The sequence below is a fragment of the Bacillus sp. FSL M7-1020 genome, assembly GCF_038050415.1.
GTDB lineage: Bacteria > Bacillota > Bacilli > Bacillales > Bacillaceae_G > Bacillus_A > Bacillus_A toyonensis.
This window is the reverse complement of sequence record NZ_JBBOTW010000003.1, coordinates 173,015-230,685: the sequence shown is the minus strand read 5'-3', so window position 1 is coordinate 230,685 and position 57,671 is coordinate 173,015. Positions and strand designations below refer to the sequence as shown.

The 57,671-nt window shown below is 32.2% G+C and carries 45 protein-coding genes and 1 pseudogene (2 of these 46 running past the window's edge); 33 read left to right on the top strand and 13 right to left on the bottom strand.

Going from position 1 to position 57,671, the window contains the following annotated elements; translation table 11 throughout:
• On the bottom strand, positions 1–1,439 hold the 5' portion of the coding sequence (locus MHB70_RS29740) for an anaerobic ribonucleoside triphosphate reductase (protein WP_061529990.1). The gene continues 427 nt to the left of window position 1, outside the view; the window shows 1,439 of its 1,866 coding nt (coding positions 1–1,439); its start codon is at positions 1,437–1,439; its stop codon lies off the left edge, out of view.
• A gap of 550 nt (positions 1,440–1,989) precedes the next feature.
• Here MHB70_RS29740 and MHB70_RS29735 point away from each other — a divergent pair.
• From MHB70_RS29735 to MHB70_RS29700, 8 genes are all read left to right on the top strand, one after another.
• Complete coding sequence (locus tag MHB70_RS29735) at positions 1,990–2,715, top strand: YwiC-like family protein (RefSeq protein WP_061529989.1); 726 nt, start codon at positions 1,990–1,992, stop codon at positions 2,713–2,715.
• A gap of 101 nt (positions 2,716–2,816) precedes the next feature.
• A complete protein-coding gene (locus MHB70_RS29730) occupies positions 2,817–3,524 on the top strand; it encodes a class I SAM-dependent methyltransferase (protein ID WP_061529988.1) in 708 nt (235 codons plus the stop codon).
• 141 nt (positions 3,525–3,665) lie between these two features.
• Positions 3,666–4,901: an FprA family A-type flavoprotein gene (locus MHB70_RS29725; RefSeq protein WP_061529987.1), complete on the top strand. Its 1,236-nt coding sequence runs from the start codon at positions 3,666–3,668 to the stop codon at positions 4,899–4,901.
• A gap of 20 nt (positions 4,902–4,921) precedes the next feature.
• Complete coding sequence (locus MHB70_RS29720) at positions 4,922–6,136, top strand: NAD(P)/FAD-dependent oxidoreductase (RefSeq protein WP_061529986.1); 1,215 nt, start codon at positions 4,922–4,924, stop codon at positions 6,134–6,136.
• A gap of 25 nt (positions 6,137–6,161) precedes the next feature.
• Positions 6,162–6,326, top strand: coding sequence for a rubredoxin (gene rd / locus MHB70_RS29715; RefSeq protein ID WP_061529985.1), 165 nt, complete (start codon positions 6,162–6,164; stop codon positions 6,324–6,326).
• A gap of 349 nt (positions 6,327–6,675) precedes the next feature.
• On the top strand, positions 6,676–7,389 hold the full coding sequence (locus MHB70_RS29710; protein WP_061529984.1) for a Crp/Fnr family transcriptional regulator: 714 nt from the start codon (positions 6,676–6,678) through the stop codon (positions 7,387–7,389).
• A gap of 267 nt (positions 7,390–7,656) precedes the next feature.
• Entirely contained in the window at positions 7,657–8,421 is a 765-nt protein-coding gene (locus tag MHB70_RS29705; RefSeq protein WP_061529983.1) for a DeoR/GlpR family DNA-binding transcription regulator, read from the top strand.
• Between the two features lie 19 nt (positions 8,422–8,440).
• Positions 8,441–9,061 (top strand): HAD family hydrolase, encoded by a 621-nt coding sequence (locus MHB70_RS29700; RefSeq protein ID WP_061529982.1) that lies wholly within the window; start codon positions 8,441–8,443, stop codon positions 9,059–9,061.
• Positions 9,062–9,837: 776 nt separating this feature from the next.
• On the opposite strand, the gene MHB70_RS29695 is transcribed toward MHB70_RS29700, so the two are convergent.
• Both MHB70_RS29695 and MHB70_RS29690 read right to left on the bottom strand, forming a co-directional pair.
• The gene (locus MHB70_RS29695) at positions 9,838–10,584 is read right to left on the bottom strand and encodes a C39 family peptidase (RefSeq protein ID WP_061529981.1); all 747 of its coding nucleotides are present in this window, start codon (positions 10,582–10,584) and stop codon (positions 9,838–9,840) included.
• Between the two features lie 186 nt (positions 10,585–10,770).
• On the bottom strand, positions 10,771–11,703 hold the full coding sequence (locus MHB70_RS29690; protein ID WP_061529980.1) for an FAD-dependent oxidoreductase: 933 nt from the start codon (positions 11,701–11,703) through the stop codon (positions 10,771–10,773).
• Between the two features lie 637 nt (positions 11,704–12,340).
• Here MHB70_RS29690 and MHB70_RS29685 point away from each other — a divergent pair.
• The 3 genes from MHB70_RS29685 to MHB70_RS29675 all read left to right on the top strand — a co-directional run bounded on the left by MHB70_RS29685 (position 12,341) and on the right by MHB70_RS29675 (position 16,454).
• On the top strand, positions 12,341–13,189 hold the full coding sequence (locus MHB70_RS29685) for a formate/nitrite transporter family protein (RefSeq protein ID WP_061529979.1): 849 nt from the start codon (positions 12,341–12,343) through the stop codon (positions 13,187–13,189).
• A 783-nt stretch (positions 13,190–13,972) separates the two neighbouring features.
• Positions 13,973–14,917 carry an L-lactate dehydrogenase gene (locus tag MHB70_RS29680; protein ID WP_061529978.1) on the top strand — a complete coding sequence of 315 codons (945 nt, stop codon included), beginning with the start codon at positions 13,973–13,975 and terminating at the stop codon, positions 14,915–14,917.
• Between the two features lie 484 nt (positions 14,918–15,401).
• Positions 15,402–16,454 (top strand): Fic family protein, encoded by a 1,053-nt coding sequence (locus MHB70_RS29675; RefSeq protein WP_061529977.1) that lies wholly within the window; start codon positions 15,402–15,404, stop codon positions 16,452–16,454.
• A 173-nt stretch (positions 16,455–16,627) separates the two neighbouring features.
• On the opposite strand, the gene MHB70_RS29670 is transcribed toward MHB70_RS29675, so the two are convergent.
• Entirely contained in the window at positions 16,628–17,983 is a 1,356-nt protein-coding gene (locus MHB70_RS29670) for an APC family permease (protein WP_061529976.1), read from the bottom strand.
• 661 nt (positions 17,984–18,644) lie between these two features.
• On the opposite strand from MHB70_RS29670, the gene ald reads away from it, so the two are divergent.
• From ald to scfB, 8 genes are all read left to right on the top strand, one after another.
• Positions 18,645–19,757, top strand: coding sequence for an alanine dehydrogenase (gene ald, locus MHB70_RS29665; protein ID WP_061529975.1), 1,113 nt, complete (start codon positions 18,645–18,647; stop codon positions 19,755–19,757).
• A complete protein-coding gene (gene tdcB, locus MHB70_RS29660; protein ID WP_000628982.1) occupies positions 19,754–20,755 on the top strand; it encodes a bifunctional threonine ammonia-lyase/L-serine ammonia-lyase TdcB in 1,002 nt (333 codons plus the stop codon). The genes ald and tdcB overlap by 4 nt, the downstream gene beginning before the upstream one ends.
• 94 nt (positions 20,756–20,849) lie before the next feature.
• Positions 20,850–22,232: an amino acid permease gene (locus MHB70_RS29655; protein ID WP_061529974.1), complete on the top strand. Its 1,383-nt coding sequence runs from the start codon at positions 20,850–20,852 to the stop codon at positions 22,230–22,232.
• 1,140 nt (positions 22,233–23,372) lie between these two features.
• Positions 23,373–25,613, top strand: a complete 2,241-nt coding sequence (locus tag MHB70_RS29650; protein ID WP_341343712.1) for a M60 family metallopeptidase — start codon at positions 23,373–23,375, stop codon at positions 25,611–25,613.
• Positions 25,614–25,751: 138 nt separating this feature from the next.
• Positions 25,752–28,118, top strand: coding sequence for a putative mucin/carbohydrate-binding domain-containing protein (locus MHB70_RS29645; RefSeq protein WP_061530088.1), 2,367 nt, complete (start codon positions 25,752–25,754; stop codon positions 28,116–28,118).
• A gap of 104 nt (positions 28,119–28,222) precedes the next feature.
• Complete coding sequence (locus tag MHB70_RS29640; protein WP_341343711.1) at positions 28,223–30,961, top strand: putative mucin/carbohydrate-binding domain-containing protein; 2,739 nt, start codon at positions 28,223–28,225, stop codon at positions 30,959–30,961.
• 585 nt (positions 30,962–31,546) lie between these two features.
• Positions 31,547–31,696 (top strand): six-cysteine ranthipeptide SCIFF, encoded by a 150-nt coding sequence (gene scfA / locus MHB70_RS29635; RefSeq protein WP_000821352.1) that lies wholly within the window; start codon positions 31,547–31,549, stop codon positions 31,694–31,696.
• A gap of 76 nt (positions 31,697–31,772) precedes the next feature.
• Positions 31,773–33,179 carry a thioether cross-link-forming SCIFF peptide maturase gene (gene scfB, locus MHB70_RS29630; protein ID WP_061530679.1) on the top strand — a complete coding sequence of 469 codons (1,407 nt, stop codon included), beginning with the start codon at positions 31,773–31,775 and terminating at the stop codon, positions 33,177–33,179.
• 859 nt (positions 33,180–34,038) lie between these two features.
• On the opposite strand, the gene MHB70_RS29625 is transcribed toward scfB, so the two are convergent.
• On the bottom strand, positions 34,039–34,434 hold the full coding sequence (locus MHB70_RS29625; protein ID WP_061530230.1) for a DUF3221 domain-containing protein: 396 nt from the start codon (positions 34,432–34,434) through the stop codon (positions 34,039–34,041).
• Positions 34,435–34,749: 315 nt separating this feature from the next.
• Between MHB70_RS29625 and MHB70_RS29620 the strand changes: the two genes are divergently transcribed.
• The gene (locus MHB70_RS29620) at positions 34,750–35,643 is read left to right on the top strand and encodes an Rpn family recombination-promoting nuclease/putative transposase (RefSeq protein ID WP_061530229.1); all 894 of its coding nucleotides are present in this window, start codon (positions 34,750–34,752) and stop codon (positions 35,641–35,643) included.
• A gap of 146 nt (positions 35,644–35,789) precedes the next feature.
• Here MHB70_RS29620 and MHB70_RS29615 read toward each other — a convergent pair whose 3' ends face one another.
• Positions 35,790–36,761, bottom strand: a complete 972-nt coding sequence (locus tag MHB70_RS29615) for an NAD(P)H-dependent flavin oxidoreductase (protein WP_080451880.1) — start codon at positions 36,759–36,761, stop codon at positions 35,790–35,792.
• 443 nt (positions 36,762–37,204) lie between these two features.
• Positions 37,205–37,435, bottom strand: a complete 231-nt coding sequence (locus tag MHB70_RS29610) for a helix-turn-helix domain-containing protein (protein ID WP_000467333.1) — start codon at positions 37,433–37,435, stop codon at positions 37,205–37,207.
• A 1,099-nt stretch (positions 37,436–38,534) separates the two neighbouring features.
• On the opposite strand from MHB70_RS29610, the gene MHB70_RS29605 reads away from it, so the two are divergent.
• The 5 genes from MHB70_RS29605 to MHB70_RS29585 all read left to right on the top strand — a co-directional run bounded on the left by MHB70_RS29605 (position 38,535) and on the right by MHB70_RS29585 (position 41,722).
• Positions 38,535–39,014, top strand: a complete 480-nt coding sequence (locus MHB70_RS29605; RefSeq protein WP_061530227.1) for a DUF2691 family protein — start codon at positions 38,535–38,537, stop codon at positions 39,012–39,014.
• A 565-nt stretch (positions 39,015–39,579) separates the two neighbouring features.
• Positions 39,580–39,777 (top strand): hypothetical protein, encoded by a 198-nt coding sequence (locus MHB70_RS29600; protein WP_080451879.1) that lies wholly within the window; start codon positions 39,580–39,582, stop codon positions 39,775–39,777.
• 155 nt (positions 39,778–39,932) lie between these two features.
• On the top strand, positions 39,933–40,235 hold the full coding sequence (locus tag MHB70_RS29595) for a hypothetical protein (protein ID WP_061530226.1): 303 nt from the start codon (positions 39,933–39,935) through the stop codon (positions 40,233–40,235).
• Positions 40,236–40,848: 613 nt separating this feature from the next.
• Positions 40,849–41,166, top strand: coding sequence for a PadR family transcriptional regulator (locus MHB70_RS29590; protein WP_000681019.1), 318 nt, complete (start codon positions 40,849–40,851; stop codon positions 41,164–41,166).
• Entirely contained in the window at positions 41,153–41,722 is a 570-nt protein-coding gene (locus MHB70_RS29585; RefSeq protein WP_061530225.1) for a DUF2812 domain-containing protein, read from the top strand. The genes MHB70_RS29590 and MHB70_RS29585 overlap by 14 nt, the downstream gene beginning before the upstream one ends.
• Before the next feature lie 605 nt (positions 41,723–42,327).
• Here MHB70_RS29585 and MHB70_RS29580 read toward each other — a convergent pair.
• Positions 42,328–42,510 (bottom strand): Imm44 family immunity protein, encoded by a 183-nt coding sequence (locus tag MHB70_RS29580; RefSeq protein ID WP_257130747.1) that lies wholly within the window; start codon positions 42,508–42,510, stop codon positions 42,328–42,330.
• 245 nt (positions 42,511–42,755) lie between these two features.
• Here MHB70_RS29580 and hemA point away from each other — a divergent pair, with 245 nt between their 5' ends.
• The 4 genes from hemA to MHB70_RS29560 all read left to right on the top strand — a co-directional run bounded on the left by hemA (position 42,756) and on the right by MHB70_RS29560 (position 46,732).
• Complete coding sequence (gene hemA, locus MHB70_RS29575; protein WP_061530224.1) at positions 42,756–43,988, top strand: 5-aminolevulinate synthase; 1,233 nt, start codon at positions 42,756–42,758, stop codon at positions 43,986–43,988.
• Positions 43,985–44,899, top strand: a complete 915-nt coding sequence (locus MHB70_RS29570) for a DMT family transporter (RefSeq protein WP_061530223.1) — start codon at positions 43,985–43,987, stop codon at positions 44,897–44,899. The genes hemA and MHB70_RS29570 overlap by 4 nt, the downstream gene beginning before the upstream one ends.
• A 273-nt stretch (positions 44,900–45,172) precedes the next feature.
• The gene (gene sdaAB, locus MHB70_RS29565; RefSeq protein WP_061530222.1) at positions 45,173–45,832 is read left to right on the top strand and encodes an L-serine ammonia-lyase, iron-sulfur-dependent subunit beta; all 660 of its coding nucleotides are present in this window, start codon (positions 45,173–45,175) and stop codon (positions 45,830–45,832) included.
• A gap of 585 nt (positions 45,833–46,417) precedes the next feature.
• Positions 46,418–46,732: a hypothetical protein gene (locus tag MHB70_RS29560; RefSeq protein ID WP_061530221.1), complete on the top strand. Its 315-nt coding sequence runs from the start codon at positions 46,418–46,420 to the stop codon at positions 46,730–46,732.
• A 658-nt stretch (positions 46,733–47,390) separates the two neighbouring features.
• Here the strand turns inward: MHB70_RS29560 and MHB70_RS29555 are convergent.
• Together MHB70_RS29555 and MHB70_RS29550 are read right to left on the bottom strand one after the other, a co-directional pair.
• A pseudogene (locus tag MHB70_RS29555) lies at positions 47,391–50,435 on the bottom strand (Tn3 family transposase).
• Positions 50,436–50,520: 85 nt separating this feature from the next.
• A complete protein-coding gene (locus tag MHB70_RS29550) occupies positions 50,521–51,057 on the bottom strand; it encodes a tyrosine-type recombinase/integrase (RefSeq protein WP_230306525.1) in 537 nt (178 codons plus the stop codon).
• Positions 51,058–51,417: 360 nt separating this feature from the next.
• Here MHB70_RS29550 and MHB70_RS29545 point away from each other — a divergent pair, with 360 nt between their 5' ends.
• The 3 genes from MHB70_RS29545 to MHB70_RS29535 all read left to right on the top strand — a co-directional run bounded on the left by MHB70_RS29545 (position 51,418) and on the right by MHB70_RS29535 (position 53,550).
• Positions 51,418–51,747 (top strand): PadR family transcriptional regulator, encoded by a 330-nt coding sequence (locus tag MHB70_RS29545; protein WP_061530220.1) that lies wholly within the window; start codon positions 51,418–51,420, stop codon positions 51,745–51,747.
• 1 nt (position 51,748) lies between these two features.
• Positions 51,749–52,507 (top strand): hypothetical protein, encoded by a 759-nt coding sequence (locus tag MHB70_RS29540; protein WP_061530219.1) that lies wholly within the window; start codon positions 51,749–51,751, stop codon positions 52,505–52,507.
• A gap of 230 nt (positions 52,508–52,737) precedes the next feature.
• Positions 52,738–53,550: a hypothetical protein gene (locus MHB70_RS29535; RefSeq protein ID WP_230306524.1), complete on the top strand. Its 813-nt coding sequence runs from the start codon at positions 52,738–52,740 to the stop codon at positions 53,548–53,550.
• A gap of 478 nt (positions 53,551–54,028) precedes the next feature.
• On the opposite strand, the gene MHB70_RS29530 is transcribed toward MHB70_RS29535, so the two are convergent.
• From MHB70_RS29530 to MHB70_RS29520, 3 genes are all read right to left on the bottom strand, one after another.
• The gene (locus MHB70_RS29530) at positions 54,029–54,670 is read right to left on the bottom strand and encodes a hypothetical protein (RefSeq protein WP_061530217.1); all 642 of its coding nucleotides are present in this window, start codon (positions 54,668–54,670) and stop codon (positions 54,029–54,031) included.
• Between the two features lie 630 nt (positions 54,671–55,300).
• The gene (locus MHB70_RS29525; protein ID WP_061530216.1) at positions 55,301–56,749 is read right to left on the bottom strand and encodes a serine hydrolase domain-containing protein; all 1,449 of its coding nucleotides are present in this window, start codon (positions 56,747–56,749) and stop codon (positions 55,301–55,303) included.
• Between the two features lie 293 nt (positions 56,750–57,042).
• A complete protein-coding gene (locus tag MHB70_RS29520) occupies positions 57,043–57,300 on the bottom strand; it encodes a SunI/YnzG family protein (RefSeq protein ID WP_327963785.1) in 258 nt (85 codons plus the stop codon).
• 264 nt (positions 57,301–57,564) lie between these two features.
• Between MHB70_RS29520 and MHB70_RS29515 the strand changes: the two genes are divergently transcribed.
• Positions 57,565–57,671 carry the 5' end (the start) of a tyrosine-type recombinase/integrase gene (locus MHB70_RS29515; RefSeq protein WP_061530488.1) on the top strand. 466 nt of this gene lie beyond the right edge of the window, so only the first 107 of its 573 coding nucleotides appear in the window; the start codon lies at positions 57,565–57,567; the stop codon falls past the right edge of the window.

The window sequence follows — 57,671 nt, the reverse complement described above, 5'->3', positions numbered from 1 at the left end:
AACTCAGCACGATCCTTTTTGATAAATTTCCCTGATAGTCCCTCGGCAGGAGTTGCAATTAAAGTGAAATTCAAGTGATGTTCTTCTGTTGCTTGGTCCATCTTCTTTCTCATAAAGGTAACAATTTCTTTTCCAAGTCGCCATGAATCTTTATCTTCCCCATGGTGTTTTCCTGTTAAGGCAACCAAGCATTCCGCAAGTCCAATAAAACCAAGGCTCAATGTTCCTTGCTTTAAAATCTCAGTAACTGAATCTTCTGGTTGTAGTTTTTCACCATTGCGCCAAATCCCTTGTGAATATAGGAATTGAAAATCTCTTGCTTTTTTTGTACATTGATATGAATATCTTTCTAGCAATTGACGAATGCCAAGGTTGATATAATGGTTTAATGAATTAAAAAATTTCTCTTTTGAATCATTAATTAAAGCTAATTTTACTAAATTAATAGATGTAAACGATAAATTCCCTCTTCCAATTGCTGTTTCATCGCCATGAATATTAGACATCACACGGGTACGACAGCCCATATAACATACTTCACTTTCAGGGTTCCCATTATAATACGCTGCATTAAATGGCGCATCTAAAAATGAAAAGTTAGGAAACAATCGTTTCGCGGTTGTTTCTAACGCAAGTTCAAATAAATCATAATTCGGATCCTTTTCTTCAAAATTTACGCCTTTTTTTAACTTAAAGATTTGAATGGGGAAAATAGGCGTTTCGCTCTTTCCTAATCCCGCTTGTGTCGCACGTAGTAATTGCTTAATTAATAGCCTTCCTTCTTTTGATGTATCTGTACCGTAGTTAATTGAAATAAACGGAACTTGCCCACCACCACGGCTATGCATGCTATTGGAATTATGAATAAATGCTTCACATGCTTGATATGTATCGTTTTCTGTTTCTTTCCATGCAAACTCCTCAATTTGTTCCTTTGTTAATGGGTAGTCACTTAGCTTTTTCTTATTCTTTTCAAATGTTTTACTCACATAGGGGGCTAAATCTATATCAAACATGGCAAGAGATTGCCCTCCATGCTGCATATTTTGATTGGCTTGAAGAATAATAGACGAGAGTGCTAATGCACTTTTGATATCTTGTGGTTGTCTCATATGACCATGTCCAGTGTGGAACCCATTTTTTAGCAATTGTGCTAAAGGGATTTGTGAACAAGTGGTCGTTCCCGTTGCATAAAAATCTAAATCATGTGGATATAAAATGTTTTGATTAATCGCTTCTTTTACTTGTTTAGAAAGCAAATGTTCCCTTACATAATGTTTTGCACTTTCTGATGCAAAGTTTCCCATCATTCCCATTGGGGATCGACCATCGACATTTGCGTTTTCTTGCATTAAATCTTGATCATTACTCTGTACAATTCTATGAAAAGTTGTCCATAATGTATTTTTTTGTTTTTTTCCTTTGTTTGAGGGGTTCATTTAGCTCACTCCAATTACATATATAGTGTTAACCATTGATAGATGATACTATATATAGTTAAAATGTGCAATGCTACTCATATAAGATGTATATAATTCTTTCTTTTTAAAAGAGATTGAATCTATACATTTTTCGTATTAGCGTGTCTATAAAAAGTGTATAGAGATTGATTGAATTAACTATGTGTAGATATAGGAAATAGATTTCCTTATTTTAGGATAGAGATAGTAGGGGTACTAATAGATATAAAAAAACGAACTGAAGAAAGTTTCACTTTATAAAATAAAAGGTATAAAAATAGAATGCAGTGATTTCACTCACAGTAATTTTTTTAAACATAGTTTATCTTATAAGTGAAGAGTGAGTATGAAAAATTCATTTTATTTTACTATTCGGGATGGGTATTCCCTGAATTGGTGGAGTATGATTACCAGTGGGGGATTCTCTCACTGGTAATGGTATTTATCTAGAAATGTAATGTTATATATGCTACTGATTATAATTCTTAAGTAAAATTTTGAAAAAAAGTTAAATATGAGGTGTGGAAGAATGAAGTTAATTATTCCAAAGCAGCATGGAGCCTGGGGTATGCTGCTTATTCCATTTGTTTTAGGCATTTTAACTGGTAAATGGACTTGGTATCATATACCTCTTTTTTTAGCGTGGTTTTTTGTGTATTTAGCTACGTACCCCTTATTAATGTATGTAAAACAGCCGCGAAAGAAATATTATTTATATTATTTTCTTCTTTATTTTGGTGAGGCTTGTATATGTACGGCTATTGCTCTTAGTTATGAATGGCGTATAGTGTACTTTTCTATTATTATGCTCCCGTTTTTTTGTATAAACATTTATTTTTCTAGTAAAAAAAATGAACGAGCTTTATTAAATGATGTATGTGCAATTATTTTGTTTTGTATAGGGGGAATTATTAGTTATTACTTCACAATGAAAACAGTAGATAAAAACATATTGATAATAGCGACTATAACATTTTTATATTTTATAGGGAGTACGTTTTATGTAAAAACAATGATTCGTGAAAAAAAGAATCCAACGTATCGTATTGTGTCATGGTGGTACCATTTATTACTTGTGATTGTTACGTTTATTTTATCACCATCAATTACCATTATTTTTATCCCGAGTTTGATACGGTCTATAGTACTTTATGGAAGAAATATTTCAATTTTAAAAGTGGGAATTTTAGAGAGTATAAATGCTATTTACGTTTTTATTACAACAATAATAGTATTTAAATATTTTATCTCGTAAAGGCTAATATTGTATTATATTGTTTTATTCAGATTTAATTTGAATTAATTATTACATTAATATCTGCTCTAATACTGAATGTAGAAAGGATTGTATAAATAATGACTTTTTACGAAAAATTAATGCCGTATTATGATGAAATTTTTCCGGCAAATGAAAAACAATTGAATTTTATTGCTTCTTATTTACAAGAGGGAGACTCCGTAATTGATGTAGGTGCGGCAACAGGGAACGTGGCTAATGCATTAGTTGAAAAAGGAATGATTGTCACTGCGATGGAGCCAGAGAAGAAAATGGCTGATAAAATTTCTGAGAAAGCAATACCCCATAAAGGGAAACTTTATGTAAATACACTTAGAATGCAGCAAATAGACGAGGTACCTGGAATATTTGATGGTATTTATTGTATTGGAAATACGTTGGTTCATTTAGACAATGTACAGGAAATTACTGATTTTATTCAAAGTGCTTTTAAAAAACTTAAGAAAAACGGAAAGTTAATAATTCAAATTGTAAACTATGAAAAAGTATTAAATCAAAAACAGTTCATATTTCCAGTAATTAAGAAAGAACACTTCTCATTCAAACGAGATTATGCAATAGAGAGAAAAAAAGTGCGATTTACTGTAACATTAAATACAAGTGGTGAAGAATTCTCAAATAGTATAGAGTTATATCCAATTACAAAAAAACAATTACTTCTGATATTAATAGATTGTGGTTTCGAGTCAGTAGAAACTTACGCTAATTTTGATAAAAAAACATATTCACTTGATGGTCCGGCTCTAGTAATTGTAGCAACAAAATAAATAAAAAAACACCTGAGTAGAGAGTTGTTACTCAGGTGTTTATTTATTTTTTTAAAATGTGATTCTAGTCCTCTTTTAATTATAAAAAGGTTTATATAATTCAGTTGTAAATCAAATCTGATTGAGGAGGAATTGAGTTATATGAGCAAAGAAATTAAGTTAACTAAAGATATATATTGGGTAGGGAAAGTTGATAATAGAGAAGTTCCGTTTCATCGTTTGATCTTAGCAAAAGGAACAACTTATAACGCGTATTTGCTAAAAACGGAAAAGCCAACAGTGATTGATACAGTTGATATAGAGTTTGGAAGAGAGTTTGTAGAATCTTTAAGTAAATTAATTGATCCACAAGAAATTCAATATATCGTAGTGAATCATACAGAACCCGACCATTCAGGGGGATTAGCAGCATTAGCATCAAGAGCTACTAATGCAACAATTGTATGTACAGAAATTGCAGTACCAGAAATACAAGAGATGTATAAGCTGCATAATCGAAAGTTTTTAATAGTAAAAGACGGTGATACATTGGATATTGGCGGAAAAACATTGAAATTTAAAGAAACGCCATATCTTCATACTGAAGAAACGATGATTACCTATTGTGTAGAGGACAAAATTTTATTTCCATGTGATATTTTTAGTACTCATATAGCAAATGATGAGATTTTCAGTGATAAAGCGAATGTAGATATTACAGAAGACTTTATTGGCTATTATAATGCCATTATCCATCCACATAGAAGATATGTAAGAACATTAATAGAAGCTCTAAAAGATTTGGATGTACAAATGATCGCACCATCTCATGGCTACATTTTACGTCAAGATATACAGAAGTATATTAATTTATATGCAAATATGAGTAGAGATACGAATCAAGATAAAAAAGTAACAATTGTGTATACAACAATTAAAAATAATACAAAAAAAGTAGCGAATATTATTAAAGAAACTCTAGAAGCAGATAATATTCATGTAACAGTATTTAACGCTGATAAAGCAAAAAAATTAGAAGTTTTAAAGAGTATTCAAGAAGCTGATGCAGTCTTCATAGGATCTTCAACTAGATATGCAGATATGATTGGTAATTTAGAAGAAATTTTAAAAGAAATGACAGAAAAGAATTTAGAAGGGAAAATTGCAGCTTCATTCGGTTCATATGGTTGGAGTGGAGAGGCAATTGAGGTGATACAAGATTACCTCAATGAAACAAATATGAATGTACAAAGTACATCAAAAGTTATCAAATCTACAGGTATGACTCATGTTGAATTTCCTATTCGGGTTAGATTCTCTCCAAAAGATGAGGGGAAAGTAAAGAAAATCCAACATGCAACAACATTTGTTACAGATTTATTATTGAGTTCTATTTAATAGAAAGTAGAGGTGAAAATATGAAAAAGAATTTTATTATTATTGGGAGTGGTGTAGCCGCTGTGAATGCTGCTAAAACCATCAGAGAGTATGATAAAGAATCAGATATATTCATTTTTGGTGAAGAGCCATCACTACCTTACAAAAGAATTAAATTATCAAAGGATCTGTATTCAGATTTACACAGTGAAAAAGTGTTAATTAAAAAGAAAAAGTGGTATCAAGATAATCATATATCAGTTTTAATAAATACAAAGGTGGTAAAAATTAATACAGATGAGCAATTTATTGTTACATCCAATGAAGCGGTATTTGCTTATCATAAACTATTAATTTGTACAGGAGCAAATAATAGAAGATTAGAGTTAAATGGAATTAACAAAAAAAATATTTTTACTATTAGGGACATGCAAGAAGCAGATGAGTTTAAAGGATATTTAGAAGGAAAAGAGAGTATTGTGACCATTGGTGGGGGTGTACAAGGGTTAGAAACAGCATGGTCTATTCTGAAAGCTGGTATAAAGGTATCCATTGTAGAAGTAGCCCCTTCGTTAATGAGAAGACAATTAGACACAAAATCTTCGCTTCTCTTAAAACGAAAAATTGAAAGTGAAGGAGTAAAGGTGTATTTAAATACTTCTATTGATTCTATTCTCGGGGAAGAATCCGTAACTGGTATAAAGGTGAACGAAAATTATCAAATCAATTGTGATAGTATTGTTTACTCAATTGGCGTTACCCCGAATACCACACTTGTACAGGATACTGCTATTAAATTAAATAGAGGTATTGTTGTGGATGAGAAGATGAGAACAAATATAGAATCCGTATATGCTGCGGGAGATGTTGCAGAAATAAATGATGAGATTGAAGGGTTATGGGCGACTGCAATGGAACAAGGAAGAGTAGCTGGTAGTAACATGGTATCGAAAACTGCTATTTACAAAAAAGAAATTCCAACTACTATTTTTAACGCATTCAATGTATCTTTATTTTCAATTGGATCAGTTAATGAAGAGCAATGTGATACAACAATTGTTGAAGAAGATGGTAAGGAGAAGTATACAAGGTTATTTATTAAGAATAATAAAATAGTGGGTGTGATTTCATTAGAAGGAATTGCTGCATCTATTCCTTACAAATCTGCGATTGAAAAGCAAGTATCATTAGAAGGAATAGATTTAATAAATACCAATATAAGTGAAATAATGAGCAAGTTAAAAGAGAAAATATAAAGCTGTATAGAAAGGAGAGGGAATTATGAAAAAATACATTTGTTTACCATGTGGATATATTTATAACCCGGAGGTAGGAGATCCAGATGAGGATATAGAACCAGGAACAAGTTTCGAGGATTTACCAGAGGACTGGGTTTGTCCTGTTTGCGGAGAAGATAAAAACCATTTTGCACCAATAAATGAATAATAAGAAAAAAACAATGAGAATACTGCATAGTATTCTCATTGTTTTTTCTTATTGAATGTGATTGCGGTCACAGAAATATTTTTTTAAAAAATCTATAATAATTGTGTAACATATATTTATACCGATTCAGCCATTCTCGGTACACTCCATAGGGCCCTGGCGCCACCCTTTCTCCTCAGGGCCCTATTTTCTATGACATATTTAAAATATGTTTATGTAGATATTGTATTACTATTTTTTAAAAAATATAATTGTGATTTGAATCACTGATATTTTTAATAAAAAAATCTACAATAACCTTACGTACCAGTGTATTTTTTATTCTATATTTAAAGTTAGGTGAGAAAATATGGCCAAGCATTATGATCATAAAAATTCAAGGGAACTTTGCCCAAGAAAAGTACTAATTTTTAAAACCCTTTCCGAAGAGGAAATTAGTAATATAGCTTTAATGACAAAACATAAAAAATTTAAGAAAGGCCAGCCATTAATTCTTGAGGGAGATAAATCAGATACATTATTTATTATTAATAGTGGACAAGTAAAGTTATCTACATTAACTCTTCAGGGGAAAGAGCAAATATTGCATATTTTAACAAGTGGTGAATCCTTTTGTGAATTAAATGTATTTAATTATGATGAAAAGAGTAATTTTAGTGCATATGCTATAGAAGATACTCATATCTGTATGCTAAAAAAAGAAAATATGGATTATATAATGGAACGAAATCCAAGTATTGTATTGAAGTTATTAAAAATTGTCACAAAGCGTCTAGCTAAGGTAGAGAATTTAGCGCAAAATTTAGCGACAAACAATCCAGAAGTTAGAATTGCTCATATACTATTGGAGTTTTGTGATAAATATGGTAGAAGTACTGAGGATGGAATACTTATCAATTTGCCATTGACACGAGAAGAATTGGCAAATTATGCAGGGTTAACAAGAGAGACTATTAGTCGTAAATTGAATAAATTTGAAAGTTTAGGACTTGTGGCTTCCGTCGGAAACAAGAAAATTATAATAAAAAATCAATTAGCTATTAGAAGACTTATCAGTCTCTGACAGAAATCACTTACCCAGTGTAAAAAGAAGCATAAGATGGCCGTTACGGCCATCTTATGCTTCTTTTAGTTTACGGCCAACTTATGATTCCAACGATAAACTGTAAATTACTCGTAAAATAGCTTGAAATTATAAAGGTATTAAAAATAAAGATATACTATTTTGGATTAAAATAACTTAATAAAAGAGGTATTTTTGTATTATATCACTTAATATCACTTGATAATTAACTTATTTTAACTTAAAATATCCTTATGGAGGTTACTTATGAATCAAGAAGAACGATTGATACGAGTCCTTAATTATTTAGAAACACATAAAACCATGAATATAAAACAAATGTGTGAAATGTTTCATATCTCACGAGATACTGCAAGAAGAGATATAGTGAAACTTTCCAACAATAAGGCAATAGTTAGAACTTATGGGGGAGTGGCTTTAGCAACTTTTCATAAGAAAATTGATACTTATCAAGAGCGGTCACAGACTGAATTAGAAACAAAAAAATTGATTGGAATGAAAGCTGCAAATTTGATAGCAAATAATGACATGATTTATTTAGACGTTTCAACAACAGTCAACTTTGTAGCACAACATTTGCAATCAAAGAACGTAACTATTGTGACGAATTCGATTGATACTACTTATATGTTAGCTCAATCTGAAGATACGACTATTCACCTTTTGGGAGGAACTTTAAATAAGATTTCTCGACATACTACGGGGACCTCTACCACTGAAAAACTCAAAGATTATCACTTTGACAAGGTGTTCATTGGAACCGCAGGTATTACAGAAGACGGGATATACTATGGTTTTGAAGAAGATATATATTTCAAGCGTGAATTAATAAAACATGCTGATCAAGTTATTTTAGTGGCAGATCACACTAAATGGAATCAGCGACGAAATTATAAGGGTTTAATGCTTGAATCTATAGACACATTCATTACAAATCAAGTTATGTCTAATGATTTATATAACATTTTGAAAGAGAACGGTGTTGAAGTAGTAATTGCAAGTGAAGATTAAAAAATAGGGAGGATTTATTTTGATTACATCTCTTGTTTTTGACGTAGACGGAACAATTTTAGACACAGAAAAAGCAATACTAAAATCCTTACAAAAAGTTTTAAAAGAAGAACTAAAGGAAGATTATGCGTTACAAGATTTAAGATTTGCATTAGGGATTCCTGGAAAAGAAACCTTAAAGAAATTAAAAGTACAAAATATAGACGTTGTTCATCCGAAATGGGCGAAAACTGTACTAGATTTTTCTCATGAAGTCTCCGTATTTGAAGAATTAGAAAACGTTATTAAAGAGTTATCCCTTAGTAAATTAAAGCTTGGTATTGTTACATCAAAAACTAAGCAAGAGTTAATAGATGAGTTCGAGCCATTTGGCTTAAGCGGTCATTTTGAACATACAATTTGTGCGTGTGATACAGATAAGCACAAACCACACCCTGAACCATTATTAGCTTGTTTAAAGAAATTAGATGTTCCTAATAATGAGGCGATATACATTGGAGATTCTATATACGATATGCAATGTGCAAAAAGTGCTGGTGTAAAATTCGCACTCGCTTTATGGGGTTCAAAGATAAAGGAAGGTTTTGAAAAAGCTGACTATGTATTAAATACCCCAAAAGATATTTTGGATTTAATTTAACCAGGCTCAATTCTAATAAAAAAATTATATTACTCATTAAAAAGCCATGCTTAACGTACAAAATTTTTGTCTTGTTGGTGCTATCTTTTAGGTAAAGTTTTTTTGATATTTTAGGCTTTTTAAAACATAAAAGCACCTTAACTCTTGGTAACTTTATGCTTCCAACTGTGGTCGGTTTAAAGCTAAAGTGACACTCAAAATATGAAGGTGGAATTATTATAATTAGTAAGTATTTTTATCATTTTAGCCAAGAAGACTCCTTCCTCAAGGAACGCGAAGTGAGTAAGTGGGAGATGAATAGGCTTCGGACAAGGGATGGCAGTAAGCCATCTTAATTGTTCGACATACATAAATTGTTACCAAAGCTTGAAGTGGGAGCTTCTTAGTTCCACGATGAAAGTAACCTTTCGTTTCCCTGAGTGTTACTTAGAGGTGTACCACCCTTAGATGCCAAACTGAAATTCATCTCCAACCTACCGCCGGGCTATCGTTCTTCACACGTTTGAGGAAGGAGAATGCTTTCAAAAAATTCGTTGGAATTGTTTTAGTTTATAAAATATAAAAATCGCTATATAATGATTTTGATTTGCATGAAGGACACACCTGTACCATTTCAGCGGTACAGGTGTGTCCTTTTTATAGTTAGTAAGGAAGAGAATTAATTATAAATATATGAGTTCCTATATTAATTATGTAATTATTATATAATAATTACATAATTAATATCCGGTAATTTTAAGTCTATCTCAACTACAAACTACAAATCAAGGTGTTTTTTAGGGAATGATGGTTAGGGCTTGTCTACCTAATTGAACCCATGCTTCCTCAAAATCTTTCTTATCAATTTTTTTATTTTTTTCCGTATCTAATGGGTCATTAATATATACATATTGTTCGGTGTGTCCAGTTAATAAAACACTATGTTGACGGTATGTAACCTGCCTCTCACCCGTATTTGTTTTCCAAGTACGAAACTCATAATCAGGTAGTTTGCGGAAGCTTGCGTTTGTTAAAATCCAAACAGGGTGTTCTTTGTCAATTGCTTTATATAAATTTTCGGGACTACTTCCAGTTAAATCTATAATACAATTCTCTGATATGTATAATTTAGCTAACTCTAAAATCGGCTTAATATGCACACCTAAACCAGGCATATCTATGTCATACATATTTTCGACAAATCCTTCGTCCATATTTCCCATTAATCCATTGTTTTGAAAAGGGACATATTTAATATTTTTAGCTAATTCTAATTTATCAACGGATAGACCATTAAAATTTAGAAGCATTGCTAAACTTGTAACTTCGCATCCACGTTCTAATTCTGGAGTTTGTAGAATTAAAGGGACTTCTAAAGGATTGTTCTTTTTAGAATATGAAGTTTTTTTATCGAGTTTAACAAGTTTGTCCATCCCATATATTGTATTTTTAGCGCTATTATTTTCACCTTTAAGCACTATAGTTAATATATATAATACGATGCAGAAAATAATTAAAATATATATTTTTTTGTGTCGTTGCATTTTAGTATGTCTCCTTATTCAAATTGACATTTTAATTTAGTACATAATAGGATTGTGAAATATTTCAATATTGAAGTAATCCCTTTAATACGTTTTCAAAGGATTAAAACTCTTCTTAAACAATTATTAAGAAGAGTTTTTTTATAGATAAAAGTTATAATGAACTAGTTTTAATTAACTAAAGAATTACGCAAAAAGAGTGCTTTTCTGTATATTTGTTATATGCTCGGCTAATACAGTGGCTTGTGTATGGAGGGGGGCTGGAAATCCCAATGTAATACCATTGTGTTCAGTGCATTCACCCACTGCATAAATTAATTTATCATTTGTTTGCATATACTTATTAACAACTATGCCACGGTTAACATGTAAACCAGCCTTTTCTGCTAAATGTGTATTAGGTCGCCTACCAATAGGTATTACAATTAAATCGTATTTAATAATAGTGCCATCTTCGAATTGAATCCCCTCTGCGTATTCTGTACCTAGGATTTTAACCGTGTTTTTTTCCATGAAAAATTGAATCCCTTTTGCTTTTAGCTTGTTACGTAGTAATGAACAATCCAGGATATCTTGATTTGCCATTAAGTGTGAAATGAAATGAACAACGTGGACGTCTATTCCTAAATCAAGTAATTTTTGTGCAATTTTTAGACCGAGCATGCCATTGCCAATAATAATAGCTTTTTTGGAATGCTTCTTAGTACTTAATAGAAATTGGATTTCTTCAGTTGTTTTAAGTTTATTTACTCCAAATAATTGCAGTCCTTTAACGGGAAAAATAAAAGCAGTAGAGCCTGTTGCAATGATGAGTTTATCGTAGAAAACAATACGTCGTTTATCTGTAACAATGACCTCGTCCTCACGATCAATTTCTATTACCTTTTCGCTTGTGAAAAGCTTAATATTATGTTGTTTGTACCAATTATATTTCTTCAGCATTCTATTTTTTATATTTAAGTTTAATGAAATAGTGTTTATCTGATTGTAGAGAGGATAGAGTTCATCACTGAAAATAGAAATGTTATACATATTAGGGTTGTGTATTAAAATTTGTTCAATACAGCGTAAACTAGATACACTATTACCGATTATGACTAAGCGTTTTCGTTTTTTCATATCAAATTCTCCTTTTGTATTGTGAAGTATTGAGCAAGAATTCCCGTTCATATTATAACAATTTTTAAAAAAGAGTGCTTGATATATAGTGTATTTTAAAATATGTCACAATTTATTTTGGAGCGGGTATTGAGAAACAAAGATGTTTCATTAAACTCATAGGTTAGAGACAAGATTTTTTATTTTACTAAGATATTTCGGATAAAAATGTTGAATATGGTAGTTGATAAAAGTTTTTCTTCAATTTTTAAAGAGTAACGTATACAAACACAGTGTAACCTATCATAGTAGGTCTTTCTATGTATATATGTAATTGACTTCTCAATGAATCATAATTACTTTGCAAGTCAGTAAAAGTTAGGGTGAAGTACTTTCCTAACCATAATAAATTAAGACTTGTTATACAGAATTTCTTATTCTTTAACTCTGCATTGAATATGTATTATTCGTGTAGTATGTCCCCTCTAGGCTTTAGCTTATATAGCAGATATCACTACATAATATTTGGATTATTTTGTAAAAATATTGTGTTTGTTTTGTGAACTGTTGAACAAATCCTTGAAAGTAAATATTGAAACAAGTAGTTTATTCTTAGGATAATTTAAAATAAGCAGGAACTAAAGGAGTGTATAATTTTATGTTAGAACAAGGAATAGCTGATGCTATAAAACTTGCACAAAAGAAGAAACAAATATTAGATATAGACCCAATACAATATTTTGTACGCGCGGTACTAGCCGGCATCTATATTGGATTTATTATAGTATTATGTTTTAAATTAGGAGATTTTTTTCATGTTGTAAATTCACCTGCAACATATCTAATTGCTTCTTTGTTTTTTGGAATTGCACTTATATTAATAATATATGGTGGGGCGGAATTATTTACTGGGAATACAATGTATTTTACAATCTCGACTTTACGAAAAAAAACAACAATCCTAGATACTTTTCGAAATTGGGGTGCCTGTTTTTTAGGTAATCTGATAGGTGCAATATTTTTTGCATTATTATTTTATGGTACTGGTATTTTTGATCAAATTGAATATGAACACTTGCTAAATAATGTTGTGGAAGTGAAAATGAATACTCCGACAATACAGTTATTTTTCAAAGCTATTTTATGTAATTGGCTCGTTTGTCTAGCATGCTTTCTTCCTTCTCAAGTAAAAGGGGATACATCAAAAATCATTGTTATGATGTTATTAGTTTTTACATTCTTTTTATCCGGATATGAACATAGCATTGCAAATTTATCGCTATTTGCAATTTCTCTAGTATCGCCACATCCCAATACAATTTCTTTAAGTGGAGCTATTTATAATTTGATTCCAGTTACAATTGGAAATATTATTGGTGGATCTGTATTCGTTGGTATGGTATATCATTATATAACAAAAAATGGCCCTATTCCTGAAGAGGTGGAAGATTTAGTGGAATCTCAATTTGAGGAAAATATTCCATTACAAACACAAATAAAACTTTAAGTTACTAATATAATCATTTCCGTATAAAAATAACACTATTATTTTTATATCAATTGAATCAATATGCGAGAAATACTGATATAATTCGTTTTTAATTGTATTTTTTCTCTTATAAAATATATTGTTTGTCTTTGTAAGACTTAAAAGGGACGGGAAATATACGAAAAACATTCACAATTTATGTGCTGTAAATTTGTTAATATAAAATGCAAGGTCACATGTTGAATATATTACAGCAACCTATAAAAATTTTATTAGGAGGTTTACTAGGAGATTAATTTTAAAAATTCATTCAGGAAAGAGAAGTGTTTTCGGAAAACTATTGGTAAAATGGATAGAAAAATCCTTTGTATAAAAACTTAAATTTGCAGTAATCAGATTTGGATGAAGATAAGGATGTCAATATGAGAAATGATGGTCAGTTAATGGATCCTCTAAATGTAAGCGTTAACAATATTATTTAACTAGATGTATTAACTGAATCTGTTTACAGAATTTTCTTTGATGAAAGTGTAATTAAAAATCTATCTTATTATTTTTTCTTTTATATTCACAGAATATCAGTGAAGCTATACATAATGTTTTTTTAGAGTTATATAAGAAAAAATTTGGAGCAATACTTGCTGGTGATACGTATATAGAGGAATATTAGTTTAACTATTTGGTATTGAACATAAATATATTTCGAGTTCATTATTTGTTTATTCAAAATCAATTAAATCTCTTTTTATTAGAATAACAACAATGCACAAAAACATAATATAAATAGTGAGGGATCTATAAATGAATAAAAATATTAATCGTGTAGTTTTAATTGGTACAGGGGCCGTAGGATGTAGTTATGCATATTGTATGATTAATCAAGGCCTGGCAGAAGAATTCGTTCTTGTGGATGTAAATGAAGCAAGAGCAGAAGGCGAGGCAATGGATTTAAGTCATGCAATTCCTTTTTCACCATCACCAACAAAAGTATGGAAGGGTAGCTGTGAGGACTGTAAAGATGCGCAAATTGTTGTAATAACAGCTGGATTGCCACAGAGACCAGGTGAAACACGTTTAGACTTAGTCGAAAAAAACACTAAGATTTTTAAAGAAATTATTCGAAATGTCATGTCAAGCGGATTCGATGGTATTTTCTTAATTGCAACAAATCCAGTGGACATTTTAACATATGTGACTTGGAAAGAGTCTGGTCTGCCGAAAGAGCGCGTAATTGGTTCAGGTACAACACTTGATTCTGCACGTTTCCGTTACATGTTAGGGGAATATTTTGAGATTGATCCTCATAATATTCATGCTTATATAATTGGTGAACATGGTGATACAGAGCTTCCGGTTTGGAGTCATGTTTCAGTTGGCGTTCAAAAGCTACAAACCATTTTAGAAAATAAAAGTCAGTATAATCAAAATGACTTAGACGAAATTTTTGTTCGTTCACGTGATGCTGCCTATCATATAATTGAACGTAAGGGAGCGACCTGTTATGGAATTGGAATGTCTTTATTACGTATAACAAAGGCGATTCTACATCATGAAAATAGTGTGTTAACAGTATCTGCATACCTTGAAAATGAATATGGTCATAATGACGTGTATATAGGAGTTCCTGCTGTTATAAATCGTCAAGGTATTCGAGAAATTATAGAAATTGAGTTAAATGAAGAAGAAAAGTTTAACTTTAATCATTCTGTGCATACATTAAAAGAAACCATGTCTCCAATACTATAAAGTGAATTTATCGTATAAAATTATGTCGAATATATAAATACTTAGCAACAGTTTAAATGTACATAATCTAACATACTCTGAAAGTAACTAAGATTATGTACGACATTAATTCATAACATATCAAGATTGAGCGTTTTTAGAATCGACGTAATTATTTATAGCTTAATATGTTATGATTTTCACAAAAGGTTGATACCTTTTGTGCATAGTTTCCTTTAAGTAACTAAATACAGACATATTTGATTAAATAAAAAGCACTTTTTTAATAATTTAAGGAAGTGCCTTTTTATTTATTAATTAACAATCCAATAAACTACATACATTAATAAGAAGAGAGCGATCCATGTTTGCATCTGGCTATCGTTTAATTACATCCTTAATGAACATTTATAAAACAATAAGTAAACAGTAGGGAATGTGAAAATTAGGGGGATAATGGAGCATACAAAGTTGGCAATAAACCTTAGGGAAAGGAGGGAACGAGATGAGAAATTTCTTTGAAGAAAAATATACAAATTTAGAATTTAAAAGGGAACTAATAAATATTATAAGTAAAATCAGTGAATATAAAGGAGCAATATCAGCATATCAAACTCAAAAACCAGAGATCTTTGATCTTTTGGAAAAGAGTATATCTCTACAATATATTAAAACTTTTCCTAATATATATGACAAGTTGACATTCTCAAATAAACAGTTGAAAAAATTTGTTTCTAATCGTGTTAGCCCTCAAACATTGGAAGAGGACGCTTTATTTTGTTATTACAAAACATTAGAACTTGTGCAAAAAGAAAATCACAAACTGCCTATTAAACCACAAACAATTCAAGAACTGCATTTCCAATTACTGAATTATTCAACGTCTGAAAGTGGTAATTGGAGAAAAAACGAACTTGTTTTATCATGTATTCCAATGTTAAATAATCAATCCAAACTACGTACAGTTGTTTTATATGATATGGTTCCGCAATATTTGTATCAGCTATGCGAACAATATAATACATTAAGGGCTAAAGGGAATTTTCATCCGCTCCTACTGATTCCTCAATTTATATTAAATTTCCTATGTATTTACCCATTTAATAAAGGGAATGGCAAGTTAGCAAAAATATTAATTCAATGGTTATTAATTGAAAGTGGATATACATTTGTAAAATATACATGTATAGAGAAATATTTTAAAAAATATGAATCAGATTATTATGATGCTCTGTATAAATCTGCAGCTAACTGGCATCAAGGAGATCATAATGTAGTTTTCTGGATGAAAATTTTTTTAGATATTGTTTTAGATGCATATGAAGAATTAAATAATTTAATAAACAATTGTATAAGCACTCATACTAAAAGAAAAAGAATTGAGAAATACATAGACAAACAAAATCATCCTTTTACTAAAGAAAATATTCGAAACATGCATCCAGACATAAGTGAAAGTACTATAAATAAAACACTACACGCTTTAAATTCACAGGGATATATTAAATTGGTTTCTAAAGGTAGGAATGCAGAATGGATAAAGAGTAAATTAACTTAAGGAAAAGAATTCTAGGACACTAACAAATAATAAACAAGGAGAACCCAAAAGGGGTTCTCCTTGTTTATTATTTGTTAGACGATTATATTTTTTAGAAGCGAAAATAAGTCAAATAGACTATTAATTGTAATATAATCATTAACTTCTGTATCATATCTTTAAGAAAGCCTTTTCTACTCAGTACGATTTTCTATATCAAATTGTTCCTTTTTACGTATAGTGTAATAAATAGGGAGGCCGAGTGCTGTTAGACCTATTCCACATAAAGCTAACAGAGGTTGAGTGAATAAGGTATTAATAACAATGAACAATCCACCAATAATAGCAACTAATGGTATAAAAGGATACAATGGAACTTTATAAGGTCGTACAAGATCAGGTTCTCTTTTTCGTAAGATAAATACAGCAAAGAATGTCATTGTGTAGAATATCCATATTACAAATACCAACATATCAGTAAGAGTATTGAATCCGCCGACAGCCATCATAATAATAGAAATAAATAGCATAAATAGACCAGAATTATAAGGGACACGACTATTTTTAGATAATGTAGCAAACCATTTACTAAATGGTAGTTTATTCTCAATAGCCATGGCATAAGGAATTCGCATTCCCGTCATAATATAACCATTAATCGTTCCAAACACGGAAATTAAAATGCCAATGGTAACTAGTTTTCCTCCCATAGCTCCAAAAAGAATTGTAGCTACTTGAGAAGCGGGTGTATCAGTACCCGCAAGCGATGTTGCAGACATGACCATTAGGAACGCGACATTAATTAATAAGTAAACAACCATTACTGTTGATAATCCTAATACGATTGCTTTAGGCAAGTCTTTTTTAGGGTTTTTCATTTCTCCAGCAATATTCCCTACATGAATCCATCCATCATAGGCGAACATTGTTGCGAGTAAACCAGATCCAAGGGCAGATATCATAGATTTGTTCGGCCCTGCCTCAATTGGGAAAAGCTGAAAAGTAACGTCGCTTTTGTGTAGTAATCCAAAAATAATAATTAATGCTAATGGAACCAATTTGCATATAGTCGAAGCCATTTGGATTCCACCAGCTGCTTTAGCTCCTAAAAAGTTCATAAGAGTTACAAATGTTGCGGTAATAATTGCAATTAAAATAATTAGCATTTTGTGTTCATTAACATTTAGGCCAAATAAACTAACCGTTTGTGTCCCGAAAATAATAGCGAGTGCTGCAATATTTGCAGGGAAGTATATAACAGTTTGTGCCCAGCCAAGCAAGAAAGCAGTTAAGTTCCCATAAGTCCTCTTTAGATATGCCATCATTCCCCCCGTTTCAGGAATAGCGGCAGATAGTTCAGCAGCAGTTAGTCCTGCGCAAACGGTTAAGATACCACCAATTACCCATGCAAGTAATCCTAGGCTCGCTGTTCCTGTTACTCCATATAATGCAGTGGGCTTGAAAAATACTCCGGCGCCGATAACGGTACCAATAACTGTGGTTAATGCTGCAAAGAAACCAATATCCTTTTTAAGTTGTTGTTGTGACAATATAATCACTCCCAATTAGAAAAATATATAAATTCTCTTATGAATTCTGTATCTAGTTTGTTAAATTATTTGATAGTATATCCTGTATTCATACAAATAGCCGCCCTCATCCTTACCACCTAGAAAATTTGAATAAATTTCAGATACAAAATAAAAAAGAAATCAAATGTATAGGTAAAGAAATTTTAATTTCACCTCAAATCATGTGAATGTATTCACATGATTTGAGGTGAGTAAAGTTCTATGAATTATCCATTAAAAGAAATTAATTAATTTAACCCGAAATATGGATTTAAAAAGAGATTTCGTTTTTATGAATAATAAAAATAGATGAGGGATTTTAATATTCTGATATAGAAAAATAATAAATTGAAATTCAAAAGAGAAGATATATTCTTGTGAAGAATATCACAAAGTATTGAGAGATTCAATCATATTTTCGATATAAAATATAGAAAATAAGCTAAATGAAACATTTTGTGAAATGTTTCACAAAATTATTGACCAGTTATTTTTACTAATGTTATCTTGTAGGTGCAATCCAATGTTATAAATTAAATTATATTGTAAAAATATTGTAAAGGTGAATATTATGAATTTTATATTTATCTGACAAAAATCAATTTAATTTATAACTCACTCTAATAAAGGATGTGTTGATATGAAAATTGGTGTAGTGAAAGAGATAAAAAAAGGGGAAGCTCGTGTAGGGATGACTCCAGAAAATATTCAAAAATTAGTTGCAGCTGGAAATGAATTATTGGTACAAAAAGATGCTGGATTAGGTTCAGGTTATACGAATGATGAATATATAAATGCTGGAGCAAGCATAGTTACTCAAGGCGAAGCATGGGATGTTGATATGGTAGTAAAGGTAAAAGAACCACTACCTGCGGAATACCATTACTTTAAAAAGGATCTAATTGTATGGGGATTTTTACATCTTGCCGCATCTAAAGAGTGTGTGGAAGCAATGAGAAGTGCTGGAACTACTGCGATTGCTGGTGAAACTATTAGTGAGGATGGAAATTTAGCATTATTAAAACCTATGAGTGCAATTGCTGGAAGACGAGCGGTATTTATGGGAGCTTATTATTTAGAAAAACAACATCAAGGGGAAGGGATTTTATTATCAGGTATTGAGGGAATCCCTGCCGGAAAAGTTGTAATCCTAGGTGGAGGGAATGCTGCAACTAATGCCTGTGATATGGCAATTGGGATTGGATGTAGTGTTACAATTCTAGAGGTTAATCAAGAAAGAATTGCATATTTAAGAAAGCAATACGCAACAGAAGAGGTAAATATAATTGAATCTAATACTAAAAATTTAGAGCGAACGATTAAAGAGGCAGACTTATTTATTTCAACAATCTTAATACCAGGATCTCGACCTCCTAAAATTGTTAAAGAGTATATGGTTCAATCTATGAAGCCAGGAAGTGTCATTGTAGATATCGCAATAGATCAAGGTGGTACAATAGAAACAATTGACCATTATACTACTCATGATAATCCTGTATTTATTAAACATGATGTAATCCATTATGCGGTACCAAATATGCCTGGTGCCACCCCACGTACTTCAACTATGGCGTTGGCAAATGGAAATATTGAGTATTTATTAGCAATTGCTAAAGACGGATTAGAAAATGCAATTCAACATAAATCATCATTAGCATCTGGTGTAAATATATATAAAGGTATTATTACCTACGAAAATTTAGGTATGACGCTAGATTTAGACTTTAGACAATTGAAAGAAGTGTTAGTATGATTACCAAAAATGTTTTGCTAGATATCACTGACATTAAAAAAGCGAAAGAAGTTCTTGACGTAAATGCTCGAAAAACACCTTTGGTTAAATCTTTCTATTTAACCAGTAAAACCGGTGGAGAAATTTATTTAAAGCTAGAAAACATGCAGTTAACAGGTTCATTCAAATTTCGTGGGGCATTTAATAAAATTTCCCAACTAACAAATGAAGAAAAAGAACGTGGTGTAATCGCTTGTTCAGCTGGAAATCATGCACAAGGTGTTGCATTATCGTCCCATTTACTTGGAATTAAAAGTAAAATTGTAATGCCAACCTCCGCACCGCAAGCTAAAGTGGATGCGACTAGAGGATATGGTTCTGAAGTTATTTTATACGGTGATACGTTTGATGATGCAAAAGCGAAATGTGAAGAGATTATAAAAGAAACAGGCGAAACATACCTACATCCATATGATGATGTAGAAGTAATGGCTGGCCAAGGGACAATTGGTTTAGATATTCTGGATGACATGTGGGATGTTGATACTGTTATTGTACCTATTGGTGGGGGAGGGATTATTTCAGGAATTGCTGTAGCGCTGAAATCATTTAATCCTTCCATTAATATTATTGGGGTTCAAGCAGATAATGTTCATGGAATGAAAGCTTCTTATGATGCTGGGAAAATTGTAGAACATTATGAGGAACCGACAATAGCGGATGGTTGCGCAGTAAAAATACCAGGAAATTTAACTTTTGAAATTGTAAAAGATCTAGTAGATGATATTGTAACTGTATCGGAAGAAGAATTAGAAGTAGCGATGAAAGACTTACTGCAACGCGGAAAAGCTGTCGTAGAAGGTGCGGGAGCGTTAGCCACAGCCGCTCTTCTTGCAGGAAAAGTGGATAAATATGTACAGGGTAAAAAAGTAGTAGCGGTTATTTCAGGCGGCAATGTAGATTTAAAACGTATTTCAAGTGTATGTGAGCATTTCTTTGTTGCCAACGAGGTAAAATAACGATTGAAGAATTTTTTATAATAGAATCATTTTACTAAAGGGGAGCTAGGAGTGGATATCTTAGCTCTCTTTTAAATAAATGGAGGCGTGTGTTATGGCCAACTTATTTAGGAAAAAATCAGTTAGGAAATTGTTAGAAGATAGTAAAAGTAAGACTTTGACAAAAACATTAGGCGCATTTGACCTTACCATGCTAGGGATTGGTGCGATAATTGGTACAGGAGTACTTGTATTAACTGGATTGGTAGCAGCAAGAGATGCGGGTCCAGCAGTTATTTTTTCATTTATGATTGCAGCAATTGTTTGCGGATTTGCTGCCCTATGTTATGCAGAAATCGCTTCTACTCTTCCAGTCTCGGGTAGTGTATATACCTATTCATATGCGACGATTGGTGAGTTTGTAGCCCATTTAATGGGATGGACCTTACTGTCAGTATATGTAGTTACAACTGCGGCGGTAGCAGGGGGGTGGACAGGCTATTTCCACAACTTAGTAAGTGGATTTGGGATTGAGATACCCAAATCACTGTTAACGATTCCAACGCAAGGTGGAATTGTTAACTTACCAGCAGTAATCATTACATTGATAATAACTTGGTTATTATCAAAAGGTACGAAAGAAAGTAAGCGAGTGAATAACGCAATGGTATTAATAAAAATTGGTATTGTTGTTTTATTCATTTCAGTTGGTGTTTTTTACGTGAAACCAGAAAACTGGATACCATTTGCACCGTATGGTATAAGCGGAGTCTTTTCCGGAGGAGCTGCAGTATTCTTTGCTTTTTTAGGATTTGATGCGTTAGCAACTTCTGCTGAAGAAGTAAAAAATCCACAACGTGATTTACCGATTGGTATTATTGCTTCTTTAGTTATTTGTACAATTATTTATGTTATAGTTTGTCTTGTTATGACAGGTATGGTTTCTTATAAGGAATTAGATGTACCAGAAGCAATGGCCTACGTATTAGAAGTTGTAGGACAAAATAAAGTGGCGGGTGTAATATCAGTTGGAGCTGTAATTGGTATTATGGCTGTAATTTTCGCTTACATTTATGCAACAACACGTGTATTCTTCGCGATGAGCCGTGACGGTTTATTACCAAAACCTTTTGCGAAAATTAATAAGAAGACAGAGGCGCCAGTATTCTCAACTTGGTTAACAGGGATTGGTAGTGCTTTAATTGCTGGATTTCTCGATTTAAAAGAATTGTCGAATATAGCGAATATTGGAGCATTATTAACATTCGCTATGGTTGGCGTAACTGTTATCATTCTTCGTAAAACACATCCGAATTTAAAACGTGGTTTTATGGTACCACTGGTACCAATCTTACCGATTATTTCAATAACATGTTGCTTATTCTTAATGGTAAATCTACCTTTAAAAACTTGGATTTATTTCGGTGCTTGGTTATTTATTGGAGTAATAGTATATTTTATATATTCTAAAAGACACAGCCAATTAAACAAACTATAAATGAGAAATATCAGAGACAAAGGTTATCACACCCTACATGTTTGAGCAAGTAGGATTCTTCTTTTTGGGATGTATCTTTTCTTTTTATTAAAAATTTGATCAAAAGAATTTGAAAATTTATGTTATACGTAAAAAAGAATCTATTTTCAAAATAGATTCTTTTTTTAGGAGCATTACATATTTAAAAGATGTTTGGTTAAGATCCGCTTATATTTTTCTTAAAGAAGATAAATTATCTTTAATTCAATTTTAAATAAAGTGGCTTTATTTAAAATTAGAAAAAATAACGTTTTTTTCTCCTAGTAATTTACAAACTTGAACTGAATTGAACTACTCACCACTTAACGTCCTAACGGGCTGTTTGAAGTGGGAGATTCCTGCGAACACCGATTATCCACCGGTTATCTTAGCAGGCTCTACCCGTAGTCCCTACGGTGAGAACATAAGTATCTTGTACGTTGACTCACCACACTCCCTACTTTAGCTTGGTTTTCGCAACTTCGGCAAGTGTGGGCGATAGAACGTTGAAGATTTTACGGTTGCAACGTTTTTCTGCAACCAACCTCATATCTTCAGTTTTCAAAGAGCAATCTGTACAAGTAAATGATAGCAAACATGTTGGCCTATGCCAACCGACATTCATCTCCCACCTACAATTGGTGTTTCACACCTTCACATTTTTGAGGAAAGAGTCTTCTGTCGGAAAACGATAAAAAAGGAATGAAGCAATCTGATGGTAGTAAACACCTTAGTGATTTCAATGTATGCATGACGAATCAGCTTATATGTATTTCCTTGATAGGATTTTACATAATATTAATTTTTTATGAATTATTAGTCTGAAATTAATTAGATTTAAAGTATTATTCACACGAAATGACTACCTTTGTGTGATTTATTTGATTTGTAAGACAGTTAGGAATACTAGATTAAAACATAAATACTCGTTTTTTGATAGATATTTTATAAAGTTGTATTTATATGTGTCATAAAATAACATCTAAATATAATTATAAATAAAATAAAGGGAGGACTATGTAAAAAGTAATAAATACAAGTTCATGAACAGTTTTTGTACGGAAGCACATGCTGAAGAAATGAAAACTTTTAAATTTATCAAGGAAATGAGAGGGAGATACTATGGGGAATAAATCAAAGCATAAAACCAAAAGAATACTTGTAGCTACTGCAACATTAACTATACTTGCTTCTGGAATGGCTTCTTCATCAGATGTCTTTGCAGAGGAAACGCAGCAGCAAAAAAAATTATCAACATCATTGCAAGAAGAAAAGTCAGTTAAATCAGAAAATAGAACATATACAGTCCCAGGAAAAGGGGATGTTGAAGTACTGAAACAACAGGAAAGAAAAAGTATGGCATTTAGTCCATATGAACCAACTGGTTTATATGCAAAGCCAAATGAACAAATAACAATTAATGTAGAAGGAAATCAAGATATTCAAGCATACATTGGAACGTATTCGTATGATGCTTCTTGGAGAGAAGATTCTAAAATAAAATCATTTACATTAAAACCGGGTATAAACACAATCCAATCTCCAAATGGGGGAATGATTTATTTTTATAATAAACAACAAGGTGGTACCATTCGAACAACAGTCACAACAGGTGGGACGACTACTCCTTTCTTTGAACTAGGAAAGCATACGAAACAAGATTTAATAAACATGCTGGACCAATATCCAAATGCACATGCAGTGGAGTTAAAGGGAGAACGTGTATTAATTACGGCTAGCCCTGCACGTGTTAAGAAATATTTGTTGGGTTCTAATACAGATCCTGTACAACTCTTAAAAAAGTTGGATGAAGCTACTCGAATTCAGGACAAAGTAGCTGGGTTATCCGAGGAACAAGCAGATAAACATTATATTCATTACGTAGAAGAAAATCATTCGCCCGATTATTATATGTATGCGTATCCTTATCGAACCGCTTATGTAGGAGATGCAATCCAATACGTGTTAGATATTAATAAATTTATAAAAGATGGCTGGGGTCCATGGCATGAGGCAGGGCATTTGAGACAACAATGGCCCTGGAATTTTTATAATATGACAGAAGTACAAAATAATATATACAGCCTTTCTGTAGAAAAAGCATTTAATCAACCATCCAATTTAGAGAAGAGTGGAATTTATCCAAAAGCGTTTCAATATCTAGAACAAACGAATAAAAATTATGACGAAATTAGTGATGTTTTTGTTAAGCTTGTTATGCTTTGGCAACTACAGTTAGCATATGGAGAGGATTTCCATCCTAAATTACATCAATTGTATAGAGACATGCCTTCAAGTGAACTTCCACAAACTGATGAAACGAAAAAACAATTATTTATGATTTCAGCATCAAAAGTAGCCAAACAAAATTTGATTCCTTTCTTTGAGAAGTGGGGATTACGTCCAAATAACGATACCATCCAAAAAGTGGCTGCATTAGGATATCCAATTTTAACAGCAGAGATTTGGAAGGGTACGGATTCTAATCCAATTAAACCAGATATGCCTAATGGAAATAATATTTTAGAAGGAAACAAGTTTGCATGGTCATTAAAAGGAATTAGTGATTTTGAGTTTGCTAAAGTCAATTTCAATAAGTCGACAGAAGAAATGCAAATCGACTTAAAAGAAGGCATACCGCATCATTATTTTAATGAAACATATGCGAGTATTAAAGTACAAAATGCATCAGGAACAGTAGTATATAAGAAAGACATTTATGGAAACAAACAACAAAATGCTGAACTGCAAAAAGTTCCAGTCAAAGTAGGAGATTATATTGAGTTAACACATCTAGAAGGTGTGCATAGAGCAACTTTTATGAATGTCGATAATAGTAAACAAGAGAGCTTTGGAAAAAAAGCCTTATACGAAGTTACAAAGGATGGCCTGAAAACAGTAAATCAAATTGTTAATCCGAAACCAGATACAGAGGCTCCGACACAGCCACAAGGATTATATGCAAGCAACGTTTCTTCTAACAGTGTAGAGCTAAAATGGAACCCTTCTACAGATAATGTAGGTGTAAAAGAATATCAGGTACTACGCGATGGACAATTGATTCAAACTGTACAAGGAACGACGTTTACTGATCAAAACTTAACAGCTAATAAGGAATATAAATATGCAGTGAAGGCTGTAGATGCAGCTGGAAATACATCAATTCAAAGTAACATTCTTCCGATAAAAACAAAAGATCAAAATGTATCTTATGAAAAATGGGATCCGAAGAAGGCATATACAAAGGGTGACAAAGTAGAACATCAAGGGAAAGTGTATGAAGCTATTCAAAATCATCAAGGAAATGGTGACACGAATTGGATATTTGCTTTATCGTTATGGAAACCAATTACAATCGAGTAATATGTAAGAATTAGATGTGAAGATAGAACAACATCCAGTATTTTAAAGAATTACTGGATGTTGCTTGAATTTTGATAGATTTCTCTATTAAGTTAGTATTCAAAAATAAAAATAAAAATAAGAAAAGGAAGTAGATTAGTGATTAGTCAGAAAACAAAGAAAAGGTTTAATAAAGTTATTATAGTTACCGCAACATGTAGCATGTTTTCTATGTTTGGAACGTCTATTTCGCACACTAAGGCTGCAACACATTCAGCTGCTCCAGCAGTTTATGTCAGTCCCCAAAATATACCTGCCTCAGATATTATTAGTATAGACTGGTCACCAGTTCAGACGCCACCTTATACGTACTGGGCTGTACACAACTGGAATGCAGGTGGTGAAGCTGGAGGATATGCTGGTTTTCAACAACAAAGTGGGTTTGATGAAAATGGAAAACGTACTTTACATTTTGCTTTATGGGATCCAATTTCCTCTAAAGAAGCAATAAAGGCCGAATACTTATCTCCGAATTCGCAAGCTGGACCCTTTGGAGGAGAAGGAACAGGAATGAAGATTCAAACAACTTATGGTTGGAAAGATTCCAATTGGTACAGAATGACAATGCGTTCATGGCAAGAAAATGGTCATACTAAATTTGGACAATGGCTGAAAGATGTAACAAATAATAAATGGCATCAAATTGCAATTATGGATTTTCCTGTTGCTAATGTTGCATTTAATCATGGATTAGGAATGTTTCAAGAAGACTGGGCTGATAGTGGACAGAATGTTCGAGAAGCGCGCCTGAAAAATGGTTATAGCCGAAAGTTAGTAGATAAACAATGGAGTTCTTGGAATAATCAAAATATCTCAGGGACGCATGATAATACTTATCAATATGATGGAGGAGCCACTTCAGAATATGTATGGGTCAAAGCAGGAGGTAATACGCAGTCTACCATTGGATCAGGAAAAATATTCACGCTAAATCAACCTACTCAACCTGAAATAGGAAAACTAGATTTTGATATCCAATCTATCTATTATGAAAATGAAAAATTAAATGTATCTTGGAAACTAAAAGAAAATAGTACACCGCAATTTAAGGGGAAAATTGAAATTTATAACAATGAAAATATGACGGGCCAACCTATTAACGTAATTGATAATATTAAATCTTATCAAAATGGAATCAGTCAATCTATATCATTATCAACAAATGCTTATGCAAAAATTGTATTAACGGATTTATTTGATCAAACTGTTGAGAAAAAGGTACAAATCAAAAATGAATCTCCAAACATTTTTGAAGGTAAAGGATTTGCATGGTCGCTGAAAGGGATTGGAGATTTTGAATTTGCGAAAGTAAATTTAAATAAATCAACAGAAGAAATGCAAATTGATCTAAAATCAGGTGTACCACATGACTACTTTGATAGTACATATGCAAGTATTAAAGTACAAAATACATCAGGTAAAGTGATCTATAACAAAGAGATTTATGGAAACAAACAGCAAAATGCTGAATCACAAAAGGTACCAGTTAAAGTAGGAGATTATATCGAGTTAACACATTTAGAAGGTGTGCATAGAGCTACTTTCACAAATGTCGATAATAGTAAGCAAGAGAGTTTTGGAAAAAAAGCCATATACGAAGTTACAAAAGAAGGTCTGAAGAAAGTAGAAAAAATGCCAGAAGCAACAATCTTAGATGGAAATCAATTTGCATGGTCATTAAAAGGATATAGTGATAGAGAGATTGCAAAAGTAGATTATGATAAAACGGCAGAAGAGATGAAGATAAAACTAGAAGCAGGTGTACCACATTCCTACTTTGCTAGTACGTATGCGAGTATTAAGGTCCAGAATTCTTCTGGAAACGTTCTGTACAATAAGGAAATCGTGGGAAATAAACAACAAAATGCTGAAAGCCAAACTGTGCCAGTCAAGGTAGGGGATTACATTGAATTTATCCATATAGAAGGAGAAGCAACAAAGGAGAAAACGCGAGCAACTTTAACTAACCTTGAAAATAACAAAAATGAAACCATTGGAAAGACAGCAAGGTATCAAGTTACAAAAGAAGGCCTGAAGAAAGTAGAGAAAATGCCAGAAACAACAGTTTTAGATGGAAATCAATTTGCATGGTCTTTAAAGGGATATAATGATCGTGAAATCGCAAAAGTAGAGTATAACAAAGCAACAGAAAAAATGCAGATTAAATTAGAAGCGGGAGTACCCCATTCCTATTTTACTAGTACGTATGCAAGCATTAAAGTCCAGAATTCATCCGGTAATATTTTGTATAATAAAGAAATTATAGGAAATAGACAACAAGCTGCTGAGAGCCAAACTGTTCCAGTCAAAGTAGGGGATTATATTGAGTTTACTCATATAGAGGGAGAAGCACAAAAGGAAAAGACACGCGCCACACTTACTAATCTTGAGAATAGTAAACAGGAATATATAGGAAAGAAAAGAATATATCAGGTTACCTCTATGGGATTATTAATAAAGTCATAGATTTCACTACAAAACTTAAATTATTAATCTATATATTATATAAAAATCTTAACTATTATACGCATTAAAAAATGCTCAAAAGAAAATAGATTGGCGGGTATAGTATGAACATATTCAAAGGGTTTCTAATATCATCAATTGCAATGACAACATTTGTAGGAACAGATCTAATACTACAAAATGATAGGATTCATAATAAAGTTTACGCGGAATCTTATCATGTCACATACAAAGAAACAGATTCTAATAAAAGAGATTCACAGGAAGAACAATTAATTGTAAAGTTTAAAAATGAAATTGACTTACCTTATGAAGATGGTATTGAGAAACGAATAAAAAATGGGAATTATGATAACAATTTAAAGAAGTTATTTTCCGAAAATACGGAACTTACTTTGAATCGCCTGTTCTCATCTGTAAATCCGATAGAGATTGAAAAGTTATCATTACACTCTAAATCATTTGCTAATCAATCAGCTAACAATTTATTAAATTATTATATTGTACAAGCTCCTAATAACATAGAAATAGAATTATTACTGAAAAAATTTGAAACATCACCTCTTGTAGAGGAAGCTTATATACAAGAAAAACAAATTTTGACACCCCCTGAAATACAACAGTTACCAGATTTATCTGTTAATCCGTACGATGATCCTAGATTTAAAAATCAAGGATATCTTGAAGCGGCACCAAAGGGAATTAATGCCTCGCATGCTTGGAGCATTAAAGGTGGTGACGGAAAGGGTACAACTTTTGTGGATATGGAATATGGATGGTTATTGAACCATGAGGATCTAGTTAATAAAAATATAAAGCTTATGTCTGGACAAAATATAAGCCAGCATAGAGCTCATGGTACTTCTGTATTAGGAATTGTTTCATCCGAAGATAATCAAATTGGAAATATTGGAATTGCACCAAGAGCAAATGTAAAAGTAATATCCCAAATCAGGGATAATGGAATTTATAATACAGCGGATGCTATTTTAAGTGCTGTACATAATTTACAAGCAGGGGATATTCTTTTATTAGAGGCACAAGCTTCGTATGATGGGTATGGGGATAAATATTTACCTGTAGAAGTACATCCAGATATTTTTGATGCGATTCGTGTTGGTACAGATAAAGGGATTATTATTATAGAGGCTGGCGCAAATGGTTCAAACGACTTAGATAATTTTAAAGATCGTAATGGAAAAAAGATCTTAAATCGAAATAGTCCAGACTTTAAGGATTCAGGTGCTATTATGGTTGGGGCGGGATCATCAACCGTTCCACATAAACGTTTATGGTTTTCAAATTATGGAAGTCGATTAGATGTATATGGATGGGGAGAAAATGTTGATACAACATCTGCAAATCCAAGTCAAAATACTACAAATTTATATACATCAACATTTAGTGGAACATCAAGTGCTTCACCAATTATAGCTGGGGCAGCAACTTCGATTCAAGGTATTGCTAAAGAACATCGAGGTTATCCTTATACACCAGCCGAATTAAGAAATATCTTAAGTAATCCAAATACAGGAACAAAATCTCAAGATTCGTGGAATGATAGAATAGGTGTATTACCTGATCTAAAATCTATATTAGATAACTTAGGTTTTAATCCAGATATATCGAACTCTTCTAATATTTTAGAAGGAAAGCAGTTTGCATGGTCGCTAAAAGGAATCAGTGATTTCGAGTTTGCTAAAATCAATTTCAATAAGTCGACAGAAGAAATGCAAGTAGACTTAAAAGCAGGCATACCGCATCATTATTTTAATGAAACATACGCGAGTATTAAAGTACAAAATGCATCGGGGAAAGTAGTATACAATAAAGACATTTATGGAAACAAACAACAAAATGCTGAATCGCAAAAGGTTCCAGTCAAAGTAGGAGATTATATCGAGTTAACACATCTAGAAGGTGTGCATAGAGCTACTCTCACAAATGTTGATAATAGTAAACAAGAGAGCTTTGGAAAAAAAGCAATGTACGAAGTTACAAAAGAAGGTCTGAAGAAAGTAGAAAAAATGCCAGAAGCAACAATTTTGAATGGAAATCAATTTGCATGGTCGCTAAAAGGAATCAGTGATTTTGAGTTTGCTAAAATCAATTTCAATAAGTCGACAGAAGAAATACAAGTAGACTTAAAAGCAGGCATACCGCATCATTATTTTAATGAAACATACGCGAGTATTAAAGTACAAAATGCATCGGGGAAAGTAGTATACAATAAAGACATTTATGGAAACAAACAACAAAATGCTGAATCGCAAAAGGTTCCAGTCAAAGTAGGAGATTATATCGAGTTAACACATCTAGAAGGTGTGCATAGAGCTACTCTCACAAATGTTGATAATAGTAAACAAGAGAGCTTTGGAAAAAAAGCAATGTACGAAGTTACAAAAGAAGGGCTGAAGAAAGTAGAGAAAATGCCGGAAACAACAGTTTTAGATGGAAATCAATTTAGCTGGTCTTTAAAGGGATATAATGATCGAGAAATCGCAAAAGTAGAGTATAACAAAGTAACAGAAAAAATGCAGATTAAATTAGAAGCGGGTATACCTCATTCTTATTTTGCTAGTACGTATGCAAGCATTAAAGTTCAAAACTTATCGGGCAATATTTTGTACAATAAAGAAATTGTAGGAAATAGACAACAAGCTGCTGAAAGCCAAACCGTACCAGTCAAAGTAGGGGATTATATTGAGTTTACTCATATAGAGGGAGAAGCACAAAAGGAAAAGACACGCGCCACACTTACTAATCTTGAGAATAGTAAACAGGAATTTGTGGGTAAGAAAAAAACATATCAAGTTACTTCTACGGGATTATTAATAAAATAGATTAAAAAGATGTCTAAAAAAATAGAATTTTTTTGGACATCTTTTTTATTATTAAATAAGCGTTAATTATTAATAGTGATGTATGATGAACTCTATAGGCCCATTAAATATTATATATACTCAAAAAATCAAGTTATAGCTAATGTTCCAAGGATTGACACATCTATTCTTGTTTAATCATGTTATACTTTTCACAAGTGAAATGCTACAATATCAAATCCTAGTTTTATGACATCCTTCTGTTGCCAAAGTCTGTAAAAGGTCAATTCCATTGGGGTTGACTTTTTATAGTTATAGCAAAAAATAATAAACGTCTATATTTTTCTATAGGATAAATGTTGTAATGTCACGTACCGAACCGAACCGTGTTTTTGGATGCATATATAATTACAACAAACAGTAGTCTATATCTAGCTTTTATGGTATGTAACTGTTATTGATATTCTTGTGATATTTTAAAGTGTTGTTAAAAGTATGAGTAGAATTAATACGCAAAAATTAAAGAACTAAGGCATATATTTGTGAAACACTTCACAAATATATGCCTTAGTTCTTCAAAATTATCTCAAAAGGAGGTTATAGGTAATGAAAAGAATCATAACACTGAGCACTTGTAAATTGCAAGATACTATAAAACATGGTGGATGTGGTGCATGTCAGACATCTTGTCAGTCTGCTTGTAAAACTTCATGTGGAGTTGCAAATCAAAAGTGTGAAAATACAATAAATAGATAGGAAACAAGAAGTATAGTATGCAATTGTATTTTTTCTAGGCGGCAATCTTTATGAAAAAGGAGTTTGATTATCCAGTATGATTCATCAATATAAATTAAATGGATACAATATCGTATTAGATACTTATAGCGGTTCGGTACATGTTGTTGACGATCTTGCTTATGAAATAATTATGCTATATGAGAATACTCCTATGGACGAAATCCTGTCAATGATGCAGGAAAAGAATAAATATGATTTCCATGTTTCTGAGAAAGAAATTCGAGAAACTATTGCAGATATTGAAGAACTAAAAAGAGATGGAAAGCTTTTTACCGAAGATGATTATAAGGACCTTTCAATTGATTTGATAAATCGTCCCACTTATGTGAAGGCTCTTTGCCTTAATGTCGCGCATACATGTAATCTGTCGTGTGAATACTGCTTTGCTAGCCAAGGAAAATATAATGGAAATAGGGCCATCATGAGTTATGAGATTGGAAAAAGAGCCATCGATTTTCTATTAGAGAACTCAGGTAATCATCGAAATCTCGATGTTGATTTTTTTGGTGGGGAGCCACTTATGGCGTGGAAGACTGTCAAACAGATTGTCGCCTATGCAAGAAATAAAGAAAAAGAGTATAAAAAAACTTTTCGTTTTACCTTTACTACAAATGGTATGATGCTTAATGATGAAATTACGGACTTCTTGAATCAAGAAATGCACAATGTTGTATTAAGCCTTGATGGGAGAAAAAAAGTTCATGATTATCTTCGTAAAACTGTCAATGGAAAGGGTAGCTATAATCATATCGTTCCAAAGTTTCAGGAGTTTGTTGAGAAGCGTGGAAATAAAGAATACTATGTACGTGGAACCTATACTCATAATAACGTTGATTTTACCAATGATATTTATCACATCGCTGACTTAGGTTTTAATAAAATCTCAATGGAGCCTGTTATCTGTGATCCACGAGAACCATACGCGCTCAGTGAAGAAGACCTTCTGGAAATTTACAATCAATATGAAAATCTCTCGAAAGAAATGCTAAACCGTGAGGAAAAAGGCAACAGTTTTACTTTCTATCATTACATGCTTGACCTTTCAGAAGGTCCATGTGTTCAAAAGAGAATTTCTGGTTGCGGTTCTGGGACTGAATACCTGGCTATTACTCCATGGGGAGAGATATTTCCTTGTCATCAATTTGTTGGAGAAGAAGAATATAGTATGGGGAATATTTGGGATGGCATTACAAAAGCAGAGATACAGTCTCAATTTAAGGAGAGTAATTGCTATTCAAAACCGGAATGTCAGGAATGTTGGGCACAGCTTTACTGTAGTGGAGGTTGTCCAGCTAATACAATACATGCAACGGGTTCCCTTAAGGGAACACATGAGTTCAGCTGTAAAATCTTTCGTAAGAGGATAGAATGTTCTATGATGGTTAAAGTAGCTCAATCTATTAGAGCTATGAAGAAGGAAGAACAAGCCATAGTTCAGTAAATACAAAAGTGCACAAGGCTGTTATAGCATAAATTTATCGTTTTCCGACAGAAGACTCCTTCCTCAAAGATGTGAAGGTGTGAAACACCAATTTTAGGTGGGAGATGAATGTCGGTTGGCATAGGCCAACATGTTTGCTATCATTTACTTGTACAGATTGCTCTTTGAAAACTGAAGATATGAGGTTGGTTGCAGAAAAACGTTGCAACCGTAAAATCTTCAACGTTCTATCGCCCACACTTGCCGAAGTTGCGAAAACCAAGCTAAAGTAGGGAGTGTGGTGAGTCAACGTACAAGATACTTATGTTCTCACCGTAGGGACTACGGGTAGAGCCTGCTAAGATAACCGGTGGATAATCGGTGTTCGTAGGAATCTCCCACTTCAAACAGTCCGTTAGGACGTTAAGTGGTGAGTAGTTCAAAAAGCTAGTTACAAACAAAAATTCTTTTGTCTAATTTAGAATAAATGAGTTTAAAGGCAAGAAATATAAGTTTTTAGCCTCAGTAAAACATAGTATCAATGTTTGAATTGTTTAAAAGAAGATAGCCATTCATAATTTTACTGAAAGAAAAAGAAAATGAAGTTTAAGACTAAATCTAGCAATGAATGCATGTTGTTAAACAATTATATGATAATAAAAAAGGAGTGGGGGATCCACTCCTTTTATCACGACAATTAGTGATCAAAATCATAAAAAAATAGGCGTATCAAGAAAAGTGTTGATACGCCTTAAAACTACATTGTTAAACAACATGTGTCTTTAAATGTGTCGTCGTGTAGTAATAATGATATTTATTTAATTATCTTAGTTTCAGTATTACAAATACTGGCTATCTTCTTTTATAAAAAATATATAATTTATTCAATTATTTTTTCGATAACAGGCATAACAGCGATTGGCGGAATAGAGTGAGTCCATCCTACGGAAAATATATTAAGTTTTTCACCTACGCTGTAGTTATCTTTGCTAGTAATAGGGACACGTAAAATTTTATTATGAGAGGCTAATTCCCACCAATTATTTTGATAAGAGAGTGCCTCCTCTTTTGTGTCAGTGTCAGCTACAACTAAATAATTATCATCTGCTGAAATAACATATCCAGTGAAAGGTATCTGTATTCGTACTTGTTCTTCCTTAATAGGAGTAGGGTTACTTATAGAATCTGCCGAAGTAGGAGTTAATCCAAAAGCTAATCCACATCCTAGTGTCAGAGTGGTTACCACTGTTACTAATTTTTGTTTTTTTGAAAACATAATATAAATCCCCTTTATATTTTATCCGTACACCATCACCTTTCTATTTTTATATATAGAAAGCCTTTTTCAATCCCTAAATTTAACAATTATGTCACAATTAATCCATTGTTTTTTCAACTGGGTATTATTTAAAGATAATATATGTTATAATTCACCAAATTAACTATTAATGGGATCTTTATCTTTTAGTGAATATCTATTTTTGAAAAGAATGATAGCATTATTTTTCATGAAATTTTCCTATTTGCATGATTACCTAATTTTTATGTACAATAAAGGAAAGAGAGTTTCTTAGACAGGAAGAGGAAAGTCATGACCAAGTCATTAGTAAATTTACGAATTGATTTTGCTTTTAAGCAATTATTTGGAACAAGTGGTAGTGAGGATATTCTTATCACATTTTTAAATGCCATGCTAAAGGATTCATTAGAATCACCTATAATGTCACTACAATTAGAGGATCCACATTTACATCGAGAACACGAGGATGATAAATTATCAATTTTAGATGTCTCAGCCACATTAGACACAGGTACTAAAGTAAACGTAGAAATTCAGCTGAATAATAATCACGACATGATTAAACGAAGTTTGTATTACTGGGGTAAATTATATACTTCACAGTTACAAAAAGGGATGCCTTACAGCTCTCTTAGTAAAACAATTACTATTAATTTGTTAAACTTCGTACTTTTTCCCGAATATGAGGAATTTCATACAACGGGAAAGCTATGGAATGTACAACAGCAAAAGCAGTTTAGTGATGATATAGAGATACATGTTATAGAGCTTCCTAAATTAATGGAACAATGGCGGGAAGAGAAAGTTAATCCGTGGGAAGATTCATTTGTTCGTTGGCTGTTATTACTTCCGGCAAATGAAGATGAACACTTAACTCAAACATTGGAGGACATTGCGATGAATCAAGATCCGATTTTACAAAAAGCAATGAATAAGTGGGAGCGAATGAGTCAAGATTCGTCATTCCGACAAGCCTATGAAGCGAGGGAAAAAACCCTAATGGATGAAGCTGCAAAGTTTGCTCACGCAGAGGAGCAAGGAATCAAAAAGGGTATTGAAGAAGGAAAAAAAGCTGAACGTATACAATTGGTATGTGGTATGTATAAAAACGGAATGTCTGTAGAGGATATTGCGAAATTTACGAAGTTACCTATAGAAGAAATAAGAGAAATTATCCAATTATAAATAAAAAAGAACACTTACAGGATTTGTAGGTGTTCTTTTTTTATGACCAATAATGCCCGGAGTATAATTATTAGTTTGATGTATCGTCAGGAAAATAAGAGTTTACAACATTAAATATTTTTAAAGAATTATACATAGATCCTACCTTAAATACATTCTTTATATTCCATCATAATATTGTTAATAATTGTTTTGACGGGCAAAATTTCTTTGATTTCATTTACTCGTGCGCCTGCGAACACAAGGCCGTTTTCACAATCACCATCCATAGAGGTTATCAATGAATCTAGCGTGCAGAAACGATAAGAACAGTTTTTTAAGCAATTTATGCACTTTTTTATTTTTATCTTTTTATTATCAGCTATTAATTTAGTAAAGTTATTTTTAACCGCACGACCTTGGAGACCGACAGTTGTTTTGACTAATATAGTATCTTCTAATCGAGCATTTATATATTTTTCCTTAAAGGATAGTGGTGCGTCACACTCATTACTTGCAACGAATCTTGTACCCATTTGCACACCAGATGCACCCATTTTTAAGGCATGAGCAATATCTTTTCCGGTCATAATTCCTCCAGCAGCAATTACGGGAATTTCGACCGCTGCAACTACTTCCGGTAATATATCGAATAAAGGTCGCTCGGTACCCAGATGTCCCCCTGCTTCATACCCCTCTACTACAACAGCAGCGGCACCCAATCGTTCAGATAATTTAGCGAGTTTGGCTGAGGAAACTATTGAAATAACTGGTATGCCGGCATTTTTCCCCCAAGTATACATATCTCGTGAAATGCCAGCACCAGATATGATGAAATCAACTTTTTCCTCAATGGCTGCTTTCATTTTTTCAGCAAAATCATTCATTGCAAAAAGGACATTTACTCCAATGTAACCAGTATTCCGGATCTTTTCTTTCGCCTTCCTAATATGCATTCTCATTTCATCTATGGAAATACCAGTTCCTGATATAATCCCAATTCCTCCAGCATTTGCAACTGCAGATGCAAGTTTACTTAATGAAATGCCTACGCCCATTCCTCCCTGTAGAATTGGGACCTTTGGCATCATATGCCCGATTTTTAATTGTGGAAAGTTCAAGTAAATACCCCATTTCATTAATGTTATTAGAGTAGATCTGTTAAACACCCTCAGTTTAACACAGTGTTTGGAACAAACACAGGAAATTAATACCTACTACTAGTAGTTTGTGATGTTTTTTGTTGATTTTCACAAAATGTTCGAATAGTACGCTGTAAAATTTAGAATTATATCAAATGTATATTTAGGATTTTGGATAAAAAAACAATGAAATTTGGATTTTCTAATGAAACATGCCTTTAAAGAATAGATTTGTCAAAAATGAAGTGGGATGTAATCATTAATTATTTTGAGTGGGGATATGAACAGAACTTAATAGAAATTTATATCCTTTTTAATAAATGTAATTTTTGTATTTTAAGTGTTAAATAATCAATAGTTATAAAGGGATAAACCTCTGTTTTTAGTAATCTACACGATTGGATTAAAAATAATAGGATGCACAGCACATTCTAGAGGTTTCAAATATCAATATTCCAAAAATCTTGATAATCAATATGTCTATCAGATTTTTTTAGTATTCTAATGATCTTTGTTGCAGATGTTAAAGTGGGAATACGATCCTTTTTATTTGCTAAATCACTTATCAGAGATTTACTTAATCCAGTTTTTTGTACTAGCCATTGTTGTTTAATTCCTCTGTGATCTAAATACTCACCAAATGGAGTTCTTTTTTTGCCTAAGCCAAACATAAAGAATCCCTCCTAATTAAGAATAGCGTATAAATAGCTTGTACAATTTTCCATAAATTTAAACTTTTGTCCATAAATATGGAATTATACTTTAGAACAACGCATAGAATAATAAAAGTAAAATGAAAAAATATGGAATAATTTCGAGGAATCTAGCATTCATAGTAATAGCTACAAGTTGCTGATACACTATCCTAATGGCAACTTGTTGCAAAGGGTATTACTAAAATAAAAAAATCTGAAACTCCTTATGCCAGAAGGGGCTTCAGTTTTTTTATTTTTAGGTATTTGATTTGTAGATACGTATTTTATAAATCATTATGCATAATATGGCGAATGAGTAGAATGGACCATCTACTTATATAGTTTGTTCGAACTTGGCAATAAGCATATAGCTCTGTTTTAGAGATAATGGAAGGAAATATTAACAAAAAATGTTAAATTGACGGATCAAATAAAGGACGTTTAAAAATTTCGCACCTTTCGGTGGTTTTTTATTTGTGCTTACTGTGAGGGGTCTAGATTTATCGGAGGTGGTAAATGTGAAGAAGCAGAGAAATGCCCACATTGTTATTCCATGCAAGAGGCTTATTTTCCAGCTATAGTTTCTTATTTTGTATGGTGGTTATAACTAGAAGGCGTTATCCCATGTTTGTATCCATTTCTTCTATTAGTAGTTCGGGTTCTGTTGCAAAGTTTGAAAAAAGCATAAACAGGTTGGTAAATGAGGAACAAGGTTTAGAAAATAACTAGTAATTGTTGAAGTTCATCAAGAATCGAAAGATTCATAAAGAAACGCCATCCTTTCTTATAATTCTACAGAAAGGATAACTCCATTTTTGCTGTATGGGTAGTGTAAAAACATAGCTTGATAACGATGGGGTGGTCGCCCTATAAACAGTTATTCCTTTTTCAAAACGATTAAACTTTTATATAAACGGTTAATCTTCATTTCAAATCTACACTTTACAATAAATTAGTTTTTTCTATATCATTTAAAAAGAATATAATATTTAATATTTGAATTTAATTTACTATTAACCTAATGAGTAGTTTTGTGTACTAAAAAATGAATGAAATAAAAAAAGGAGTAGTACAAATGAATAAAATCGGGATTTACCTTAAAGTACCAGAGGATAATTACAATTTAAATATAGAAAGCATATTAGAACTATTTCTAAAAATCGAGGATTACAATTGGCGTATCACTGAAAATGATGTTTTAGCAAAAATTAACGATGACTGGGAAACATACAGTTTTTTAAGTGAGGAGGAGTTTGGAAATGGGGGTAATCTAAAAAAAGAGTTGCAGGAGATAGATTATTATCCAATATTTTTAAATCTTGAAGCTTACCAACCTGAAATAACAATTCTAGAAATAAAAAACACCCCAATATATAATATTCCAGAATTTCTAAATAGTAAATGCAGTTTAAAGGTAGTAATTATTGACTGTTATGAGATAGCAATTTTCGTGAAAAATATAAAGGATTTTCCAAATATAAAACAGGAGATTTTGTCACAAGGATATGAGGATTTTCGATTTATAGATAAATCTGCAAACTGGCGTTTCTCCTGATTAACGTATGTGGATATAATGGTTACTTTGTAAAGAAAAAGTGGATACTCTGAACTATCTTGAACATAGTATCCACTAATCATTGTAGTATGTTTAAGGTATAAACGATTAGACTTTATTTCAAATACACAAATTTGTTATTTTGGAGTAAAGTTTGATCGGAAATGCGCTACGAGCGTTGATTTTTGTACTAACTTGTAACAAAATACTCATTTTCTCATTTTGGGGTATTTGTATTTCTTAGTTTGCTGGCGATGGGGTACCGCCAGCATTCCATAGAAAAAACAAGCTAAGAGTATGCAAGGTTTTATACAGTTTTTCGACGAACCCAGTAACAAATGAGAACCCTAAATCCGCGCCAGGGTAGGAATGTATAAAAAAATGAATAGCTTTATAGAAAATGAAAAAGGGGATTCCCTGTGAGAGTAAGGGTCCGCCTTTTTCCTTGCTACCGATAATAGGACGTTATGTTAACCAAGCATGTATAGAATATACAATCAAAAAAACACCGCACATCACTTTTTAAGAATGGTATAATAAGGAAAATGACTGGGGTGAAAAGCTAATGGAAGACTCTATGTTTGTGTTTCGAGTTATTTTCAATGCACTAACATCATTCTTTTCCAACGGGGTCTGGGTCGTTTTGTTCTTCTTCTTGTTAAATAAAACGTATGAAAACAAAACTTTCAGAACAGCATCGAGTATTATTACTGTTGTTGTCTTAGTATTTTATTTGTTTTATTACATTCGGAATAGCATGTAATGCCTTTCTTTGAATAAGGTAGGGAAATCCCCCAGTATCCAAGACTAAATTTTACCCATACACCATTTTTTTGATGTAGCTCTTGAAGATAAAAACTATTTAATTTTCAAGGAACAGTTATTAACTTAAAACTTATTATACGAGGAGGGTGTATCATGAAAAAAATATGCTTTGTATTAATTGTCGACGCTGGTATAAATTATGGTTCAATATTTTCTCTACCATTTTTAAGGAATCAGGATGATTTGAAGGAATATTTTTCTAAGTATTATGATGTTTCAATTAATTATATTAGGGATAAAAATTCAGTTGACTATTTGGTAGTTCCCAAACCGTGTCCACCTTTTGATAATGAAAATAATCTTCCAATAATTGAAGTACCAGCAATCTTATTTATGGAAAGGAATTTTGAAAAAATAAAGACTTATATAGACAATTATTTTTCTAATAACTCATAAAGAAAATAAAAGTACAGTAAAAAGAAGTCCGATAAAAAACGAGTGGCGTAGAATATTTCTATTAATCATTCGTTTTTTATTATATTTACATATATTTTTTTAAAGAGGATTATAGACGTTCTGAAAAAGATTAATTATAACAAGAACAATGTTCGTACCCCAATAAGAGGGGTTTACTTTACTTCCAATAACGGTAATTATGTAAATAAGCTGTCCATATGGACAGCTTATTGTATTTTTTGCTTAGTGTCGCTTTTAAATAAAGTCACGGTGTTTATAAAAAAGACGCGATGTTTTGTCCCGTTGGATCTGTTTATCTAAAGGGATGTTTTTATAGTGAAAAGAAAATCTGAACTGAAAGGCGGATTAAGGAACTGTTGGGCGGCAATAAAGTTACTCCACTAAAAGGCCATTTAATTGAATAAGACTACAAAAAAGTCACTTTACCTTACGTAAGGAAAGTAACTTTTTAGATTGATTTTCTCCTTGTGATCAAGCTATTTACTTTAAGTTCATTTGACTAATTTTGAAAAAGTTGTTGACTATTCAGTTGAACTGTATTAATTTGTTATTAAGTTGAACTATATAGTCGAACTGAGTAAAGGGTGAGGATATGAAACATAAATTATTACCGTTGTCTGAAACCATGCATTATATTTTATTAGCCATGCGTGAGCCACTCCATGGCTATGCCGTAATGCAGAAGATAGAAAAGATAAGTAACGGTACTGTTATTTTAGCAGCTGGTACATTATACGGTGCGATTGAAAACTTGAATAAGCATGGTTGGATTGAACCTGTTGGAGAGTTAGGTCGAAGAAAAGTTTATATGATAACTGCAGAAGGAAGCGACATTTTGAAAATGGAACAAAACAGGTTATTGCATATTTTATCCCTGTACGAAGGAAGTGAATCGAATGAAGAAATTTAGTAAGATGTTTTTTGATATTGAAAAAGAGGAGCAATGGCTGAACGAGCAATTACAAAAAGGCTATCGTTGTACAAATATTAGTGGATTAGGAATATACACTTTCGAAAAAACTGACAAGAGATATGTTATACGACTTGATTATCAAGATTATTTACCTAAGAAAAAGTTGGTTGAATACAAAGGGATATATGAGGATTTCGGTTGGAACTATATAAAAGGGCCCTGGCTTAGTGGAATACGGTATTGGCAAAAAGAAGATGATGATCAAAATGAAATCTTCTCGGATCGCCAATCAAAGGATAATCATTATAAAAAATTAATGAATTATTCATTTTGGTTGGTTATGCTGTGTTTAGCTTATTCTTATATGTTTTACAAGGATTCGGGATTATATCATGAAGGTCTTTGGAGTATGAAAGGTTCATTATTTTGGAAGGCATTTTTATTTGAAACTCCATTTGTCCTTTTGAAGTTGTCCTCCACACTTCTGTTTGTTTTTTTGGGTATCAATTTCTATAAAACTTATCGAAAGTATTCAATGTTAAAAGAAAAATAAACGTTTTTAAAATCTTCCAGAATCGGGCGCGATTGTGGAGTAAACACAGGTAGAAAAATGATTAAACTTTTTATAATAAATTATTCACTAGCAACAAATAACCCAAGCATTTTGATTAAACTTTTTTCAAAATGTTTGGGTTTCTTCTGTTGAAAAATCAATTTTTGTAGCATGCTTTTGATCAAACTTTATTACAAACCAACACTTAGCGTGGGGTTTTTCCAAAATGCTGAAGATACCTCTTATAAGGATTCCTTTTTTATATCAAAAATTTACAAATAAAAAAAGATAAGGGAAAAACAAGTGACACAAACTATCTTAATTTTTATGATATTATATTTTTTGTTAATTTTAGATATAAAAACCATATTTAATATCTATATCAATATTGAGAAATTTATTACAAAATTATCTATAAATGTTTTAAAAACCAAAAGTTTACTTTCATTTTATTTTAATCATTGTGTTTATAATGTCTCTTCGTATTTCAAATAAATAACCGAAAAAGTATACATTCAAAATACTGTTATTGTTATAAACTATCTCAACTCTTACATAAAAAAACACTCGAACAACTTAAGAATTATATTTCCGTGTCCGATTAACTAAAATGATTTATCAAAACAAAAAGGAGAGTATGTCAATTTTCTCGTTTTGGGGTATTTGTTTATCTTAACTATTATAGGAATTATTCCTATCTCCTCCACTTCACTACCATAAGTATCATTTTCAAGGTTTTCTAATTCTTTACTAATTTCTAAAATTAATTTTGAATGTTCCTGTTTTATTTCTACAGCGTGTATTCTCCATTTTAATCAAAATCGTCTCGAATCCCAAACCAATATACCTCTTGTATAATATCAGTCTGATAGAAATAAAAATATGCAAATTTACATTTCATTAACTATTTTTGTAATTTATTGCTATAATGAAAAAGTAATTTTTAGAATTTTTTTACATGTTTGTATTGTTTTTATAAAAAGAATATATCGACAAAACGGTTTAGACCGTAAATTTTCTTGGAGGTAAGGTTATGTATACAGAAATTATTAGCAATAAGCTACAATCTTTAAAAGAAAGTGGACAATATCGCGAGTTTGTTACAATTAATCGAATTCGAGGTCAATATCCATTGGCACACTTAAATGGTCAGAAAGATACAGAACCTGTTGTCGTTTGGTGCAGTAATGACTATTTAGGAATGTCACAACACCCAGTGGTTACTGAAGCAATGCACGATGCTATTCGAGCATTCGGTGCGGGTTCAGGTGGATCACGTAATATAGGTGGTACACATTATCATTATGCTGCACTTGAATCATCACTTGCTGAATGGCATGGTAAGGAAGCGGCTTTAGTTTTCCCTACAGGCTACGGTTCTAATGATGCGACATTACAATGTTTACTTCGTTTATTTCCAAATTGTATGGTATTCTCTGACGAACGCAATCACGCTTCAATTATTAATGGGATACGTAGTACAAAAGTCGAACGAGCGGTATTCAGACATAATGATGTTGAACACTTGGAAGAATTGCTTGCAGCTCAACCACATGATCGAGCTAAAATTATTGTTTTTGAATCCGTTTACTCAATGGATGGCGATATTTCACCAATTGAAAAAATTATAGATCTTGCTGAACAATATAATGCTTTAACTTTTATTGATGAAGTGCACGCAATCGGAATGTATGGCCCCCGCGGTGCAGGAATAGCTGCTGAACTAGGTCTTGTAGATCGTTTAGACTTTATTCAAGGAACGATGGCAAAGGGGATTGGGGTAATAGGAGGATATATTGCAGCCTCATCATTATTAATTGATGCAGTACGTTCATTTGCATCCGGTTTCATTTTTACGACTTCATTACCACCAGCAATTGTCTCAGCTTGTCATGCTAGTGTTGAACACTTAAAATCTTCAGACAGTGAACGAAATGCTCTACATCAAAAGACTAGTATGCTAAGAGAATCGCTGGCTCAAGCAAATATTCCTATCATGGAATCAAGTGAGACACATATTCTTCCTGTACTGATTGGCGACGCTAAAAAATGTAAAGCTGCTGCTCAACGTTTACTTGAACAACATCATGTCTATTTACAACCTATTAACTCACCAACTGTTGCTGTGGGTACGGAACGTTTCCGAGTTAACGTCACACCAAACCATACCGAGGAACAAATCATGCAACTTGCTGATGCACTAACAGAAGTATTTAATTATTTTGATATTCCTTTTGCACAGGTTACTGAGGTAGCATTTGCATGACAGTTTTAATGTACATATTTTGCTTAGTAGTATGGGGTTTGAACTTTATAGTGGTAAAAATCCAAGGTACACCAGTAAGTCTTGAACTATCATTAACTTATCGCTTGGTGGGGGCTGCACTCATGTTTATTGTTCTTGCATGCGTGTTACGTCCAAATGGTAAGCCTTCTCGTGAAGACGCTTTACCTCTCATTACTTTTGGGGTATGCAACTTAGCTATTAGTTATTTGTGTTTATACTATGCTACGATTTGGATTTCTGCTGCATTAGTAACGCTACTGTTTTCGCTGAAAACAGTTTTGACACCAATTGCACTTCGTGTATTTTTAGGTGAGCGGCTTCATTCTCGAATTCTACTAGGTGGAATAGTTGGGATTGCAGGAGTTTCTATATTAGTTTATCCATTACTGACAACTGGATCTTCTAATACAAGTGATTTAAAAGGAATAGGACTTGCATTGTTAGGAACAGTCCTTACAGCTATTGGTGATGCGGCTTCTGCTCGAAATGCACGACGTGGTATTAATGCTGTTTATTCAAATAGTGTTGGTTTTATTGTAGCTTCAATACTTTTACTTGCTGTTTGTGTTTTCCAGCAACAAACCTTTACAATACCAACATCCGTTTCTTACCTAGGAGCTTTAGCATTTTTAACTGTATTTGCTTCCTTTGGTGCATGGATGTTTTACCTTAAGTTAGTAGAGCGTATTGGTGCATCAGTAAGTAGTTACATGGTTGCACTTTTCCCTGCAATTGGAGGCGTTGCTTCTGTTGCAATTGGAGAATCATCACCCACGCTCTACTTATTATTTGGCTGTTTATTTAGTTGTGCTGGAGCCGCAATCGCACTAGGATTCCGTTTACCATATAGAAACCGAATTACCATGAAAAATGAAAGCCCAGGGAATTAAAAATTCCTGTGGGCTTTATTCATAGTAAAGTCTAACTATACTTTACACATATTTGAAGGGAACATTTTATAACTGTAGTTCACAAAATGTATGTTTTCTTAACTTTTTAAACAGAATTTCACGAATTATTAAGTGGGATGCATATTAATTGATTCTTCTACTATGAACATATGTTAAACATCTCAATAATTCTTGTTTTATTTAATAATATTTCAAAAAATAAATCTGATCGTCTATAACTTTCATCAACAATGTTAAGGGGAACCAACTATTATGAACTATAGATCTGTATTTGATATCATCGATCCTATTACAATTGGAACATCCAATACTTTTGGGGCAGACACCGTAAAAATAGGATACATTATCCGGCAGCTATTTTCACAAGAACCAGAAAGAATTGATATTTCTTTATATGGAGGATTTAAAACGACGAATCATCATTTTGGTGCAGATGTAGCAATTATCGGTGGAATTTTAGGTTTCAAAATAAATGATTCACTAATTATTAATGCACTTACAATTGCAAAAGAACGAGGAATTACAATTAATTGTATAGAAGAGATTGCAAAACCAGTACATTCTCATACAGCGAAAATTTGCTTATATAAAGGTAAGGATAAAATTGAAATGATTGCTTGCTCTCTCAGAGGGGGAAGAGTAAAAATCATTGAAGTTAATGGTTTTGAACTAAAATTACGTGAGGAAAACCCTGCTCTTCTTATTATGAATAATAATCACTTTAGCACGATTTCTTCTGTAATCGCTATTTTATCAAGCTGTAAAATCAATATTAATAAAGTAAGAATTTCACGAAAAGAAACCGGGAAATTATCTATATTAATAATTGAAACTGAGAAACCATTAGTTCCAGAATTAATTGGGAAAATAAAAAAATTATCAGGAATTCATCAAGCATTAATTTTAGATTAAAATCTCCCATTTACCTGGGACGATCATAAAATTATCTCTATCTATATTTCAATCATGTGAACGGATAAATACTATAAATCAGAATACCTTAAACATATTAGATGGAATTCCAATGCGTTTAAGATATTTATTAAATCGAGAAAGGACACTCAATTGAGTGTCCTTTTTAACAGGATTTAGGTTCATATAAGGGGCCACCATATCAAAATAAGAAGATTGTACGTTTAGAAATAATTTGGACACATTTCATCCGGTTCCCTGTACGTTAAGGAACCGGCTACTTACTTTACTGCTTTTTTATAATTTCTCTCTCATAATGGTCTTAGATTATTAAAATTTGTTTTTTCATTTTAGTTCCAAACATAATCACCTGTCAATGTGGCGTACCATTAACATTTTAACGAAAATATACGCTAAACAAATTTCTGTAGCCTTTTATATCTTCAAAGATTTAAAAAAAGAGCTACACTACATTCGACACGAAAAAAGCCAAGTACATAGATACGAACCTATTTGGAAATACTAATATAATGCGTTAAGAAAAAGATAGTAATTCCAATATTCACAATTAGGTGGTCTTTAAAAATGGCTACTATTCGTATGTGGGTGCCCAAAAGAAAAGATCGTGCACATCTTCGCTTAACCAGTCCTGTGATTAAATGGAATTCTGTTGTTCACATTTCAGTGAGTGAGGCAACTGAGTTAGAACCAAATCAACTTTTTGGACAGAATTTTCCCACTGTTTTTGGAGCCGCAAGTATTACCGTGCAGAACATTTCAGTGAGAGATGGCGTAGTTGATTTCAATGTATTTGTTGATTGGTCAACTCCACTTAACATTGTTACTGACATTACAATTTTAGAGCCACCTGCGGACGGAAATATAATTATTGGGACATGATGAACGAATGAGGGGTCCCGCCACATCGCTATCAGGCTAAAACGTTATTCTTTCTATAGAATCACAGGAAAGGATGGCGCTTTTGATATGAACTTGGGGTACGGAAACGATTCGAGGAATGAAGTGCCAATCTGGGGTTTTATTACAAATAATAAAAGAGTAGAAGAAAATTTTACTCTTTATAAAATGGAGTTCCACTATGGAACTTTGTACTATTGAATTAGCTTATTAATTATAATTCCCTGTTGCAGAATCCTTATTATAAGGATTCCTTTTTTGTATCTAAAATTTACAAATAAAAAAAGATAAGATCAGCGAATGCGATCTTATCTTAAGCATAAGAGAAAAACAAGTGACACAAACCATCTTAATTTTTATGATATTATATTTTTTGTTAATTTTCGATATAAAGTCCATATTTAACATCTATATCAATATTGAGAAATTTATTACAAAATTTGCTATAAAAAATTCGAAAATCCAAAGTAAACTTTTGCATAAAAGTTTACTTTCATTTCATTACAAACACTTAGTTTCTTCTATTTATCCATATTTCTAAGAAAACACCAACAAGGGGCACGGCAACGATTCCTTCTTTTTGGGGCCACTTAATAAAATAGCCACAATCTATTTATCAATAGATTGTGGCTATTTTTGTTTAATTTGCAGCTTTTAATCCATTAGGTGAAATGGCCATATCAAATTGGATATCGGGTGGTTGACGATTATCGTCCAATCCATATTTCCCGAATCGATTTATATGAAAGGTAAGGTATGGACTCAAATCAGAGAGTACTTCTTCGTCTAATTCATTTCCTTCTTGGATGTATTCATGCAGGATACGAGTAAGTTGAAAGACGTTATAAAAAATGACACAATTTGCAATTAGATGATTGTATTTTATAATTTTCCGTTGTCTTTCTCGATGATTTTCTGCAATAATTCCATCTCCTCCGAAGAATAACCATTTTGTAAATCCATTAAAAGATTCGCTTTTATTTGTAGCCGCTTGAATTGTGCTTCTTAATTCCTCGTCCGATAAATATTGCAATAAAAATAATGTACGGATTGCACAACCTAATTCACGGAATGCTTGATATAATTTGTTTTTCTTGCTATATGCACTGAGTTTATTAAGAATAGTAGAAGGATGAATACGTCCCATTTTAATTGACATCACGACACGTAACATATCCTCATAATGATCTTCAATTATGTTCCAATTTACCGAATTTGTAAATAGTTCATTAATATGCTGATAATTAGAGTTGTTATGTGGCCTTAATAATTTTAAATTTTTCCAATTTCGAATCCGGGGCATAAGTTGGATTCCTAATAAATAGGATAATCCAAATATCGGTGCATTTTGTCCTTGCGTATCAGAATGCAGTGTATTAGGTTGAATATCAGATTGATTTTTCATTAGAATATCCAAAATATAAACACCTTCCCAGACACCACAAGGTATAAAGTGACTGAATAAGGCGATATAATTATCTGAAACATGGTAATATCCAATTCCACCATACCCACCTTAACGAATATGATTTTCAGATAATAAATTTTGTTCATAGAGATCCCACTTTGTCCCATCAGCTGACGCACTATTTCCAGTTCCCCAATATTTCGGTAGATTAAATTTATTATAAGCATTAATTAACCATTCAATGGCTTTCTGGATATTGTCTTCCGTAACGTGTCGTTCATTAATCCAAGAAATCTGTCTTCGATCCACTGTACCAAGGGAACGGGCTGCCTGAGTAGGACCTAAATTACATCCATAACAAAAAGCGGTTGTTAGATAACGTTGAGAGGGTTTAGCGATTTTGGCATCATAACCAGAAATAGGCCCAAAAAATCTTGTCCAATTTAACCAATACTCTGTGTCACTCAATAAATCTAAAACATTAATAGGTACCATTTTTTCTTCAATTCGTTTTCTAACAGCCTTTAATAACGGAGATATTTTTTTCTTTTTTAATTTTGTTATAAAAGGTTCTCCATTTTGAATAGTAACAGCTTTATTCTTTGGAAAAGAAGTATCTACTTTTTTCGCAAGTGCTTTAAGCTTATCATACACCTGTTTTTTAAATTTCCCAGCTGTTGTTGGAAGGCCTGCTTGTTCACAAAACGTATGTAGGTTTTGGCGACATTCATCCCAAGATATTAATTGTTCTCGATAATCAGCGTATTGTTCACTACCTTCAATACATAAATCTCCGGATTTTAATTCATTTCTAACTTGATAAAATACACAAGATTCAAAGTGTCGTCTATTAATTTTGTTTGGATATACATTTTTTCTACGATTAGAGCTAATCCAACGCCACCAGCCTTCAGGAATCCAGGTTAAATCAACAAGAGGAACTGATTCCCATTCATTTTTATTCATTCCATTCTTACGCGTGTAGATAGTTGAAATCCATTCGGATTTTTTAAGTTTATTTTTTAATAGGAAAGAAATAGCTTGTTCTAGCCCTTTATTTTGTGTAGTTGATTTAAACTTTAATGACTCCAACATCTTAATTAATTCAGAACGATTACTTTTTAAATATTTCCACATAAAAGAATAATAGTTATTTCCAGTATAGGATAAGTGTTCTTCACAATTCTCTAGAATTTGTTGCCCACGATTTCCACCAATTAGTGTTTCTAATAACTGTAATCGTGTTTCAGAAGAACCTTCTAGTTGATAAGTAGTGATGGTATCGCGTAATGTCGTAATGAGTTTGTCTGTTTGTTTTTCTCGTTTTTCTTTCAAAACATAAAGAGCTCTTTCTGCTTTATTTTCAGCTTTGGCAATTCGTTTGATAAACATTGTTCCAATATCATCAATCGTTTTGGCGTATTGAACATGTAATAAAGCTATAGCTAGTGTATATCGTTTATGTTGTTCAAGTTCTTTCATACGGGCCGCATCTAATGTTTTTGCCTCTGCAGCTAATCTTTCTATTTTAGCAGGTGGGATAAGTAGATTTTGAAAAAAATCACTTCCCAGCTGTCGGTCACTAATCCAATTTTTTCGTGCAATCCATGTTTTGATTTGTTCTAGTGTAGGACGACCTGGGTCTCGTTTTATCGCATACCAATCAGAATAAGTAGCCCCATCAATCTGTTGAAATAGTGTATCTATTTTTTCTTTTTCTTCATTGCTTAATGAATCTGCAACTCGTTTATATAAAGTACGATAAGCCATACTATGGATATGGTCTACAGATTTTACTAACGTCTGAAATGCAGGTAATTCATAACTATGTTTGACTAATTCGTCAATCGCAATATTCGCAATATCACTTTTCGCATCTTTCTCTAACACTGATTTTTCCATTGCTATTAACATAATTTGACGGGCTTGATTATCAAATACTTTTGCTTTTCGATAGTTCCGAATCATGGTGATTTGACGTTTTCCGGTTCCCGTCCGATGATAAGAATCCCATTTTTCATTACCAGAAAGAGTAATATTAGATGTTCTAGCAATATGCTTGATAATGACAAGGGGAACATCTGTAATCGGAACAAAATAGTTTAAACACTGAAAAGTTTTTAGCAAAATTAAAAAGTTCAACTGAGAAGATGGATTACGAGAATGTGTTTTTGTCCAATTTAATTCTTTTAATGAAGGAGAAAATAGTTTATCTAGTTCTTTGGGTGTAGGATTACTTTTTAATCTTGGATAAGCTGTTTCTTGAATAGTAAGCATGTCATAACTCCTTTCTAGTTATAGGAACTCCCAATTTCAAATTTACATTTGTCTAAAAATATGATGTATAATCTCTACGAGATTTTTATCTTTCTTCACTAAGCTTCTGTAGTATATTCCATTGTTCTTCTGCAGATGGAGTAACATATCGACGTGTTGTTTCAATAGATTCATGTCTGGCCATTTGTGCAACTAACACAAGATCACCACCACTAACTTCTAAAAGGTTTTTGCAATATGTATGTCTAAGACTGTGTGTAGTTAGTCCACCTTTTGGTGAAACTTGTTCTAAAAGTGGTTTCACCTGTTTATGAATTGCCTGTCTGGATACTTTTTTCTGATGAGTGGAAAGAAAAAGGGCTTTGCTATCAACAGATTGTCCTCGAACTTCCATCCACTCATCAAGAGCGCGACAAATATCTTTTACAGCCTTTACTACATCAAGCTTACCACCTTTACCTTCACGAATTGTAATAGTCCCTACCCTACCAATTTTTCTATAATCCTCTAGATCTAGATTTGCAACTTCACCAATTCGAAGGCCTGCTTGTAACATTAAACGAACCATGGCCATATTTCTTTTTCGTTTCCCTTCATTTTTTAACCAGGTTTTAAAATCCATTGTAATCCTTCTTTCTTCAATTGTGTTCCGTAAACATAATTTATCATCGATTTTAAATGTGTTCCGTAAACAATATCTATTATATTAAGTTTAATAAGTTAACGGAAGACATCTTCTGTTAACAAAAAATATATCAAGTAATATTTATGTTAAAAGATAAAACATAAGAAAAAGTTAAAAATGGATACTATTAAAATCGTTCTGTTTTTGTGAGTGGTAAAAAGGTACACCCATATACCTTGCATTACAAGTTATCGTGTGTTATTTTTATATTCATAACACTTGCATTGCAAGTTATTATTGTAATCATTTACCTTGTATTACAAGTTACTAGAAAATGTGTATGAAAAGGGGGATGAAATGGCAGACTCAACGCAAATGTTAAAAGGTATTTTAGATGGATGTATTTTAGCCATTATTCAAGAAGGAGAAATATACGGTTACGAATTAACGGAGAAATTGCATAGCTATGGTTTTCATTCGTTTAGTGAAGGAACGATATATCCATTATTATTACGTATGCAAAAAGAAGGATTAGTTACGAGTGTATTAAGGGAATCTACGGCTGGTCCAAAACGAAAATACTACCTGTTATCAGAATTAGGTGAAAAAGAATTGGATAGTTTTAAAGAGCGTTGGATTGATTTAAAACTATCTGTTGAAAATGTGATTAATAAAGGGGGAGAATAGCATGTTATCAACGAAGTCTGAACAATTTTTAGTCGAACTTAGAATGTATTTATTGCAACGAGGAAAAAAAGATGAAGATATAAATGGAATCGTGGAAGAACTAGAAGTTCATTTAATAGAAGCTGAAAACAAGGGAAAAAGTGTAGATACTATTATTGGAAAAAGCCGAAAACAACATATGAAGAATATTGGGAAAGAACTACCTGTAGATAAAGAAGGATTGTTCGTATTAATTCCTGCAGCAATTCTAGTTATTGTCGCTTATATGTGCTTTGCACCAGCTATTAGAGGACAATTCAAAATTTCACAAAACATATTGTTATTTGGATCATTACCCTTATTTCTGACCCTTTCTGTATTTGCAATTACACTATTCAAAGGGATTCCTAAAGTATATCCATCTACAAAAAGTTCACTATTTCTTGTAATGTTAGCTAATTTTATTGCTATCGGAGTCTGGGTAGGATTCTATTTTTGGATGAATAAACAAATTGATACCGATTATTTTGTGGCAACTACACTACAAAATTATAGTATTGCGGCTATTTGTATTCTGATTTTCATTATATTTGCGATGTATACAAAATCTTGGATTACGATTTTTGTAGCATTTTCAATGTGTATAGGCCCAATCTTAGAAAGGGTAATCCCAGGTGAAATAAATAAAGACCCACTGTATATTACAGTAACGATTATCGGTTGTGTTGTCATAGGTATTTGTTTAGGGATATATTTCTACAAAAAAAAGAAAAAATCATGAAGCAAGCCATTAAACAGAATGAAGCTTGAGCGATGTACAAAATCCTAATTTGGATTGTATTCATTTAAACGTCTATTATATATCTCTATTTTTCGATAAGTATTAGCATAAAGGAATACATTTTGGTTAATCTTCTTTCAAAATGTATTCCTTTTATTTGTTGTAAAATGCGTGTTTAAGTGATATTTCGATTAAATTACAATCATGAGTGGCCCAAAAAGAAGGAATCGTTGCCGTGCCCCATAAAGGGATATTCTAAATTAAAAAAATCCGAAATTATTGAAACTCTTATACAAAACCTTTCAAAAGAGGATATTTATCAAGCTCATAAAAATCTGACTATGTATGTATTAACACCGGATGGTGAAAAACTCGTTAATGACTACAAGGAACAGAAAAATACAGAACGTAACCAACTCATATTTCGTATTGCCCAGTGTATCGAAGATAGTAATTTGATAGCAGCAGCTAAAGCAGTTATTAAATATGAACAACAGCAAGTGTTCAATAGAGGATTAGGTATTGATTGGAATACTGTTGAACCTAATCAGTTATTGAATACAAGTAGTGAAATTTTCAACTTAACTTTTCATGATCTTGATAATACAGAAGAATTTAAAAAATTAATAAAAAAACATCTAATTATCGGTGAGTTACTAGGAGAGGAAATTGGTAAAATTTCCAATAGCTTTTTAGCTGAAACTACAGAAGAAATTAAATGCTCTTCATTAGAAAGTTTCCTAAAGAATCCTCATGGTGGATATGCTAGGAGAATGAATTCGAGCAATAATGATAAGGTAGAATTATATTTACACTATGTACTGTTTAAAGCGTCAAATCAAAAAAGGTTAAACAATTTGTTATCTGTTAAGGCTGGAGATGGAATTGAAATATTAAAAACAGAGAATCCTGAAGAATGCTCAATTTGCGGAAACGTAAAAAATATATACTTATGGGACGAAGTTGAATATATTCCAAAACTACCCCTTCATTTTGGATGTCGGTGTTTATATATTGCTTATTTTAAGCAGAGTAACTATTAGGCCTCACCATACCATTTTGGGAAAATTGTACATTTAGACACATTTAAAGTGTTTTCTGTACGTTAAGAGACATTTGTCCAGAAAATCTTATGTTTATGAACAGAGGATAAAACTTGATAATATCAACGTTTTTGAGCTATAATCATGTTCATAAAGTGTGTAAATAAATCAATGTTCAATTAAACTTAGGTTTTTATCTTTATGGACATGTGGTTATCTCTAGAAAAGGCTGTAACGCTAAGGTTTCGTTTCCCTTAGCGTACAATTTTCCCAGAATGATATGGTGACCCCTAGTTGAAAGTTGATTAAACATGTCTAGAATCCTATCAACTCCTGTTACAGGTATTGGATGTGGTGTTACTGATGTTTTGTAGTTTTGAATTAAAGTCATACTGTTTATAAAAAGTTGCACTGTTTTCCCCCTTTGTATAAAGGTTTTTTTAAAATCAAACAACCATATATCATCAGTCCATCTCGTTTAGTTCACATCAACATAAACAAGTTTATTTTCACCATCAAACTTTTGAACAAGTTTTAGTTGTAAGTTTTTGTTTTTGGCATATTCATTCGGAATCGCTAATAATACGTTTCCATTTGGTTCTGAAGTCGTTTTCCCTCTCCAGTCGGCAGTAATATATGTTTGCTGATATTCTAAAAATTCATTCTCACTAGCTAATTCTTTATCGCCTATTACAAGCCCTGAACCTTTATTTAATAAAAAAGCTTCATGTGGCTTACTCCTTACCTGTCCGTCTACTTCATTTTTCATATTAATGACTAGTAGTTTAAAATCTTTTTTGAGTTTCAAATGTCTGTTCCTTACATTGGTGTCATACCGATCTAAAAAATTGAGTTCCGATATTTCATCAAAGTCTTTTATTTCAACACTTGTAATGTTACGATTAAATGTAAATTTTTGTCCTGTCAATGCACCTTTCTTGCTATCTTTATAAATATTGACTGGCAAATTTACAGATTCATTCTTTTTCACATTTTCTTTGACTGGTGTTTGCTGTTGTTCTTTTGCAACATGGTCGTTTTGACCACTACAAGCTGACATAGAAAATGCTAATCCAGATGCTAATAAAATCTTTACTGTATGTCTTTTTAAATCCTTCATACTTTTCTCTCTCCCTCTTTAAATAACAAAAAGGATATGCTACAGCCTTTTAAGGGCTAGAAGGCATACCGCTTCTCTATTTACCCTAAAATCCTTTTTTATATACACTATTTTACAATAAATTACAAATATAGTCAAAAAATATTCATATGATTTAAAAAATTTATATTAATTAGATAATTAAAGAGTTAAAACAAGGCTTAATTATTTCGAAAAAAATCGCACTGTTTATAAAAAAAGTTTAACCGTTATAGAGGAGGAATTTTAAAGTAAATATTGTTGTGGATCGAAAGTAAACTTTTACCCATTAGTTTACTTTCAGATTTATTAAAAGAAAAAAGACGACTTTACATTAGTCGCCTTTTTTTCTAAAGAATTATATTAAACCAATCAAGTTATTAAGCATTTGTACAGAGATAATAAAGTTGTTTAATTTACAATAAAGTCATTTAAAAAATAATATAGTTGTTTAAAAATCCTTCTTCTACTAACGAGGCAGGTTAGTGGAAGAAATAGCAAGTGGGTTTAACTAGGAGAAGTGTCGATGACATTAAAGAAGACACCGAGGTGTCTTCTGTTTTTTAAATTAAGGATATCGATAAATTAAGATTTATTTACTTAACATTATACTTATTTTCGGACCGAGGCATCTAATCGGTGAGTATATACAAACCAAGTAATGCTTGCTGTTAATAATGTTGACGAAATTAAAGCTGTAAGAACACTATATGTTTGCCAAATAAGTATCGTTGACCAATCGAAGGCAAAAAACATTATACACTGGGCAATCGTAGCGATTAGGAAAATAATTGTTACGATTGTTCTCTTTTTTGTCATTGGCTGCTGCTCGTTCGTTTTCTTTTTTCTTAATCCTAAGAAAAATAACAGAACGGCTAATAGGCAAAGAATAATTGTGGTAGACGACAAAATGATGTCCAACAGCTGTGTGCCGCTTATCTCATATGACTGAGTTAGATTGCCGTTTAATATATTTTTAACTTTTAGTACCAGGTTTATATTGGTATTTGCGCCGTTGCTCAGTAAGCAGATGGCTGTTCTTTCATTTGGCAGTATGGCTACTTCGGTACTAAAATTTGGATTACCCCCAGTGTGTTCTATAAACGTTTGTTCGGCGTTTACCGACCAACCTGCCGCATAATACATATCATTGACAGCCGAAACAGACATATCACCCCTATGTGATTTTTCGATGGCCCTGTGAAATATTTCGGGTATGTCCTGCACGATACCCATCTGTATGCCCATCCAACGCGCCATATCTTTTGTATTAGAAATGATATAGCCGGCAGGTTTATTCCCAGCATAATCCGGAGCGTTAAATGGAGTTGTTATAAAAAAGGAAGAACGGTAACCCTGTGCTAACTGTCCAGTGGCTTGAGCATCTTCTTTATAAACATACGTCTGGTGAAGACCTAAGGGTAGAAATACCTGTTCCATCATAAAGTCTTCATAGCTTTGTCGTGATACAATCTCAATAACCAAACCCAATACGTCATAATTAACGGTTCCATAGTTATATTGTTCACCGGGAGAGAACGCCAATTCTGCATCTACCAGTGTTTCCACAGTCTTTTGCAACATATCAGGCGTATTACCTTGTGGAATATTTTGAATATGTCTAATATTTGTTAGGCCGCTGGTATGGTGAAGAAAGTTATTTAGTGTAAGGTTTTGCATATCAACAGGTTTACCTTGATACTTTAACGTAAACCAAGGTAAATATTTTTGGATAGGGTCAGTCATTGATAGCAGCCCTTGCTCTTCCAATAGCAAAATCCCCATACCAGTAAAAGCTTTACTCACCGAGGCCAACTCATAGAGTGTATTTTCACTTGCAGACTGGCCCTTTTCAAGATCTGCATACCCAGAAGAAAAGTAGAACACTTCACCATCAGCAAGTATTGAGATTGACATTCCAGGCACACCTGACGTACGACAGGCATCATCTAGCAATGCTTGTATTGCCACAGATTTCGAATCTGACAACGCATAACCTTGTGTTACGAATCCTGAGAATAATATAAATATCGTTAATACAAAAACAATAGTTTTTTTCATATACTCTCCTTTTTGAAGAATTATAAGGGGAAAAATAACTTATTTTTATAACTATAAACTAAACTCTAATTTATCTTTCTATTTACCTATATAATATCAAATGATTGTGAAGAGTTACACTTAAACTAACGGGGGCGTTAGTTCAATAAGAAGTAAACAACTTTATTATTCATTTTTTAAGCATTACATAAGCAGATGGATATAATTTGAAACAACTTTAAAGAGCCTTGCTGCATATAGAATGTAGTAAGGCTCTTATCTTTTTTAATCAAAATTCAATAACTTTATTATCACTATACAGCATTCATTTTATTTAAAATTGAAACTTTATTAGTAGTAAATAATACATAATCTTGCTTTTTAGTTTTAATTAAGATGCGATCAGTTGTAGCATAAGGTGTCCCAATTCGAATTGCATCATTTTTTTCAACGCCAGCATAAGTATCATCTTCAGTAACTTCAATAATTTCATTTAATGGAATATTAACTTTTGCCAATTGCCATTTAATAATTAATTCCTCTGTTGTTTTTATAACATCAATACCCAGCATATTACCAAGACCTTTCTATTCTATTTTCTAAATATAATTATAAATCAAATAATTGCATTTGTAATTAAGTATCTTTATTGAACATTTATGTTTGCTAATGATATGAATAAAAATTTTTTATCTATTTCCCAATGTAAACTTTTAGCCAAAAGTTTACTTTCATTTCCCCTTAAACATTGACTTTCATCTGATTTCATTGATAATATAAAAACAGACAAAAAAGTATACATTCAAATCATTGAAAATAAAGGGATTGAAAAACAGATGGATAAAAAGCAACATTTAATTGATGTACAACCAATTCGAAGCAAAGAACAGCTCGAAGACATGAAATGGTCACTTAAACGTCATTGTTCAGATCGTGATTACAT

Excerpts from the sequence above, each read along its gene's own strand:
- MHB70_RS29620 (WP_061530229.1), top strand. The coding sequence starts at position 34,750 with ATGACCAAGTCATTAGTAAATTTACGAATTGATTTTGCTTTTAAGCAA.
- MHB70_RS29680 (WP_061529978.1), top strand. The coding sequence starts at position 13,973 with ATGAATAAAAATATTAATCGTGTAGTTTTAATTGGTACAGGGGCCGTA.
- MHB70_RS29725 (WP_061529987.1), top strand. The coding sequence starts at position 3,666 with ATGAGCAAAGAAATTAAGTTAACTAAAGATATATATTGGGTAGGGAAA.
- MHB70_RS29560 (WP_061530221.1), top strand. The coding sequence starts at position 46,418 with ATGGCTACTATTCGTATGTGGGTGCCCAAAAGAAAAGATCGTGCACAT.
- MHB70_RS29545 (WP_061530220.1), top strand. The coding sequence starts at position 51,418 with ATGGCAGACTCAACGCAAATGTTAAAAGGTATTTTAGATGGATGTATT.
- MHB70_RS29640 (WP_341343711.1), top strand. The coding sequence starts at position 28,223 with ATGAACATATTCAAAGGGTTTCTAATATCATCAATTGCAATGACAACA.
- scfA (WP_000821352.1), top strand. The coding sequence starts at position 31,547 with ATGAAAAGAATCATAACACTGAGCACTTGTAAATTGCAAGATACTATA.
- scfB (WP_061530679.1), top strand. The coding sequence starts at position 31,773 with ATGATTCATCAATATAAATTAAATGGATACAATATCGTATTAGATACT.
- MHB70_RS29570 (WP_061530223.1), top strand. The coding sequence starts at position 43,985 with ATGACAGTTTTAATGTACATATTTTGCTTAGTAGTATGGGGTTTGAAC.
- MHB70_RS29605 (WP_061530227.1), top strand. The coding sequence starts at position 38,535 with ATGAATAAAATCGGGATTTACCTTAAAGTACCAGAGGATAATTACAAT.
- rd (WP_061529985.1), top strand. The coding sequence starts at position 6,162 with ATGAAAAAATACATTTGTTTACCATGTGGATATATTTATAACCCGGAG.
- MHB70_RS29590 (WP_000681019.1), top strand. The coding sequence starts at position 40,849 with ATGAAACATAAATTATTACCGTTGTCTGAAACCATGCATTATATTTTA.
- MHB70_RS29705 (WP_061529983.1), top strand. The coding sequence starts at position 7,657 with ATGAATCAAGAAGAACGATTGATACGAGTCCTTAATTATTTAGAAACA.
- tdcB (WP_000628982.1), top strand. The coding sequence starts at position 19,754 with ATGATTACCAAAAATGTTTTGCTAGATATCACTGACATTAAAAAAGCG.
- MHB70_RS29625 (WP_061530230.1), bottom strand. The coding sequence starts at position 34,434 with ATGTTTTCAAAAAAACAAAAATTAGTAACAGTGGTAACCACTCTGACA.
- sdaAB (WP_061530222.1), top strand. The coding sequence starts at position 45,173 with ATGAACTATAGATCTGTATTTGATATCATCGATCCTATTACAATTGGA.
- ald (WP_061529975.1), top strand. The coding sequence starts at position 18,645 with ATGAAAATTGGTGTAGTGAAAGAGATAAAAAAAGGGGAAGCTCGTGTA.
- MHB70_RS29650 (WP_341343712.1), top strand. The coding sequence starts at position 23,373 with ATGGGGAATAAATCAAAGCATAAAACCAAAAGAATACTTGTAGCTACT.
- MHB70_RS29525 (WP_061530216.1), bottom strand. The coding sequence starts at position 56,749 with ATGAAAAAAACTATTGTTTTTGTATTAACGATATTTATATTATTCTCA.
- MHB70_RS29720 (WP_061529986.1), top strand. The coding sequence starts at position 4,922 with ATGAAAAAGAATTTTATTATTATTGGGAGTGGTGTAGCCGCTGTGAAT.
- MHB70_RS29600 (WP_080451879.1), top strand. The coding sequence starts at position 39,580 with ATGGAAGACTCTATGTTTGTGTTTCGAGTTATTTTCAATGCACTAACA.
- MHB70_RS29710 (WP_061529984.1), top strand. The coding sequence starts at position 6,676 with ATGGCCAAGCATTATGATCATAAAAATTCAAGGGAACTTTGCCCAAGA.
- MHB70_RS29540 (WP_061530219.1), top strand. The coding sequence starts at position 51,749 with ATGTTATCAACGAAGTCTGAACAATTTTTAGTCGAACTTAGAATGTAT.
- MHB70_RS29585 (WP_061530225.1), top strand. The coding sequence starts at position 41,153 with ATGAAGAAATTTAGTAAGATGTTTTTTGATATTGAAAAAGAGGAGCAA.
- MHB70_RS29520 (WP_327963785.1), bottom strand. The coding sequence starts at position 57,300 with ATGCTGGGTATTGATGTTATAAAAACAACAGAGGAATTAATTATTAAA.
- MHB70_RS29675 (WP_061529977.1), top strand. The coding sequence starts at position 15,402 with ATGAGAAATTTCTTTGAAGAAAAATATACAAATTTAGAATTTAAAAGG.
- MHB70_RS29655 (WP_061529974.1), top strand. The coding sequence starts at position 20,850 with ATGGCCAACTTATTTAGGAAAAAATCAGTTAGGAAATTGTTAGAAGAT.
- MHB70_RS29550 (WP_230306525.1), bottom strand. The coding sequence starts at position 51,057 with ATGGATTTTAAAACCTGGTTAAAAAATGAAGGGAAACGAAAAAGAAAT.
- MHB70_RS29595 (WP_061530226.1), top strand. The coding sequence starts at position 39,933 with ATGAAAAAAATATGCTTTGTATTAATTGTCGACGCTGGTATAAATTAT.
- MHB70_RS29610 (WP_000467333.1), bottom strand. The coding sequence starts at position 37,435 with ATGTTTGGCTTAGGCAAAAAAAGAACTCCATTTGGTGAGTATTTAGAT.
- MHB70_RS29735 (WP_061529989.1), top strand. The coding sequence starts at position 1,990 with ATGAAGTTAATTATTCCAAAGCAGCATGGAGCCTGGGGTATGCTGCTT.
- MHB70_RS29730 (WP_061529988.1), top strand. The coding sequence starts at position 2,817 with ATGACTTTTTACGAAAAATTAATGCCGTATTATGATGAAATTTTTCCG.
- hemA (WP_061530224.1), top strand. The coding sequence starts at position 42,756 with ATGTATACAGAAATTATTAGCAATAAGCTACAATCTTTAAAAGAAAGT.
- MHB70_RS29615 (WP_080451880.1), bottom strand. The coding sequence starts at position 36,761 with ATGAAATGGGGTATTTACTTGAACTTTCCACAATTAAAAATCGGGCAT.
- MHB70_RS29695 (WP_061529981.1), bottom strand. The coding sequence starts at position 10,584 with ATGCAACGACACAAAAAAATATATATTTTAATTATTTTCTGCATCGTA.
- MHB70_RS29690 (WP_061529980.1), bottom strand. The coding sequence starts at position 11,703 with ATGAAAAAACGAAAACGCTTAGTCATAATCGGTAATAGTGTATCTAGT.
- MHB70_RS29530 (WP_061530217.1), bottom strand. The coding sequence starts at position 54,670 with ATGAAGGATTTAAAAAGACATACAGTAAAGATTTTATTAGCATCTGGA.
- MHB70_RS29685 (WP_061529979.1), top strand. The coding sequence starts at position 12,341 with ATGTTAGAACAAGGAATAGCTGATGCTATAAAACTTGCACAAAAGAAG.